52 protein-coding genes and 6 tRNA genes are annotated in these 56,285 nt (G+C 62.8%); 30 read left to right on the top strand and 28 right to left on the bottom strand.

Annotation, left to right across the window (positions count from 1 at the left end; genetic code table 11):
* The first annotated feature begins 4 nt into the window (after positions 1-4).
* The 3 genes from BI343_RS10545 (at position 5) to BI343_RS10535 (ending at position 240) form a co-directional block, all read left to right on the top strand.
* Positions 5-79: transfer RNA gene (locus BI343_RS10545), tRNA-Glu, on the top strand.
* A 6-nt stretch (positions 80-85) separates the two neighbouring features.
* Positions 86-162, top strand: a tRNA-Arg gene (locus BI343_RS10540).
* A 3-nt stretch (positions 163-165) separates the two neighbouring features.
* Positions 166-240, top strand: a tRNA-Glu gene (locus tag BI343_RS10535).
* Between the two features lie 87 nt (positions 241-327).
* Here the strand turns inward: BI343_RS10535 and BI343_RS10530 are convergent.
* Genes BI343_RS10530 through BI343_RS10515 form a run of 4 tightly spaced genes read right to left on the bottom strand, consistent with a single transcriptional unit; the run spans position 328 to position 4,955 of the window.
* Positions 328-2,775 carry an ABC transporter permease gene (locus BI343_RS10530; RefSeq protein WP_071109657.1) on the bottom strand — a complete coding sequence of 816 codons (2,448 nt, stop codon included), beginning with the start codon at positions 2,773-2,775 and terminating at the stop codon, positions 328-330.
* A 10-nt stretch (positions 2,776-2,785) separates the two neighbouring features.
* Positions 2,786-3,463, bottom strand: coding sequence for an ABC transporter ATP-binding protein (locus BI343_RS10525; RefSeq protein ID WP_071109656.1), 678 nt, complete (start codon positions 3,461-3,463; stop codon positions 2,786-2,788).
* Positions 3,464-3,480: 17 nt separating this feature from the next.
* Positions 3,481-4,770 (bottom strand): efflux RND transporter periplasmic adaptor subunit, encoded by a 1,290-nt coding sequence (locus tag BI343_RS10520; RefSeq protein WP_083340902.1) that lies wholly within the window; start codon positions 4,768-4,770, stop codon positions 3,481-3,483.
* Positions 4,767-4,955 carry a hypothetical protein gene (locus tag BI343_RS10515; RefSeq protein WP_071109654.1) on the bottom strand — a complete coding sequence of 63 codons (189 nt, stop codon included), beginning with the start codon at positions 4,953-4,955 and terminating at the stop codon, positions 4,767-4,769. The genes BI343_RS10520 and BI343_RS10515 overlap by 4 nt, the downstream gene beginning before the upstream one ends.
* A gap of 226 nt (positions 4,956-5,181) precedes the next feature.
* On the opposite strand from BI343_RS10515, the gene BI343_RS10510 reads away from it, so the two are divergent.
* The 3 genes from BI343_RS10510 to BI343_RS10500 all read left to right on the top strand — a co-directional run bounded on the left by BI343_RS10510 (position 5,182) and on the right by BI343_RS10500 (position 10,517).
* Positions 5,182-6,525: a sigma-54-dependent transcriptional regulator gene (locus BI343_RS10510; RefSeq protein ID WP_071109653.1), complete on the top strand. Its 1,344-nt coding sequence runs from the start codon at positions 5,182-5,184 to the stop codon at positions 6,523-6,525.
* The gene (locus BI343_RS10505) at positions 6,509-7,714 is read left to right on the top strand and encodes a sensor histidine kinase (protein WP_071109652.1); all 1,206 of its coding nucleotides are present in this window, start codon (positions 6,509-6,511) and stop codon (positions 7,712-7,714) included. Before BI343_RS10510 ends, BI343_RS10505 begins: the two co-directional genes overlap by 17 nt.
* Before the next feature lie 121 nt (positions 7,715-7,835).
* Positions 7,836-10,517, top strand: a complete 2,682-nt coding sequence (locus BI343_RS10500) for a TonB-dependent receptor plug domain-containing protein (protein ID WP_244886623.1) — start codon at positions 7,836-7,838, stop codon at positions 10,515-10,517.
* Positions 10,518-10,654: 137 nt separating this feature from the next.
* Here the strand turns inward: BI343_RS10500 and BI343_RS10495 are convergent.
* Together BI343_RS10495 and BI343_RS10490 are read right to left on the bottom strand one after the other, a co-directional pair.
* Positions 10,655-10,729: transfer RNA gene (locus BI343_RS10495), tRNA-Glu, on the bottom strand.
* Positions 10,730-10,732: 3 nt separating this feature from the next.
* A tRNA-Arg gene (locus tag BI343_RS10490) sits at positions 10,733-10,809 on the bottom strand.
* Positions 10,810-11,247: 438 nt separating this feature from the next.
* Between BI343_RS10490 and BI343_RS10485 the strand changes: the two genes are divergently transcribed.
* The 4 genes from BI343_RS10485 to BI343_RS10470 all read left to right on the top strand — a co-directional run bounded on the left by BI343_RS10485 (position 11,248) and on the right by BI343_RS10470 (position 14,561).
* Complete coding sequence (locus BI343_RS10485) at positions 11,248-11,880, top strand: recombinase family protein (RefSeq protein ID WP_071109650.1); 633 nt, start codon at positions 11,248-11,250, stop codon at positions 11,878-11,880.
* Positions 11,881-11,940: 60 nt separating this feature from the next.
* Positions 11,941-12,828, top strand: a complete 888-nt coding sequence (locus BI343_RS10480; RefSeq protein WP_071109649.1) for a ParB N-terminal domain-containing protein — start codon at positions 11,941-11,943, stop codon at positions 12,826-12,828.
* A 188-nt stretch (positions 12,829-13,016) separates the two neighbouring features.
* Positions 13,017-13,679, top strand: coding sequence for a hypothetical protein (locus BI343_RS10475; protein ID WP_071109648.1), 663 nt, complete (start codon positions 13,017-13,019; stop codon positions 13,677-13,679).
* Positions 13,680-13,838: 159 nt separating this feature from the next.
* Positions 13,839-14,561 carry an AbiU2 domain-containing protein gene (locus tag BI343_RS10470; RefSeq protein WP_083340901.1) on the top strand — a complete coding sequence of 241 codons (723 nt, stop codon included), beginning with the start codon at positions 13,839-13,841 and terminating at the stop codon, positions 14,559-14,561.
* A 72-nt stretch (positions 14,562-14,633) separates the two neighbouring features.
* On the opposite strand, the gene BI343_RS10465 is transcribed toward BI343_RS10470, so the two are convergent.
* The 3 genes from BI343_RS10465 to BI343_RS10455 form a co-directional block, all read right to left on the bottom strand.
* Positions 14,634-16,136 carry a tyrosine-type recombinase/integrase gene (locus tag BI343_RS10465; protein WP_071109647.1) on the bottom strand — a complete coding sequence of 501 codons (1,503 nt, stop codon included), beginning with the start codon at positions 16,134-16,136 and terminating at the stop codon, positions 14,634-14,636.
* 143 nt (positions 16,137-16,279) lie between these two features.
* Positions 16,280-16,373: transfer RNA gene (locus BI343_RS10460), tRNA-Ser, on the bottom strand.
* Positions 16,374-16,434: 61 nt separating this feature from the next.
* A complete protein-coding gene (locus BI343_RS10455) occupies positions 16,435-17,661 on the bottom strand; it encodes an aspartate kinase (protein WP_043623463.1) in 1,227 nt (408 codons plus the stop codon).
* A 219-nt stretch (positions 17,662-17,880) separates the two neighbouring features.
* Here BI343_RS10455 and BI343_RS10450 point away from each other — a divergent pair, with 219 nt between their 5' ends.
* The 10 genes from BI343_RS10450 (at position 17,881) to BI343_RS10405 (ending at position 28,552) form a co-directional block, all read left to right on the top strand.
* On the top strand, positions 17,881-18,819 hold the full coding sequence (locus BI343_RS10450) for a hypothetical protein (RefSeq protein ID WP_139165704.1): 939 nt from the start codon (positions 17,881-17,883) through the stop codon (positions 18,817-18,819).
* 16 nt (positions 18,820-18,835) lie between these two features.
* Positions 18,836-19,204: a response regulator gene (locus BI343_RS10445; RefSeq protein WP_043623469.1), complete on the top strand. Its 369-nt coding sequence runs from the start codon at positions 18,836-18,838 to the stop codon at positions 19,202-19,204.
* A 31-nt stretch (positions 19,205-19,235) separates the two neighbouring features.
* A complete protein-coding gene (locus BI343_RS10440) occupies positions 19,236-19,538 on the top strand; it encodes an STAS domain-containing protein (protein WP_052246700.1) in 303 nt (100 codons plus the stop codon).
* Positions 19,528-21,738: a chemotaxis protein CheA gene (locus BI343_RS10435; RefSeq protein WP_071109645.1), complete on the top strand. Its 2,211-nt coding sequence runs from the start codon at positions 19,528-19,530 to the stop codon at positions 21,736-21,738. Before BI343_RS10440 ends, BI343_RS10435 begins: the two co-directional genes overlap by 11 nt.
* Positions 21,735-23,330: a methyl-accepting chemotaxis protein gene (locus tag BI343_RS10430; RefSeq protein ID WP_071109644.1), complete on the top strand. Its 1,596-nt coding sequence runs from the start codon at positions 21,735-21,737 to the stop codon at positions 23,328-23,330. Before BI343_RS10435 ends, BI343_RS10430 begins: the two co-directional genes overlap by 4 nt.
* A gap of 17 nt (positions 23,331-23,347) precedes the next feature.
* On the top strand, positions 23,348-23,893 hold the full coding sequence (locus tag BI343_RS10425) for a chemotaxis protein CheW (protein WP_071109643.1): 546 nt from the start codon (positions 23,348-23,350) through the stop codon (positions 23,891-23,893).
* A 67-nt stretch (positions 23,894-23,960) separates the two neighbouring features.
* Positions 23,961-25,580, top strand: coding sequence for a methyl-accepting chemotaxis protein (locus tag BI343_RS20015; RefSeq protein ID WP_071109642.1), 1,620 nt, complete (start codon positions 23,961-23,963; stop codon positions 25,578-25,580).
* 91 nt (positions 25,581-25,671) lie between these two features.
* On the top strand, positions 25,672-26,235 hold the full coding sequence (locus BI343_RS10415) for a chemotaxis protein CheD (protein ID WP_052246705.1): 564 nt from the start codon (positions 25,672-25,674) through the stop codon (positions 26,233-26,235).
* Positions 26,232-27,338 carry a protein-glutamate methylesterase/protein-glutamine glutaminase gene (locus tag BI343_RS10410; RefSeq protein WP_071109641.1) on the top strand — a complete coding sequence of 369 codons (1,107 nt, stop codon included), beginning with the start codon at positions 26,232-26,234 and terminating at the stop codon, positions 27,336-27,338. Before BI343_RS10415 ends, BI343_RS10410 begins: the two co-directional genes overlap by 4 nt.
* Before the next feature lie 8 nt (positions 27,339-27,346).
* Positions 27,347-28,552, top strand: a complete 1,206-nt coding sequence (locus tag BI343_RS10405; RefSeq protein WP_043623478.1) for an EAL domain-containing response regulator — start codon at positions 27,347-27,349, stop codon at positions 28,550-28,552.
* Positions 28,553-28,561: 9 nt separating this feature from the next.
* Here BI343_RS10405 and BI343_RS10400 read toward each other — a convergent pair whose 3' ends face one another.
* Positions 28,562-29,539 (bottom strand): serine/threonine protein kinase, encoded by a 978-nt coding sequence (locus BI343_RS10400; protein WP_244886622.1) that lies wholly within the window; start codon positions 29,537-29,539, stop codon positions 28,562-28,564.
* A 96-nt stretch (positions 29,540-29,635) separates the two neighbouring features.
* Here BI343_RS10400 and BI343_RS10395 point away from each other — a divergent pair, with 96 nt between their 5' ends.
* The 3 genes from BI343_RS10395 (at position 29,636) to BI343_RS10385 (ending at position 31,308) form a co-directional block, all read left to right on the top strand.
* Positions 29,636-29,896 carry a hypothetical protein gene (locus BI343_RS10395; protein WP_071109639.1) on the top strand — a complete coding sequence of 87 codons (261 nt, stop codon included), beginning with the start codon at positions 29,636-29,638 and terminating at the stop codon, positions 29,894-29,896.
* Between the two features lie 130 nt (positions 29,897-30,026).
* On the top strand, positions 30,027-30,971 hold the full coding sequence (locus BI343_RS10390) for a cation diffusion facilitator family transporter (protein WP_043623487.1): 945 nt from the start codon (positions 30,027-30,029) through the stop codon (positions 30,969-30,971).
* 85 nt (positions 30,972-31,056) lie between these two features.
* Complete coding sequence (locus BI343_RS10385) at positions 31,057-31,308, top strand: hypothetical protein (protein WP_043623490.1); 252 nt, start codon at positions 31,057-31,059, stop codon at positions 31,306-31,308.
* Between the two features lie 66 nt (positions 31,309-31,374).
* On the opposite strand, the gene BI343_RS10380 is transcribed toward BI343_RS10385, so the two are convergent.
* From BI343_RS10380 to flgA, 6 genes are all read right to left on the bottom strand, one after another.
* The gene (locus BI343_RS10380; RefSeq protein WP_139165703.1) at positions 31,375-31,755 is read right to left on the bottom strand and encodes a hypothetical protein; all 381 of its coding nucleotides are present in this window, start codon (positions 31,753-31,755) and stop codon (positions 31,375-31,377) included.
* Positions 31,755-33,080, bottom strand: a complete 1,326-nt coding sequence (locus BI343_RS10375) for a DEAD/DEAH box helicase (protein ID WP_043623498.1) — start codon at positions 33,078-33,080, stop codon at positions 31,755-31,757. The genes BI343_RS10380 and BI343_RS10375 overlap by 1 nt, the downstream gene beginning before the upstream one ends.
* A 121-nt stretch (positions 33,081-33,201) precedes the next feature.
* Positions 33,202-34,122 (bottom strand): CobD/CbiB family protein, encoded by a 921-nt coding sequence (locus BI343_RS10370; RefSeq protein WP_043623501.1) that lies wholly within the window; start codon positions 34,120-34,122, stop codon positions 33,202-33,204.
* Positions 34,123-34,254: 132 nt separating this feature from the next.
* Positions 34,255-34,719 (bottom strand): flagella synthesis protein FlgN, encoded by a 465-nt coding sequence (locus BI343_RS10365; protein WP_083340900.1) that lies wholly within the window; start codon positions 34,717-34,719, stop codon positions 34,255-34,257.
* 42 nt (positions 34,720-34,761) lie between these two features.
* Positions 34,762-35,064: a flagellar biosynthesis anti-sigma factor FlgM gene (gene flgM / locus BI343_RS10360; RefSeq protein ID WP_043623507.1), complete on the bottom strand. Its 303-nt coding sequence runs from the start codon at positions 35,062-35,064 to the stop codon at positions 34,762-34,764.
* Between the two features lie 87 nt (positions 35,065-35,151).
* Complete coding sequence (gene flgA, locus BI343_RS10355) at positions 35,152-35,829, bottom strand: flagellar basal body P-ring formation chaperone FlgA (RefSeq protein WP_071109637.1); 678 nt, start codon at positions 35,827-35,829, stop codon at positions 35,152-35,154.
* A gap of 139 nt (positions 35,830-35,968) precedes the next feature.
* Here flgA and BI343_RS10350 point away from each other — a divergent pair, with 139 nt between their 5' ends.
* Positions 35,969-38,059, top strand: a complete 2,091-nt coding sequence (locus BI343_RS10350) for an autotransporter outer membrane beta-barrel domain-containing protein (RefSeq protein WP_071109636.1) — start codon at positions 35,969-35,971, stop codon at positions 38,057-38,059.
* Between the two features lie 67 nt (positions 38,060-38,126).
* Here the strand turns inward: BI343_RS10350 and thrC are convergent, their stop codons facing one another.
* The 4 genes from thrC to BI343_RS10330 form a co-directional block, all read right to left on the bottom strand.
* A complete protein-coding gene (gene thrC / locus BI343_RS10345; protein ID WP_071109635.1) occupies positions 38,127-39,536 on the bottom strand; it encodes a threonine synthase in 1,410 nt (469 codons plus the stop codon).
* Positions 39,533-39,868, bottom strand: a complete 336-nt coding sequence (locus BI343_RS10340; protein WP_071109634.1) for a hypothetical protein — start codon at positions 39,866-39,868, stop codon at positions 39,533-39,535. Before BI343_RS10340 ends, thrC begins: the two co-directional genes overlap by 4 nt.
* Positions 39,861-41,171 (bottom strand): homoserine dehydrogenase, encoded by a 1,311-nt coding sequence (locus BI343_RS10335; RefSeq protein WP_071109633.1) that lies wholly within the window; start codon positions 41,169-41,171, stop codon positions 39,861-39,863. The genes BI343_RS10340 and BI343_RS10335 overlap by 8 nt, the downstream gene beginning before the upstream one ends.
* Positions 41,172-41,285: 114 nt before the next feature.
* Positions 41,286-42,518, bottom strand: coding sequence for a pyridoxal phosphate-dependent aminotransferase (locus BI343_RS10330; RefSeq protein WP_043623521.1), 1,233 nt, complete (start codon positions 42,516-42,518; stop codon positions 41,286-41,288).
* 230 nt (positions 42,519-42,748) lie between these two features.
* Here BI343_RS10330 and BI343_RS10325 point away from each other — a divergent pair, with 230 nt between their 5' ends.
* A complete protein-coding gene (locus BI343_RS10325) occupies positions 42,749-43,117 on the top strand; it encodes an Mth938-like domain-containing protein (RefSeq protein WP_043623523.1) in 369 nt (122 codons plus the stop codon).
* On the opposite strand, the gene BI343_RS10320 is transcribed toward BI343_RS10325, so the two are convergent.
* The 8 genes from BI343_RS10320 to queA all read right to left on the bottom strand — a co-directional run bounded on the left by BI343_RS10320 (position 43,114) and on the right by queA (position 51,625).
* Positions 43,114-44,427 carry an MFS transporter gene (locus tag BI343_RS10320; protein WP_071109632.1) on the bottom strand — a complete coding sequence of 438 codons (1,314 nt, stop codon included), beginning with the start codon at positions 44,425-44,427 and terminating at the stop codon, positions 43,114-43,116. The genes BI343_RS10325 and BI343_RS10320 overlap by 4 nt on opposite strands.
* A gap of 561 nt (positions 44,428-44,988) precedes the next feature.
* Complete coding sequence (locus BI343_RS10315; RefSeq protein WP_043623529.1) at positions 44,989-46,305, bottom strand: NAD(P)/FAD-dependent oxidoreductase; 1,317 nt, start codon at positions 46,303-46,305, stop codon at positions 44,989-44,991.
* 334 nt (positions 46,306-46,639) lie between these two features.
* Complete coding sequence (gene ubiB, locus BI343_RS10310) at positions 46,640-48,166, bottom strand: ubiquinone biosynthesis regulatory protein kinase UbiB (protein WP_071109631.1); 1,527 nt, start codon at positions 48,164-48,166, stop codon at positions 46,640-46,642.
* Between the two features lie 7 nt (positions 48,167-48,173).
* The gene (locus BI343_RS10305; RefSeq protein ID WP_043623535.1) at positions 48,174-48,761 is read right to left on the bottom strand and encodes a ubiquinone biosynthesis accessory factor UbiJ; all 588 of its coding nucleotides are present in this window, start codon (positions 48,759-48,761) and stop codon (positions 48,174-48,176) included.
* Between the two features lie 20 nt (positions 48,762-48,781).
* The gene (locus tag BI343_RS10300; RefSeq protein WP_071109630.1) at positions 48,782-49,297 is read right to left on the bottom strand and encodes a M15 family metallopeptidase; all 516 of its coding nucleotides are present in this window, start codon (positions 49,295-49,297) and stop codon (positions 48,782-48,784) included.
* On the bottom strand, positions 49,297-50,031 hold the full coding sequence (gene ubiE, locus BI343_RS10295; protein WP_043623539.1) for a bifunctional demethylmenaquinone methyltransferase/2-methoxy-6-polyprenyl-1,4-benzoquinol methylase UbiE: 735 nt from the start codon (positions 50,029-50,031) through the stop codon (positions 49,297-49,299). The genes BI343_RS10300 and ubiE overlap by 1 nt, the downstream gene beginning before the upstream one ends.
* Positions 50,032-50,033: 2 nt before the next feature.
* Positions 50,034-50,405: a gamma-butyrobetaine hydroxylase family protein gene (locus BI343_RS10290; RefSeq protein WP_043623541.1), complete on the bottom strand. Its 372-nt coding sequence runs from the start codon at positions 50,403-50,405 to the stop codon at positions 50,034-50,036.
* 194 nt (positions 50,406-50,599) lie between these two features.
* Positions 50,600-51,625: a tRNA preQ1(34) S-adenosylmethionine ribosyltransferase-isomerase QueA gene (gene queA, locus BI343_RS10285; protein ID WP_071109629.1), complete on the bottom strand. Its 1,026-nt coding sequence runs from the start codon at positions 51,623-51,625 to the stop codon at positions 50,600-50,602.
* Positions 51,626-51,895: 270 nt separating this feature from the next.
* On the opposite strand from queA, the gene aroQ reads away from it, so the two are divergent.
* The 5 genes from aroQ to BI343_RS10260 form a co-directional block, all read left to right on the top strand.
* The gene (gene aroQ / locus BI343_RS10280) at positions 51,896-52,366 is read left to right on the top strand and encodes a type II 3-dehydroquinate dehydratase (protein ID WP_200886219.1); all 471 of its coding nucleotides are present in this window, start codon (positions 51,896-51,898) and stop codon (positions 52,364-52,366) included.
* A 36-nt stretch (positions 52,367-52,402) separates the two neighbouring features.
* Complete coding sequence (accB, locus tag BI343_RS10275; RefSeq protein ID WP_071109628.1) at positions 52,403-52,864, top strand: acetyl-CoA carboxylase biotin carboxyl carrier protein; 462 nt, start codon at positions 52,403-52,405, stop codon at positions 52,862-52,864.
* 117 nt (positions 52,865-52,981) lie between these two features.
* Positions 52,982-54,340: an acetyl-CoA carboxylase biotin carboxylase subunit gene (gene accC, locus BI343_RS10270; RefSeq protein ID WP_043623553.1), complete on the top strand. Its 1,359-nt coding sequence runs from the start codon at positions 52,982-52,984 to the stop codon at positions 54,338-54,340.
* Positions 54,340-55,236, top strand: coding sequence for a 50S ribosomal protein L11 methyltransferase (prmA, locus tag BI343_RS10265; RefSeq protein ID WP_071109627.1), 897 nt, complete (start codon positions 54,340-54,342; stop codon positions 55,234-55,236). The genes accC and prmA overlap by 1 nt, the downstream gene beginning before the upstream one ends.
* A partial coding sequence (locus BI343_RS10260; protein ID WP_071109626.1) for a DUF3426 domain-containing protein occupies positions 55,233-56,285 on the top strand: 1,053 nt, incomplete at its 3' end. The genes prmA and BI343_RS10260, both read left to right, overlap by 4 nt.

Here is a 56,285-nt window from a genome sequence, read left to right as displayed (position 1 = left end):
GCATGTCCCTATAGTTTAGCGGTTAGAACACCGCCCTTTCACGGCGGTAGCCGGGGTTCGATTCCCCGTGGGGACGCCACAATACGCACCCGTAGCTCAGTTGGATAGAGTATCTGGCTACGAACCAGAGGGTCGGGCGTTCGAATCGCTCCGGGTGCGCCAGCTGTCCCTATAGTTTAGCGGTTAGAACACCGCCCTTTCACGGCGGTAGCCGGGGTTCGATTCCCCGTGGGGACGCCAGGATTCAGAAAAAGCCCAGCATTGCAAAATGCTGGGCTTTTTCGCATTTCCACGCCGGAACGCAGGCGGCTCGCGCCGCCCCTCCGCCTAACTGCGCAATGCCAGCGTCGGCCGCAGCCGCATGGCGCCCAGCAGATGGCGGCACACCGCCAGCGCCGCCACCGCTAGGCACAGCAGCAAGGACAATAACAGCGTCCAGCCGCCAATCGGCGCCCTGGCGACAAAACCAGCCAGATAGTGGCGAATGAACAGCCAGGCCGGCGGCAGCGACAGCGCCGCGCTGACCGCCAACACCAGCGGGAACTCGCGGCTGACCAGCCCGGCAATCGCCAGGCCGCCGGCGCCGTAAAGTTTTCGCAGCGCCACCTCCCGCGCCATGCGTTGCACCGAATATGCAGACAACACATAAATGCCGAAGGCGGCGATCAGCATGGCCACGGCAGAGGCTATCGCCAGCAACTGCGCCGTGCGGATATCCTGGCCGTAACGCTTGTCCAGTTGCTGGCCGGCACTGACCGGCAGCAAGGGATAATCCGGGAAGTAGCGCGGCCATAGCTTGGCCAAAGTCTGCCGCATGGCGGACTCGCTGCCGCGGTAGCGTATCGCCAGCGTGCTGGCATAGCGATTTTGCGGGCCAACCGGGAAATACACCATCGGTATCTCCCGTTCCCGCGAAGTTTGCTCGGCGATGTCCGCCACTACGGCGCTGACCGGCTTCTTGCCATCGGCAAAAGTTTCGGACTCGACCATGCGGCCGATGGCCTGCTGCGGCGTGGCGAAGCCCAGGCGGCGCGCGGCGGATTCCGACAATACCAGCCCGGCGCCGGGCAGCACTGCGCCATTGGCGTCGCATGCCGCAGCGCCTCTCCCGGCCAACAGCGGCAGACGATAAGTCTGCAAAAAGCCGCAATCGACCATGCGGTAGCGCATGTTTTGGTAGGCTCGTCCGGCCAGGCGGAAATTATTCGAATTATTGCTGCCTCCAGCCGGTGGTCCATCGACATAGCTCAGCGCCGCCACGCCAGGCTGGCGCGACAGCTCGGCGCGCAGCGCCCTGCGCTGCGCCAGGTCCTTGGCATTGGCATCCCCCGCCGCCGCAAACAACAGCCCGTCTCGCTCAAACCCGGCCGGCAGACGCGCGCCATGCCAGGTTTGCCAAGCTACGGCCAACGTCACGCCCGCCAGGCCCATGGCGATGCCGAACTGCGCCACCGTCAGCCCCCGCCGCAGCCAAACACCTTGGCGGGTTTCCTGCTGATCGCGGCCCGACAAAGCCTGGGTCGCGCGCACGCGGGCGGCAATCCAGGCCGGATAGAGGCCGCTGAGCACACCCACCGCGGCCGCGCACAGCAAGGCCAGAACCATACCCTGCCAGCCCAAGATTCCGGATAAGTCGCGTTGCAGCAGCTGGCCGAATACCGGCAACAGCAACCAGGCCAGCAGCAGGCCGATCAGGGCCGCCACCAGCGCGATCAGCACCGATTCGGCGATGAACTGCCCAGCCACCCGCCCCACCCCGGCGCCCAATACCTTGCGCACGCCGATCTCGCGCTGGCGACGGATAGTGCGGACGGTCGCCAGATTGATGTAATTGATGGCGGCCAGCAGCAGGATCAGCAGGCCGATGGCGGCGCAGCCCAGCAACATGGAGCGGTTGCCGTGGCGCGCCGGGTCGGCGCTCTGATCGAGTTCCGGGTCCAGATAGACATCCGCCAGCTTCACCGCTGAGAAGTCGATCAGATTGCGCCCCGACAGCTTGGCCTCAATCGCTTGCAAGCCGGGATCGCGATAGCTTGGGGACTGCTTCAAGGCTTGCGCCAGCAGAGGCCCCACCTCGGCCACCCCATGCCCAGGCTTGAGGCGGAAGTACAAGGACGCGCCCCAGCTGAACCAATGGCTGTAGAAGTTGGAATACATGCCATCGCTGGCCATCCTGCTCATCCTCCCGCCGAGAATGGCGTAGCGCTGGGTGGCGGTGGCCGGCGGGGTGGCGACAATCGCGGCCACGGTCTGCGGCTTGCCCGCCACGGAAAACGTCTTGCCCAGCGCCTCGGCGGTGCCGAACATCCGTATCGCTTCTTCTTCGGTCAAAGCGGCGCTATCAGGCCGAGTCAAGGCTTGACGCAGGTCTCCCGCCAGTGTTTTCAGCTCGAACAATTCGGCGAAATCCGGATCGACCAGCGTCACCCAGCGATTGCTGACCGCGCTGCCCACCCGCACCGGCGCGAAGTTGCCCATCGCCATGCTGACGCGCTCCGCCACGCCGCTATCGCGCAACACCTGTCCGGCGATCACCGGGACTTCCTGCTGCCAGTCATTGCGCACGCCATCCATATTCGGCCTAGCCTTCAGCATGTAAACGCGCTCGCGCCCCTCGATGTGCCGGTCAAACTGCGCCGAGTACGCGACATAAGCCAGCAGCAGCGCGCAGCAGGCAAAGCCGATGGCCAAACCGCCGATCACCAGCGCGGACCAACCCGGCTCCTTGAGCAGCCAACGCCAGCCGACGCGGAAGTCCTTCAGTATCTCGTTCATGGAGGTTTCCTCAGAGCTGAGTCGCATCTACCACTACGCGGCCATCCAGCATATTGATGGTGCGCGAGGCCAGCGCGGCGTGGGACGGCGAGTGGGTGACCATCACCACGGTGGTGCCGTCGGCGTTGATTTCGCGCAGCATTTTCATCACCTCGTCGCCATGGGCGCTATCCAGATTGCCGGTCGGTTCGTCCGCCAGCAGCAAGGCCGGCCGCGACACCAGCGCGCGGGCGATGGCCACCCGTTGCTGCTGGCCGCCCGACAACTGCGACGGACGGTGGCCGGCGCGATGCGTCACGCCCAGCCGCGCCAGCGCCGCGTCCACGCGCTGCTTGCGATCGGCCGACGGCACGTCTGAATACTCCAGCGCCAGCGCCACGTTTTCGCGCACCGTCAGCTCCTCGATCAGGTTGAAGCTCTGAAAAATGAAGCCGATGCGGCCGCGGCGCAGCCGATTCAGGCGAGATTCGCTCCAGCCGGCGACGTTTTGGCCGTCGAACCAGTATTCGCCGCCGTTGGGCACGTCCAAAAGACCCAGCAGCGACAGCAGCGTGGACTTGCCGCAACCGGACGGGCCGGTCACCGCCACGTACTCGCCGGCCTCGATTTCCAGATCCACGCCATTGAGCGCGCGGGTTTGCACTTCGCCGCCGATGTGCAGCTTGCTGATGTTCTTCAGCTTGATCATTGTTTTCTTCTCCCTTGTCATTGCAGCGTCAGCTGCGCGTATTTGCCGAAGGCGGCGTAGGACGAGACGATGACCCGCTCGCCGGCCTTCAATCCGTCCACTACTTCCAGCTGGGTCTGGCTGCGGCGGCCCAGGCGGATGGCGCGGCGCTCGGCGCGGCTGCCGTCGGCATTCAGCACCATGGCCCATGTGCCGCCGGTATCGTTGACGAACGCGCCGTTGGGCAACACCAAGCCCGACGCCGCCTGCCCCAGCGTCAGCCTGCCGTCCAGTCCCTGGCCCGCATTCAGCGCGCCGGCCGGCTGCGCGTCGAACAGCAGCTCAAGCTGGAAATGGCCATCCTGCACCTGCGGATTGATATTGCCGACTCTGGCGGTCGCCGTCGCGCCGCCGTCCAATTCGATGGCGGCCTGCTGGCCGCGCTTCACCCGCGCCAGATAGAACTCGTCCACTTGCGCCGTCAGCTTGTAACGGCCCAGCCCATCGACCCGGCCCACGCGGTCGCCCGGTTTCAGCGAACTGCCGACCTGGGCGGTGAAATTGGTCAGCTGGCCATCCATGGGCGCGCGCAGCGACAACGCCGCCAGGCTGTCCGATGCCATCTTTGTGCCGCGGCTCAGCTCATCCTGCGCCTGCTGCATCTGCCGCAACGCATTCGCCTTGATGCTCAGCTCGCGCGCCTGGCTCTGCTGCTCGTCGCGGTAGTCTTCGCGATACTGCTGCAGCCGGTCGCGCGAATCCTCCAGCGCCGCGGTGGAGATAAAACCCTGCGCCGCCAGCGCCGCATCGCGCCGGTATTGGCGCTCCTGCTGCTTCAGCTTCAGGGCCAGGTCGCTGAGCCGGCGGCGATAGTCGCTGCGCGTCGCCTCCAATTGTTCGCGGGTGGATGACAGATTGGCGTACTGCTGCGCCAGGTCGGACTTGCGCGCCAATAGCTCCAGCTGGCGCTGCGGATTGGACAGCCGCAACAGCACCTGGCCAGCCTTGACCTTATCGCCATCGTGAACCAGCACTTCATCCACCCGGCCGCCCTCTACCAGATCCAGCAGCACCGACTGCGCCGGCTGCACCGTGGCCCGCAGGATCACTTCGTCGCTGAAACGGCCCTGGACGACGGTGGCGATTTGCAGCTCGCTCGCCGCCACGCGCAATCCGGACGGCTGCCAAGCCCACCAGGCCGCAGCCCCAACCAAGGCCAACAGCAGCGCGGCCAGGCCAGCCAGCCGGCCGCGACTCCAGCGCTTGCGCGCCACCACCTCATCCATGGCCGCGCCGCTGACCGGCGCCTCCGCATGCGCCTCGCTCACGCCACCCCTCCCGCCAGCCAGGACAATTGCAGTTTCAGACTGAATACGCCCAAATTGGCCGCCACGCGCATGCCGCCCGCCCCCAGGTGGCAGGCGAAAGACAGCGACGCCTCCTCCAGGACGATGCCCATCAGGACCAAAACGGCAAACAGCGCCAACACTATCCAGGGAAATTTGCGGTTCATGACATCACCTCGCTTCGACTATGCCCTTGTCACGGCAAGCTCCGTGCCAGAATTTAAATCATTGAATATGAATGGAAAATTTATTCACCTTCCCAAAACTGTCCGAAACCGGACAGCCATCGGCGTCCGATAGCGGACACTGTCCGCCCGGCGGACAGCGCCGCACTTGCCAAGCCGCTGGCGACGCCGCAACATCATGACTTTGTGCTAATTAAAAGGTGGGCCGATGAGCCGCCCCGTGATCTTGCTGATAGAAGACGACGAAGACGTCGCGCTGGCCGCGCGCATGCTGCTGCGCAAACTCGATGCCGACTTCGTCCACCTGCCGCATCCGCAACTGTTCGACGCCTGGCAACGCCAGCGTCAAGCCGATATCGTGCTGCTGGATCTGAACTACTCCCCCGGCGCGATAGACGGCACGGAAGGCTTGGCCATGTTGGCCAGGCTGCGCGCGCTGCCGCGGCTGCCTCAGGTCTTCGCCCTGACCGCCTATGCCGACGTGCCGCTGGCGGTAGCGGCGCTCAAACAGGGCGCCAGCGATTTCATCACCAAGCCCTGGCAAAACGACAAGCTGCTGCAGACGGTGGCCAGCGCGCTGCGCGCATTGCAAACCGCGTCACCGTCCAACCACGCGGCGGACGACGAACTGCTGGGCCAAGCGCCGGCGATGCGGACTTTGCGCGCGCTGATCGCCAGCGTGGCGCCTACCGATGCCAATGTGCTGATTCTGGGCGAGAACGGCGTCGGCAAGGAACTGGTGGCGCGGGCGATCCATCGCGCCTCGCAGCGGCGTCACGGCCCCTTCCAAAGCGTGGACATGGGCGCGGTGCCGGAATCGACCTTCGACAGCGAACTGTTCGGCCACCGCAAAGGCGCGTTCACCGACGCCCGGGCCGACCGCGCGGGCCGCTTCCAGAGCGCGGCTGGCGGCACGCTGTTTCTGGACGAGATAGGCAATCTGCCCTTGGCCAACCAGGCCAGGCTGCTGACCGCGCTGGAGCGCCGCCAGATCACGCCCTTGGGCGCGGACCGGCCGGAAGCGCTGGACGTGCGGGTGCTCAGCGCCACCAATCTGCCGGAAATCCAGCTGCATGATCCGCAATGTTTCCGCCGCGACCTGCTGTTCCGCCTCAATACCATCGTGCTGCGCGTGCCGCCGCTGCGCGAACGGCGCGAGGATATCCCGCTGCTGGCGCGCCACTACCTGCGCCATTACGCCGAGCAATACCGCAAGCCCTTGCGCGAGCTGTCCGAAGCCGCGCAGCAAGGCTTGCAGGCGCATGACTGGCCGGGCAATGTGCGGGCCCTGCGCCACGCCTGCGAACGCGCGGTCATTCTGGCCCAGGGCGAGCGTTACCAGGCGGCGGATTTCGACTTGGCCGGCATCCCGGCGATGGAGACGGCTATGGCGTCCCCTGCCTGCGGGCTGAAATTGGAGGAACAGGAAAGGCAGACCATACGCCAGGCGCTGGAGCAATCCGCCGGCAACATCAGTCGCGCCGCCAAACTATTGGGCCTGTCGCGCGCCGCGCTGTATCGCAGGATGGATAAACATGGCCTTCAAGCTTGAGCGCCTGCGCGGCCTGATCCTGTCGCAAAGCGCCGGCCTGGCCGCCATCGCCGCCACGGCCATGGCATGCCGCGATGCCCCGCGCGCGCTGGTGCTCTGCCTGCTGGCCGCGCTGCTGCTGGCCGCCTGGCAATGGCGCAGCAGCGCCTTGCTCGGCAAGCTGTCGGTCCAGGCGGCTGCCGAACCGGAACCCGCCGGGCCATCCGCGCTGGCCGTCCATCCGCCGGAAATCCGCCTGGAGCACGCGCCGGTGGCACTGTTCCGGCTCAGCGCCGACCATGTCGAACCGCTGAACGCCCGCGCCCGCAAATTGACCGCGCCCGGCAACAGCCGCGATCCAGCTGCCTTGTATCAGGCGCTGCAGGCGCAAAGCAGCGACCGCCGCTGGATACGCTTTGAAACCGAGCGCGGCGTGGAGCGGGCGCTGGCCTCAGCCAGCAGCCTGGTGATAGCAGGCCGCCCCGAAAGGCTGCTGGCGGTGCTGCCGCTGGAAAGCGAACTGGAGGCGGAAACGCTGCGCGCCTGGCAGCAACTGGTGCATGTGCTGACGCATGAGATCATGAATTCGCTGACGCCGGTGGCCTCGCTCTCGCGCAGCGCCGCCGGCATGCTGGAAGACACGCCGGCGCTGCCCGACGATCTGCGCCAGGAACTGGAGCTGGCCTTCTCCGCCATCAGCCGCCGCGCCGACAGCCTGGCCGATTTCGTCACCAGCTATCGCAGCCTATCCGCCGTGCCGACGCCCACGCCGGAGATCATCGACATAGCCGAATTGTTCGAACGCCTGCAGGCGCTGATCGCGCCCGCCTGGCGCGCCCGCGGCGGCCAGGCCGTCTTTCAGATGGAATCGGCAGCCATGGAGTTGAAGGCCGACGGCGGGCAGCTGGAGCAGGCCTTGATCAACCTGATCAAGAACGCTTACGAGGCCACCTCCCACCTGGCCGAGGCCAGACTGACTGTCAGCGCCAGCCTGGGACGCGGCGGCCGCCTGAAGCTGGAAGTCAGCGACAACGGTCCCGGCGTGGCGGAGGACAAGATAGAGCAAATCTTCACGCCGTTTTACTCAACCAAGGCCAAAGGCCGCGGCATCGGCCTGGCGCTAGTGCGCCAGCTGGTCAACAACAACGGCGGCACCGTGCGCTATGCGCGCAGCCTGGGCGGCGGCGCGCGGCTGATCCTGATCTTCTGAACTAAGCGATATATTCCTAAGTCATTAGTTTTGCAATTTTTCTTGGCTTAACAAAAATGACAAAATGATAAATTGTGTTTTCCGAAATTTGCATAGGACCAGCCAAGCCTGGTTTGATTCCGTGAAAACACAGTTTAATTTTCATTTTACTGTCATTGCAGCAGCCCTGCTGTCTTACACCGGCTTGGCGCATGCAGACGATTCCCAGCCCGACGCGCTGGACAAAATCACCGTCACCGGGTCGCGCATCGCGCGCTCGGCCAAGGAAGGACCAACCAGCGTCACCGTCATCACTGGCGCCGACATCGAAAAACAGGGTTACACCAATGTCTACGACGCGCTGAACAATCTGACGCAGAACACCGGCTTCACCCAGGGCGCGGACTTCGGCACTACCTTCACCCCGGCCGCCAACGCGATCAGCCTGCGCGGGCTCGGCCCCAACCATACGCTGACGCTGATCAACGGCCGCCGCATGGCCGACTACCCCACCGCTTACCAAGGCCAGGTCAACTTCGTCAACCTGGCGGACATCCCGTCGGTGCTGATCGACCGCATCGAAATCCTCAACGGCGGCGCCTCGGCCATCTACGGCTCGGACGCCATCGCCGGCGTGGTCAACATCATCCTGAAAAAGCACCTCGATGGCGTCAATCTCAACCTCAAAGTCGGCGGGGCCGAACATCACGGCGGCGAGAATGCCCGCCTGCAACTGACCGGCGGCAAAAGCTGGGACCAACTGAACGTGATTTACGGCCTGGAACTGAGCCAGCGCAACCCGATCTGGTCGCGCCAGCGCGGCTTCATGTCGGACGCCACCGCGCTGGGCGAGGCGCCGGCTCCCATCCTGGCGCGGCGCATCGCCGGCGGGCGCTATCTGGACTCGGGCAGCGCCTGCGGCAACTTCGCCGGCCTGTTCGCAGGCAGCGTGCAAACCGTAGGCAATGCCCAAAAAGGCTATTGCGCCAGCGGCCTGCTGAGGCCGTCCTACTGGACGATCCAGACCGGCCAAGCCACACAGAACGGCTTCTTCAGCGCCAACTATCTGCTCAATCCGCACGCCGAATTCTTTAGCGACGCCATGCTCGGCTTCAAGCGCACCGAGAACAACACCCGCGGCCCGAGCTGGACGGCGGCGGCCGGCCAGGGCAATTATTTCCTGAACCAGAACACCGGCAATTATGAAAGCTGGGCCAAACGCTTCGCGCCGGAGGAACTGGGCGGCGCCAGCAATTACAACCGCAAGTGGGATGATCTGGCCGCCAACCTGACCCTGGGCGTGCGCGGCGATCTGATTGGTAGCTGGAATTACGAAGCGGCCTACAACGCCTCGCTCTACACCAGCCAGACCACCACACCCATGTTGTTGAGCAGCGTGAACAGCTATTTCCTGGGGCCGCAACTCGGCACCGACAACAAGGGCGCGCCGATTTACGCGCCCAACCTCGGCCGTTTCTACCAGCCGCTGACGCCGACCCAGGCCTCCAGCCTGATAGACAACAGCGTCAGCCACAATAAATCCTGGCTGCAGGTGTTGAGCCTCAGCGCCAGCGGCGAGGCCTTCCAGCTGCCGGCCGGTCCGGCCAAGCTGGCCGGCCTGCTGGAATGGGGCAGCCAGGGTTTCAGCAACGAGCCGGACCAAAGACTGAACCAAGGCGTGTTCTACAACGCCTCGCCCGCCATCAATGCCAGCGGCTCCCGCTCGCGCCAGGCGCTTGGGGCCGAGCTGCTGCTGCCGCTGGCCAAACCGGTCAACCTCACACTGTCCGGCCGCTATGACCGCTATGAGATCACAGGCAACAGCGAAGGGAAGTTCACCTACGGCGCCGGGTTGGAATACCGCCCCGCCAGTAGTCTGCGGCTGCGCGGCAACTATGCCACCAGCTTCCGCGCGCCGGACATGAGCTATCTGTTCCAGACCCAAACCCGCGGCTACTACTCCTCCACCACCGACTACTGGCGCTGCGCCCAATCCGGCCAGCCGCTCGCCAATTGCCAGTATGCCGGCATGTCGCCGGGCTCCAACTACATCAGCAACGGCAACCCCAGCCTGAAGCCGGAAAACGGCAAGTCCTATGGACTCGGCTTCGTCTGGTCGCCAAGCAAGGACGCCGACCTGTCGCTGGATTACTGGAACATCACCATCAACGATCTGGTAACCACGCTGAGCGCCGACAAGCTGCTGCGCGACGAAGCCGCATGCCGCGGCGGAAATCTAGACATCCATTCATCGGCATGCCAAGACGCGCTCAATCGCGTACAGCGCAATCCGGCCAATGCGCTGGTGGATCCGGGCGCCATCAACACCATCGTGGTCAATCCGATCAATGCCGCCAGCGAGCGCACCAGCGGCATCGACCTCAGCGGCAAGTACCGTTTGCGCACGGCAAAACTCGGCGACTTCCTGTTCAAAGCGACTTATACCAAGGTACTGACGCATACCTACCAGCAGTTTGCCAACGATCCGGTGCAGGACGAGCTTGCCGACTTGACCAACACCGACTGGCCGGACAAGCTCAGCCTGACCACCGACTGGAACATCGGCGACTGGTCCAGCACGCTGCAGCTGACGCGCTATGGCAAGATTCCCAACGGCGCGGGCACCGGCTACCTGACACCCACCGTGCTGGCCAACCTGAGCGTCACCTATCAGTTGAACAAGAAAACCTCGGTCGGACTGATCGTCAACAATCTGCAGGACTTTGTGAAGAAGGACTACACCGGCGGTTGGCCTTACTACCCGGTGGGCAGCTACACGCCTTACGGCCGACAAGCCTGGCTTGAACTGAATCACAAGTTTTAAAGAATGGATATGGTGAGGAAACGGGATGCCTAGCGGCATCCCGTTTTTGTTGGCATGCGGAAAACCGCAAATCGATTGCCGATGGCGCACACGCAAAAAAGCCCAGCATTTTACAATGCTGGGCTTTTTTTGAATCCTGGCGTCCCCACGGGGAATCGAACCCCGGCTACCGCCGTGAAAGGGCGGTGTTCTAACCGCTAAACTATAGGGACAGCTGGCGCACCCGGAGCGATTCGAACGCCCGACCCTCTGGTTCGTAGCCAGATACTCTATCCAACTGAGCTACGGGTGCGTTATCTGGCGGAGAAAGAGGGAATCACGAAAACACCCACTTTCATACTGCCAAACCCTTGAAGTTCCTAGCAACAGTGCCTGCTGCGTTGTCGATCAAGAGGCGCACAGTATGGGACCTTTATGGGACCTTGTCAACATCCTGTTCTGAGTTTTTCCAAAATCAGCAAAACAACGAAAATTTTCGCGAAGCGATGTCTGATTCAACAAAGCCCGCAATTCCCCCCTATCCGGCCTAGACCGGCCAGTCGTTCCACAACTCTCATTTGCATGGTTCATTTTGGGTATACCTCACAAGAACCAACAAGACGGGCCTGTTTAGATGGTGCATGAATACTGTTATTCGATGTGCCGTGAACCACTTGATCGTTGACCATTCGTTGTGTACCATTCGCAACATTGATAGCGACTACACGCATCCAAACAGGAGGGCCACACCATGTTTATACGCGCCTACCTTCGGGCCAGCACCAAGGAACAAGACGCCACGCGAGCCAAACAACAACTGACGGACTTTGCGCAGGAACGCGGGCAGAAGATTGCCTGCTACTACACGGAGAACGAGTCTGGAGCCACGCTCAAGCGCCCAGAACTGATGAAGCTGATCGATGAAGCGCATGAAGGCGATGTGCTGTTAGTGGAGCAGGTAGACCGCCTCAGCCGCCTGAGCGAAGCCGATTGGGCCAAGCTGCGAGCCATCATCGACAGCAAGGGCTTGGTGATTGTTGCACTGGACCTGCCAACCAGCTGGAACGCCCTGCAAGCGCAGGAGAGTGACACCTTCACGCGGCAGATGTTGAAGGCGGTCAACGGCATGCTACTGGATATGCTGGCAGCCATCGCACGCAAGGACTATGAGAACCGCAGACAGCGACAAGCCCAAGGCGTTCAGAAGGCCAAGGCCGAGGGGAAGTATAGAGGCCAAGCCCCGGACACAGGGAAGCGCGAGCGAGTGCGCAGACTGCTAGATGAGGGCAAGAGCTGGAACGATATTGTCAGCCTGACGGGCATTAGCCGTGGATTGGTGGCGAAGGTAGCCAAGGAACTCAGGCAGGCGCAGCCGGGCCAGTAAGCCGCTTTCAGGGCTTCTGAGGGCCTTGGATAGTTCAACAGCAGCACAAGAGACAAAACGATGACGAAGGACGTACAGGCCCTGCTAGGCCCCAAGAAACGCATTCGATTGAACCTGATCGACATGGACGAGGAACAGTTCCAGATTCGGGACTTTGGGGCGAATAGCGACTACATCAGCGCCAGATCACAGGAGTATCGAAGCGCCGATACCGTCAAAAGGATGTTGGAAAAGCTGAACGAGCAAGGGCGAGCGTACAGGCTTGACCCTGTCTACGTAATAGCAAAGCCGGATGGCCGGTATGTGGTTGTGGATGGACATCATCGCTATGAAGCCTACACGCTCTGCAATTGGGCCAAGAGGCAAGACTACTCCATCCCTGTTCGAGAGTTTGCGGGAACACCCCAAGAAGCCCGACTACTGGCCCTGAAGACCGGACAGAAGGCACGAATGCAGATGAGCCGGTCAGAAGAGATTGAAGCAGCTTGGCGGCAGATCATCGACCCGCCAGAAGCCTTGAAGCGTGCAAGCGTGCGGGAGCTGTCCACAACCTTGGGTATCTCGAAATCACTGGTTAGCGAGATGAAGAAGCGGCTGAATGAACTCCAGCAGAAAGACACCCAAGACTTTCCCAGATGGAAGGAAGTGGCCGGGAGAGATTGGGAGGCTTACACCAAGGACGATGGCGATTCAGAAGAACGACGACTGAAGCGGATCGAAAGGGCCAAGCAAAAAGCCCGAAAGGCCATCCGGCTACACCTGCCGGGGATGTTGAACGATCCAGCGTTTTGGGCAGTGCTCCGGGAAGAGGCCGAGCATTTTGGCGTGGCAGTCAGCTGGAAAATGGAAGATTTGGACGACTACGAATGGGAGCAGCGCCAAGCAGCCGAAGAAGGCCATGAAGGAGAGCAAGCCCTTGAAGACATGTATGAGCAGATCGACTACTGACGCCACTTATGGGCTGCCTTCAGAGCGCTATCCGATGCTTGAAAAGTTTGGGGTAACTTCAAACATTTCAATCAGGAACTAACCAATTAAGCTATTGATTTATTTGAATTATCAAGAATCAAACAGCCCAATGAAGATGTCCATAAAGTAAGCCCAAAAGACAGACTAGCAGGAAGGGGAACAACCAAATGAGCAGACTCTTGAAGAGACACCAGCGGGCGGAGTATATCGCCGCCAGAGCCAAACAGACTGACGAACACCAGCGATGCAAAGCGCCGATGTGTACTAGGCTCACCCGCGCAGCCGCTGGGGATGGCGTAGGCAAGCACCACTGCAAGATGCACGAACAGCGCCTGATGCGGCATGGCAGTGTGACCAAGGACAGCTACCGGGCACCAGACCTGCACAGATACGCCAAACGGACTTTAGAATGGCTGCAAGCCAACCCGAGCCATCCAGCGGCGCAAGAGGCCAAGGCAAAGCTAGATCGGACATTGCGAGAGGCGGGGCACTTCGAGTCACAAGCCAACGTGCCGTACATGTCACCCGCAGAGAAAGCCCGCATGGCATGGATGCGGATCAGGATAAAGCAGCTAGAACCTGAACTGGTTATCGCCAAGCTAATGGCCGTGGAAGCGATGCTGAAGGTTGATCCACCGTTGAGCGGCGAGGCAGAGCAATACAGGCTGTGGCAGCTTGGCAAAGTCGTCCACCGCATGGCCGGAGGATATCACCGAAGAGCGGTAATGCCCGGACAGAGGCACTGGAAGTTCTTCCAGAGTTCAGGCCTTGTGCTGAAGCATCTGGGGGAGCAGGCAGCCAAGGTGACAGGCACAATATCTGCCGGTTAAAATCTAAGCTCCCACTCGTGAAATTATACAGAAGCCACATACCTCTCAGAAAAACAAAAGGATCGAAGCCAAACAATATAATTGTTGCAATCCAAAAAATAGAAATCGCAGCAATTAAATTGAAAACAAACATGTTAGACAGTTAACCAAGGAAAGAAAATGGAGAACAACCAATGGGCTATAGAACTGAAAAAGAAAGTCGAAGCAGTAGAGCAAGAAGTAACCACAGCCATCGCGCTGCACGAATCATGGAAGCCCATCGTTATAGACAGTGAACTGCAAAATCGTATGGGCGAGTCATTAGCCACAAACACATTTAACATTATCCGTTGGTCCCTGCGCCGAGAGATGTTACTCGCACTACTCAGAGTCTGGGATAAAGACGGGAAAACAGCCAGCATTAGGGAGATCATTAAAGAGCTGCGAAAATCCGACACACTGGAAAAGCTGATTGCCTCCAGAAATCACCCCTCCCCCATCGACCACCTCCTTACGGAGCACCTTCGCGGATATCTACCCAATAAAATTAAACAAGTAGACGAACTATTTAATAAATATACGAGTAAAGACGGTGAATCCGCACAGGTTCTTTTAAAACTCACCCTGCTACGAAACGTAACCTTAGCACATCACCAACTAAAGCCAGTAGACCCTGAAAAAATTAGCGCCACCGACGAACAAATAGAAAGTTTCCATCAAGACACATGTCGCATAGTCGAGCAACTGATGAATATCGTATGCGCCACCGAACTGGACATGAACCAGACGACACACGTCTACTCAACCTATGCTCGATTCTTTTGGGCTTCCGCCAAGGGGGAGCGAACACCTGGACACCCAAGCTATCGCAAAGCGACTCAACCCGAATATCCCAAATCATGAAACCGTCAAAATAAACCGCTGAATATAGCCTTTACCGCCTTGGCACATACACCCAAAGCACATCCCGATCAATCAGAAGTCCCACACTCCAGCAGCAGACAAGGACTCCCGCATCTTTTCGACAGTGAACCGCTTCCCATAGCGGCCCGTGGTGATATCGTCCAACTCGTGTCCGACGAACTCCTTTACCATCGTTTCATTCACTTCGCGCTGCTTACAGCGGTCCATGAACGAGTGGCGCAGACCGTGAAAGCTCTTGGTCGGGTTTATCAACTTCAAGAACTTGTCATTGACATGTTTACCCGCCGAGTTCCCGTAGGACTCCTCCGATTTCCGATAGGTCAACTCCGGGAACACTCTTTCGCCCGGCTGGATCGCTAACTCGTCGATAAATTCCTGAGCCATCGCGGAAGGAAAACCAAGCGGGATATCACGTCTGGCATTCTTGGTTTTCAAATGCTGCGTAGGCCCATCTTCCGAGATGTGCAACCAAAGCGAGCCATCCTCCCCACTGCGCACATCGTCCTTGCGAAGTTGCGCAATCTCGTTCAAGCGAGCGCCTGTGTAGACCCCAATACGGGCCATCCATTTGGTGGTATACGGAGCGGTCTTCGCTGCCTCTAGAATCTGGAGCAATTCTCCATCCTCCCAGCGCTTGCGCTCTTCGTGATCCAGCTGCATACGGTCAGCCTTGCCCTTTTGCGGATGAAGGCGAGTTGCTGGGTTGTACCATTCCATGGGCAGGCGGGGGCGCTGGGTCTCTTCCAGCCACTTAAAGAACGTGGACACCATGCCAATCCGCTTCTTGACCGTAGCAGGAGCCTTCTCGGCCAAATGGGCATCCCGCCAAGACAACAGGGCATCTCTCGATACACCAGCAATATCAGCATCAGCCCCCAGCGCCTCGGCGAGTGCCGGATAAAAGGTGCGGTACTCTTTCATCGTCTTGGCTGCAAAGCTGCCCGCTTCCTTCTCAGCCATGAAGCCATCAATGGCCGCTTGAACGGTGTAGACAGGGCGTGATGGAACCTCTACAGGGGCCGCTGATGGGGCGGATGGGATGCTAGCAGCCAATGACTCCCGGAGAGTGCGAAAAGCCGCCCAATCGCCTTGTAGCGCCCCCGCTTGAGCACGATTCAAACACGAGCGTAGGTGCATTTCTTGACGATCATCCATGTCAGTCGCAAAGCCCAATTGCGAGAGCATGCCATCCAACGTGTCAGCCGCTTGGTTCAACCCATCAACAACACTGCACGCATCCGGTTCGATATCCTCGAAGACCTCGAACAGCTTGCCCTTGGCGATGCACTCCAGCTCGAACCGCTCCAGATCAGCCAATATCCCCCGCTTGATGTCGTGACTACTGCTCAACGCTATCCCCCTCCGTTTGTGATGGATAGCGAGTATATCAACCTTTGCTGATACAAGGCGTGTGAAGGCTTTCTGCTGGCCTTCTGGCAGCCTACGCAGTGACATCGAGAAGTCCAAGCCGCCAAGGCATACCGGCAGCTTTACGCGCAGCAGAGGGGCCTTTTTGTGGCTTCGGGAGCCTGTGTTCGTGCGGATGTGTGCCATACGGGTGTGCCCATGTCAGGCAGCAATGGCGCTGGTAGTGCTTGGAAGGAAACGATGAAGTGTGGGACCATCATGGGTCCTCTGTGGGACCACTAGACGCAAAAAAGCCCTCGAATGTTTCCAATCAAGGGCTTAGTGCAAACTGGCGGAGAAAGAGGGATTCGAACCCTCGATACAGGTTTAAGCCCGTATGCTTCCTTAGCAGGGAAGTGCCTTCGACCACTCGGCCATTTCTCCGTTCAGAGAGCGCCATATTAAATAGCGGCGCCCCTGGTGTCAAGCGTAAATCCGAAATTATTTACGCCGGCTGGTCCAGTCCGAAAACCTTATGCAATACGCGAACCGCCAGTTCCAGGTACTTTTCGTCCACCAGCACCGACACCTTGATTTCCGAGGTGGAAATCATCTGGATATTGATGCCCTCTTCCGCCAGCGTGCGGAACATGGTGGAGGCGATGCCGCAGTGCGAGCGCATGCCCACGCCGACGATGGAAATCTTGGCCACCTTGTCGTCGGCGTCGATCTTGGCGGCGCCGATATGGGTCTGCACTTCGCGCAGGATGGACAGCGCGCGCTGGAATTCGCCGCGCGGCACGGTAAACGAAAAGTCCGTGGTGCCGTTCTCGCCGACGTTCTGGATGATCATATCCACTTCGATGTTGGCATCGGCGATCGGCCCGAGGATCTGGTAGGCGATGCCCGGCTTGTCCGGCACGCCCTTGACATTGATGCGGGCTTCGTTGCGATCGAACGCGATGCCTGCCACTACCGCCTTTTCCATGCTCTCATCTTCCTCAAACGTAATCAGGGTGCCCTCGCCTTCTTCCTCGAAGCTGGAGAGCACGCGCAAGCGTACCTTGTATTTGCCGGCGAATTCCACCGAGCGTATCTGCAAAACCTTGGAGCCGAGCGACGCCATTTCGATCATTTCTTCGAAGGTGACCGTCTTCAACCGGCGCGCCTCCGGCACCACGCGCGGATCGGTGGTGTAGACGCCGTCGACGTCGGTGTAGATCTGGCACTCATCGGCCTTCAGCGCCGCGGCCAGCGCCACAGCGGAAGTATCCGAGCCGCCGCGGCCCAGCGTGGTGATATTGCCTTCCTCGTCCACGCCCTGAAAGCCCGCGACGATGACCACGCGGCCTTCTTTCAAATCGGCGCGCATCACATGCTCGTCTATCGACTGGATGCGCGCCTTGGTATGCGCCTGGTCGGTCACCACCTTCACCTGCCAGCCGCAATAGCTCTTGGCCGGCACGCCGATTTCCTTCAATGCCATCGCCAACAGGCCGATGGTGACTTGCTCGCCAGTGGACACCACCACGTCCAGCTCGCGCGGATCGGGATAGTCCTGAATGTCCTTGGCCAGGGCGATCAGGCGGTTGGTTTCGCCGCTCATCGCGGAAACCACCACCACCACATCATGCCCCTGGGCCTTCCACTTGGCGACGCGGCGGGCCACATTCTTGATGCGCTCGGTCGTCCCGACCGATGTGCCGCCGTACTTCTGTACGATGAGTGCCATACGTGCTTCTTAATTGATAAAAGTTGAATATCGAGCTTCGATTCTGACCATAGAATGTCCAGAATTGCAAGACGGAAATGCCCTGCGCCTATCCCCTGGCGAAATATCCGTCTATTCCCGGCGTGGGTTCGCCAGCACATCCGGCAGGCTGTTTGCATCCCCACAGCGCAACGGCTACAAACAGTATGAAGACTATGTATCCGAAGACGGGACCGATGCATGATTGCCCCTGTTCAACCCTGGCGCTGGATCCGGCTGGAAATAGGCTTGGCCATCAACGGGGCAATACAGTATGCCTTGTTCATAGATCATCCCCTGTTCTGGCCCGCCGTCGGCCTGAGCACGCTGCTGATCACGCTGCTGATATTGTGGCCATCATCGGCGCCCGCCATTGCGGCGCATGACGGCGACCAATCCGCGTACTGGCGCAGCGTGGCTGCCCATGTCTACGCGCTGCTGCCCCTGTGGGCCGGCCATGTCGCGCTGGGGCGGGAGCAGATAGACAAAGCGGCCCTGCAGTTGACCGCCCGCTTCGACCACATGCTGCGCCAATTGGGCAGGCCCTCCCCTCCATCGGATGATTCGCCCCATCCTCTGGCCGCGGCGCAGAACAAGCTGACCGATGCGCTGGAAGCGATGCAACTGCCGGCGCCGCTGCAAAAGCAACTGTTGCCGCAACTGCAGCAATTGAAGCAATCCGGCCAGCAACTGGCGCTGCTGGCTAAAAACCTGTCTGCCGGCGAAGCTTCGCCGGCAGCCGCTGCCGAGCAGATCGGCGAGCAAGTCGGCTTATTGCTGCGGCAACTGGAGTCCATCGATGCCGATGTCCACGACAGTTGCCGCGCCTGTCAGATGAAACTGGACGACCCGGCCGCCAGCCAGGATCTGCAGGCGACGATAGAAGAGGTGTTGACTCATTTGCAGTTCCAGGATCGGGTCAATCAGATTTTGTCCCATGTGCAAAACGATATCTGGCAATTGGAAGCCATGCTGCATGACTCCTTGAACAGTCGAGAGGACGCCCTGCCGGAGCCGCCGGATACCGAGGCCTGGCTCACCGCCCTGAAAAACAGCTACACCACCCATGAACAACGCGCGCTGCACAACCGGGATCAAAACGACAAGACGCCCGGCGCCAGCGACATCACTTTTTTCTGAATGACGGGGAAGGCGGATGAGCAAAACGATATTGATCGTCGACGACTCCACCACGCTGCGCCAAGTGGTGAGGATGACCCTGGTCGGCGCCGGCTATGAGGTGCTGGAGGCCGGCAACGGCAAGGAAGCGCTGGACATCCTGGACGGCCGCAAAATCCACCTGATCATTTCCGACGTCAACATGCCGGTGCTGGACGGCATCGAATTGCTCAAGAACATCAAGCTATTGGCCCACTACAAGTTCACTCCGGTCATCATGCTGACCACCGAATCCTCCGAGGATAAAAAACGCGAGGGAAAGGAGGCCGGCGCCAAGGCCTGGGTGGTCAAGCCATTCCAGCCGCCTGCGCTGCTGACAGCCGTTTCCAAACTGATCCTGCCCTGAACGGCAACCGATACCTGACGCAGGAGAGGACATGACGCTTTCCCTTGTCGCAGGGCATGAGCAAACCATCTACCAGGCCGCGCAATGGCGCGCCGATCTGGAACAGGCGCTGCGCAGCGAAGAGGACATCGTGCTCGACTTGTCCACCATAGAGGAGCTCGACTGCGCCGGCGCCCAGGTGCTGATCTGGCTGCGCCGCGAAGCAGAACGGCGCGGCCGCAAAGTGGACCTGCGCGACCCCAGCCGCTGCGTGCGCGAGTTCGCCCTGCTGATGGGCCTGCAGCGCGAGCTGCTCCCCGCCGCAGACAACGAGGAGACCGGCGATGGATCTTGAGCTGGCCATGCAAACCTTCCTGGAGGAAGCGCGCGAACTGCTTGGCGACATGGAAGGCATTCTGCTGGACATCGATCCGGCTCGCGCCGATGGCGAACAGCTGAACGCACTGTTCCGCACCATGCACACCATCAAGGGTTCAGCCGGCCTGTTCGGCCTGGATGACATCGTCGGCTTCACCCATCAGGCGGAAAATCTTCTGGATCAGCTGCGCGACGGCCAACTGCGGCTGGACGATGAGCTGGTGGGGCTGCTGCTGCGCTGCCACGACCACGTCAAACTGATGATACAGGCGCTGGACGACAAGGCCGATCTGGCGTCTCTGCACGACGCGGCCTTGCTGGAATCGCTGCAGGCTTATCTGGCCGCGCCGCCTCCGGCGCCCGCGCCTGAACTCGCCTCGGCCATGGAGGCGCAACAAGAACAAGAAGCGCCAGACGCGCCCGACGCCCTGCCGCAGCAAGAACCCTGGCTGCTGTCGCTGCGCTTCGGCCCGGATGTGCTGCGCAACGGCCTCGACCCTTCTTCCTTCCTGCGTTATCTGGCCACGCTGGGCAGCATCGAACAGATCGAAGCGGTCAGCTGCAATCTGCCCATCGGCGAGGACTTCGACGCCGAAACCAATTATCTGCGCCTGGAAGTGCTGTATCGCAGCGACATCGACGAACAGACGCTGAACGAGGTATTCGAATTCGTCCGCGAGGACAGCGAGCTGCATATCTGGCCGCTCGGCCGCGCAGGCGTCCATCTGGCGGAGGCTTGCGCCAATGCGACGCCGGCAGAGGCCGAGGCGGTGCGACTGGCTTGGCGGCGGTTCGGCGCGCTGGGCGATGACGAAACCGAAGTCCAAGCCATCGAGCCGGCGCAGCCTCCCGCCGCCGAACCCGAGCCGCCGCGCGAGGCCGCCGAAGCGATTCACGAGCCGGCTCACCCAACAACGGACACCATGCCGGCCGCCGGCGAAAGCCGCCGCCAGCACGAGAGCAAATTTCTCAAGGTGGAAGCCGGCAAGCTAGACAGCCTGATCAATCTGATCGGCGAACTGGTCATCGCCGGCGCGGCGGCCAATCTGCTGGCCCGCCGCTCGCAACAGCCGCAATTGGTGGAATCGACGCTGGCGATCGCCAATCTGATCGAACAAATTCGCGCCGGCACCCTGTCGATGCGCATGGTGCAGATAGGCGAAATCTTCCAGCGCTTCCCCCGCGTGGTGCGCGACGTCTCGCGCGAGCTGGGCAAGGACATCCAGCTGCACATCGTCGGCGCGGAAACCGAACTGGACAAATCGATGGTGGAAAAGCTGGGCGACCCGCTGCTGCACATCGTGCGCAACGCCATCGACCATGGCATAGAATCGCCGCCCATCCGGCAAGCGCACGGCAAGCCGGCCACCGGCAATCTATGGCTGAACGCCTATCACGAATCCGGCAGCATCGTCATCGAAGTGGCGGACGACGGCGGCGGCCTGGATCGCCAACGCATCCTGGCCAAGGCGCGCGAACGCGGCCTGCTGGGCCATGAAGACGAACCGCCGGACAGCGTGGTATTCCAGCAGATATTCGAAGCCGGCTTCTCGACTGCCGACCATGTGACCAATCTGTCAGGCCGCGGCGTGGGCATGGACGTGGTCAAACGCGGCATAGAACAACTGCACGGCACGATAGAGATCGACAGCGAAACCGGCCGCGGCACCACCTTCCGCCTGCGGCTGCCGCTGACGCTGGCCATCATCGACGGCTTCCTAGTCGATGTCGGGCATTCCACTTTCGTGCTGCCGCTGGAAGCCGTGGTGGAGTGCATAGAGCTGCCGGCCGATCTGCCGGAAAACGGCGTGCACGACTGCATCAACCTGCGCGGCGAACTGCTGCCGCTGCTGCATCTGGGCCGCTTCTTCGAACTGCCGCCCATCGCCGCCGCCCGCCGCAACATCGTGGTCGCGCAATACGGCGAGCGCAAGGCCGGCCTGGTGGTGGACGCGCTGCAAGGCGAATTCCAGACCGTGATCAAACCGCTGGGCACGTTGTTCAGCGCGCTGAAAGCGATCAGCGGCTCCACCATACTCGGCACCGGCGAAGTGGCGCTGATCCTGGACGTGCCGGCGCTGATCCAGCATGCCTGCCGCAAGGAATCGGAACGCCTCGCCCATACCATCCCCCCAGCATCCACCGCCGACCCCTCTACCCAACGGAGCACGCCATGACGGCCCTCAAGGACATGCGCATCGCCACTCAGCAAGCACTCGGCTACGGCGCCATCATCGCGCTGCTGCTGGTGTGCATCGCGCTCGCCCTGCTCGGACTCCAGGAGCTGGGCGAAGTGATCCACGGCATCACGATCAACAATCAGGAAAACCGGCTGGCGCACCAGCTGCTGGAGCAAAATCAGGAAGTCCGCATCGATATCCGGGCAGCCCTGCTGGCGGACCAGCCGGGAGAAACCTCGCAGGCCAGCCAGGCGTTTCAGGATTCGCTGCGCCGTTATCAGGACATCGAACAACAGTTGGCGCAGCTGTTCCAGCGCGAGTCAGACACCCGAGCGCGCGAGCGCGAGCTGATGGGCGCGATCCAGACCGCCAGCCGAGACGCGCACCAGGCTTATCAGCATGCGTTGGAGCTGTCGATACAGCAGAGGGCCTCCGAAGCCCGCGCGCTGGTCAATGCCGGCAAAGGCGCGGTATTGAATCAGAGCATCGCCGCGCTGGCCGAATATGAAGACCAACTGAACAATGGCCTGGTGCAGCAAAGCGATCGCGCCACCGCATCCAGCCGCAATCGCCTGTTGCTCCTGGCCGGATTGGCCATCGCCGCCAGCGTGCTGATCGCCCTGTTGACCCGCAAGGAACTGCTGCGCACGCTGGGCGGCGAGCCGCAGCAGGTGGCGGCCATGATGCACGAAGTGGCCAAGGGCAATCTGCAGTGCCGGATCACGCTGCGCGAAGGCGACCGCGGCAGCCTGGCCGCTTCCATCATGCAAACCGTGCAGACGCTGGCCACCATCATCGCCGAGGTCAAGAGCGGCTCGGAAAGCCTGTCCGTGGCCGCGCAGCACATCCACGCCACCTCGCAGCTGCTGGCGCAATCGGCCAGCGAGCAGGCCTCGGGCCTGGAGGAAACCTCCAGCTCGGTGCAGCAGATGTCGGCCTCGATCAATCAGACCAGCGACAATGCCAGGATGACGGAAGGCATCGCGGAAAAAGCCTCCAGCGAAGCCGCCGCCGGCGGCCAGGCGGTGCAGGAAACGATACGGGCGATGCGCCAGATCGCCGACAAGATCAGCATCGTCGACGACATCGCCTACCAGACCAATCTGTTGGCGCTGAACGCCGCCATCGAGGCGGCGCGCGCAGGCGAGCACGGCAAGGGCTTCGCCGTGGTGGCGGCCGAAGTGCGCAAGCTGGCGGAGCGCAGCCAGGTGGCGGCGCAGGAAATCAGCACATTGGCGCGGGGCAGCGTCGGGCTGGTGGATCAGGCCGGGGGCCTCTTGGAGGAGATCGTCCGCTCCAGCCGCCGCACTTCCGACCTGGTGCAGGAAATCGCCGCCGCCTCCGGCGAGCAATCCGGCGGCGTCGGCCAGATCAGCCTGGCGATACAGCAGCTGAGCCACACCACGCAGCAGAACGCCAGCGCCAGCGAAGAGCTGGCCGCCACCGCGGAACAGATGAACCGCCAGGCGGAAAACCTGCATGATCTGATCGGCTTCTTCCATCTGGGTACGCTGCAGGGCGGCTCGCACGGCGCGCCCGCGGCGCCGCGGGCCAGCCACAGCGCCGATGTTTTCCGACGCATCGAATGACCACCGGAGACGCAGCCATGGCAGCACTGAACATTCTGCGCCGCAGCGACGGCCACCCGGTCCAGGAGGAACAAGGCGACATTCGCCAGTTCCTGACCTTTCAACTGGCCGGCGAAACCTTCGCCGTCGGCATCCTGCGGATACGCGAAATCCTGGAATACATCAAGCTGACCACCGTGCCGCTGATGCCGCCGTTCATCCGCGGCGTGATGAACCTGCGCGGCGCGGTGGTGCCGGTGATCGACCTGTCGCTGCGCTTCGCGCGCGATCAAACGGCGATCAACCGCCGAACCTGCATCGTCATCATCGAAATGGAACATGCGGAACAGTGCCAGCTGATCGGCGTGCTGGTGGACACCGTGCACGAAGTGCTGGCCATCCCGGACAGCGAAATCGAGCCGCCGCCGCAGTTCGGCAGCAAGATCCGGGTGGACTTCATCGAAGGCATGGCCAAGGTGGACAGCCACTTCGTGGTGCTGTTGAACGTGGACAAAGTGCTGTCGCTGGAAGAAATGTCGCTGCTGTCCGAACTGAGCCGCCAGGAAATGGCAGAGGAGGAGTGATGCGCGCTCGCCATCATGCAGTTGCGGGCCGTCGTGGACAGCCACCGGCCCGACGCGGAGACCCCCGATGAAAAACCTCACCATCCGCCAACAATTCAGCCTGTTGATCGTCTGCGTGCTGCTGGGACTGGGCCTGCTGACCGTCACCGCCTGGCTGGGCATGCGCGCTGTGATGATCAACGGCGCGCTGTACCATCAGGTGGTACTGGGCAAGGATTTCATCAACGACCTGGACCCGCCCAATCAGGACCTGGTCGCCGCCTTTCTGGCGGTGAACATGCTGCGCAACACCAGCGACCCCTCGCTGCGCCAGCAGTGGTTCAACGAGCTGCGAGCCAAGCGCGCCGCATTCTATGACAGCCAGAAAAAGTGGCAGGCCAGCGATCTGCCGCCCGATATGCGCGCCATGCTGGAACAGAAAGTCAAGCCCACGGCGGACGCCTTCTTCCAGGAATTGGAGACGCATTTGCTGCCGGCGCTGGAAGCCCATGATCAACTGGAGATCAACCGCTCATTCGACCGGCTGTCGGCCGACTACGAGCTCAACCACCAGGCCATCCAGCCCTTGATCGACAAAACCAACCAGATGCAGCAGGCAACGGAAACGGAAGCCGAACGCAATACCCGGCTCACCTTCTCCTTGCTCGGTTCGGTCAGCCTCGCCGTGCTGCTGCTGCTGACCGGCTCCTTGACCTGGATATACCGTCAGCTGGTGCGCCAATTGGGCGGCGAACCGCAGGCGGTGGCCGATATCGCGCGCGAGGTGGCCGCGGGCCGGCTGAACATCGCCGTCACGCCCGCTCCGCAGAACAGCCTGCGCGACGCCATGCAGCAAATGTGCCAGCAGCTGCGGACCATCATCGGCGACGTCAAGATAGGCGCGGATGGCATCGCCAGCGCGGCCCAGCAAATCAGCGCCACCTCCATGGCCTTGTCGCAAAGCGCCAGCGCATCGGCCGCCGGCGTGGAACAAAGTTCGGCCTCGATCGAACAGGTCTCGGCCTCGGTCAGCCAGACCAGCGACAACTCGCGCACCACCGAAGCCATCGCCGAAAAGGCATCGGAAGAAGCCACCGAAGGCGGCAAGGCTGTGCAGCAGACTGTGCTGGCGATGCGCCAGATCGCCGAACGGGTCGGCATCATCGACGACATCGCCTACCAGACCAATCTATTGGCGCTGAACGCCGCCATCGAGGCGGCGCGGGCCGGCAAACACGGCGCCGGCTTCGCCGTGGTGGCGGCCGAAGTGCGCAAGCTGGCGGAGCGCAGCCAGGTGGCGGCGCAAGAAATCGGCGAACTGGCCGAACACAGCGTCACCGTGGCCGAACAGGCCGGCCGCCTGCTGCTGGAGATCGTCAGCTCCAGCGGCCGCACCGCCGACCTGGTGCAGGAAATCGCCGCCGCCACCCAGGAGCAGGCAGGCGGCATAGGCCAGATCAGCCAGGCCATTCAGCATCTGAACCACTCCACCCAGCAAAACGCGGCCGCCAGCGAAGAGTTGGCCTCCACCGCGGCGGAGATGAATATGCAAGCGGAGCGGCTGCAACAGGCCATGGCCTTCTTCCATCTGGGCAATACGGCGGGGATGGCAGCCGGCGCTGCGCCCGCCTTAGCCATGGCGGCAACGCCGGCCTACGCACCGGATGCGGCCGAAACAGACGAGCACGGCGATATGTACCGTTTCTGAAACCGGGCCTACCCGTCAGCGGACTGTACTAGATTGAAATAACACACAAGCCGCCGGCTCGCTCCGGCGCAAAACAAGGAAGCCTCGCATCATGCCGCCATCCCCGCCCAGCGCAACAGGAGCCCCGCTCGCCGCCGATCCGTCCGGCGACGCGGTGTTCCTGCACCCTGGCGAATGGCACTTCGGCGGCAGCGGCACCCGCATCCGCACGCTGCTCGGCTCTTGCGTGTCGATTGTGCTATGGCACCCTCAGGCCCGCGTCGGCGGCATGTGCCATTACCTGCTGGCCCAGCGCAACCACCGCCGCACCGAGACCCTGTCCGGCCGCTACGGCGACGAGGCGATGCTGTTGCTGCTGCGGGAAATCCTGGCCTGCGGCCTGCCGCTGCAGGAGTTTCAGGCGCGGCTGGTCGGCGGCGCCTCGATGATGCTCAGCCGCGAACGCAAGCTCAGCCACGACGTGCCGTCGCGCAACATCAATCTGGCGCGGGCGATGGTCAAACAGCTTGGCCTGCGGCTGCAGGGAGAGGACTTGGGCGGCAACTGCCCGAGGCTGGTGCTGTTCGATGTCGCCAGCGGCAATGTCTGGATCAAACAATCACAAGAGGCCGAGCTGGAAACGATGCCGCCTCCCAACACAAGGACGCGCACATGAGCATCAAGGTTCTGATCGTCGACGACTCCGCCGTGGTGCGGCAGGTGCTGAGCCAGGTTTTCGACAAGGCCAGCGGCATTGAGGTGATGGATGTCGCCAATGATCCGTATATGGCGATGGACAAGATGAAGCTGCATTGGCCGGACGTGATCGTGCTGGATGTGGAAATGCCGCGGATGGACGGCATCACCTTCCTCAAACAGCTGATGGCGACCCGTCCGACGCCGGTGGTGATCTGTTCCTCGCTGACGCAAAAGGGCACCGACATCAGCATGCAGGCCTTGGCGGCCGGCGCGGTGGAGGTGATCGCCAAGCCGGCGGCCGGGGTCAAGGGCTTCCTGGAGGAAAGCGCCAATCAACTAGTAATGGCGGTGCGCGGCGCCGCCGCCGCGCGCATGAGCCGGATGCGGGTGATGCCGTCGGCCAGCGGCGCGGCGCCCGGCGCCGGCAGCAGCAGCGCGGCGGCGCTGGAGACGCGCCCCAAGCTGTCGGCCGACGCCATCCTGTCCGCCCCGACCGGCAGCAATGTCTTCACCACCACCGAGCGCATCGTCGCCATCGGCACCTCCACCGGCGGCACCCAGGCGCTGGAGGCCATCCTGACCGAGCTGCCGCGCACCTGTCCTGGCCTGGCCATCGTGCAGCACATGCCGGAGAAATTCACCCGCTCCTTCGCCGACCGCCTGAACAGCTTGTCCCAAATCGAAGTCAAGGAGGCCAGCAACGGCGACCGCATCCTGCCCGGCCGGGCGCTGATCGCGCCTGGCGGCAAGCACATGATGGTCAAGCGCAGCGGCGCCTACTACCAGGTGGAAGTCGTGGACGGCCCGCTAGTCAGCCGCCACAAGCCATCGGTGGATGTGCTGTTCCGCTCCGCCGCCAAGTTCGCCGGCCGCAACGCGTTGGGCGTCATCATGACCGGCATGGGGGACGACGGCGCCAAAGGGCTGAAGGAGATGCATGACTGCGGCGCCAAGACCATCGCCCAGGACGAGGAAAGCTGCGTGGTGTTCGGCATGCCCAAGGAAGCGATCAAGCTGGGCGCCGCCGACGAAGTGATGTCCCTGGACATGATCGCCAAGGCGATCTGCCGGCAGGGATAGGGGCCGCCATGGTGCTGCAGATGGACGATGTACTGGTGGTGGAAGACAGCGCAGTGCAACGCCAGCATGCCTGCGATCTGTGCCGACAGCTCGGCATCGTCAATCTGCGGCAGGCGGCGGATGGCAACGAGGCGCTGGCGCGGATGCGCGAGCAATTGCCCAGCCTAGTGCTGATCGATCTGGAAATGCCTGGCATGGACGGCGTGCAACTGATCCAGCAGATGGCCAAGGACAATCTGTCGGTTCCCATCATCGTCGCCTCCGGCAAAGACTATCTACTGATTTCCACCGTCGAGCTGATGGGACGGGAGCTGGGCTTGCCGGTGCTGGGCGGCATCAAGAAGCCGCTGCGGCAACAGGCGCTGGAGGATCTGCTACGGCGGGTTTGGACGCCGCCATCGGAAAGCAGCGCCGAGGTGGAGCTGTGCCAGGATAAGGACGTGCGGCTGGCGCTGGACCAAGGCCAGCTGGTGCCGTATTACCAACCCAAGGTGACCCTGGATGGCGGCCTGCTGAAAGGCGCGGAAATGCTGGTGCGCTGGCATCACCCGGAGCTGGGAGTGATACCGCCGTCGCGCTTCATTCCGGTGATAGAAGCCTGCGACTGGGCCACTGAGCTGACGCTGCTCATGCTGGAACAAGGCTTGCAGCAATGGCAGGAGTGGGCGCGGCGCGGCCTGCGCCTGCCGCTGTCGGTCAACCTGTCCGCGCTGTCGCTGAAAGGCACGACCCTGGCCGACGAGATAGACCAGCGCATCCGCGCCAGCCGCGTGCCGCCGCGCTTCATCGTGTTCGAGATCACGGAAACCGCCGTCGCCGACAACCTGGCCGAAGCCATAGGCATCGCCGCGCGGCTGCGGCTTAGCGGCGTCGGGCTGTCCATCGACGACTTCGGCACCGGCTTCGCCACCTTCCAGCAACTGATGCGCTTCCCGTTCACCGAGCTGAAAATCGACCAGTCGCTGGTCACCTCGATCTCCAACAAGCCGCACCTGGAGGCGGTGTTCAACAGCATACTGGAGCTGGCGCGCCGGCTGCAGCTGACCACGGTGGCCGAAGGCATCGAAACGCCCAAAGACCTGAGCTTTGTCGGCGAGCGCGGCTGCGTGATGGGACAAGGCTATTATTTCGCCAAGCCGCTAGCGGCCGATCAGTTTGAAAGCTGGGTCAAGAACCGCATGCAGCGCAAGCCGGAACCCAGCCAGGAAAACTAATTCAGCGCCTCAGTTGGACCACAGCGGCGGCTCGTACATCTGCGCGATCTGCTCGCGCAGCCCCAGAATCTGTTCCTCCCAATAGCGGGAACTGCCAAACCACGGGAAGGCCGCCGGAAACGCCGGATCATGCCAGCGCCGCGCCAGCCAGGCGCTGTAGTGGATCAGCCGCAGCGTGCGCAGGGCCTCCACCAGGTTCAGCTCGCGCAAATCGAAGTCGCAGAAGTCCTCGTAGCCGGCCAAGACTTCGGCCAATTGGCGCGACTGCTCCTCACGCTCGCCCGACAAAAGCATCCACAAATCCTGCACTGCCGGTCCGCTGCGGCTGTCGTCGAAATCGACGAAGTGCGGACCGGCGTCGGTCCACAACAGATTGCCGACATGGCAATCGCCATGCAGCCGCAGAGCGGCGACGTTGCCGGCGCGCTCGAAACAACGCGCTACCCCGTCCAGCGCCTGCTCCACCACGCCGCGATATACCGGCGCCAGCTCCGGCGGCAGCCAGTCGCCGGCCAAGATAAAGGCGGCCGGTTCGCGGCCGAAGCTTTGCAAATCCAGGACGGGACGATGCTGATAAACCTCGGTCCGGCCCAAGGCGTGGATGCGGCCGAGAAAACGGCCAATCCATTGCAGCGTGTCGGCCCGGTCCAGCTCCGGCACCCGGCCGCCGCGGCGCTCGAACAAGGCGAAGCGGAAACCGCCGTGATGATGCAAGGTCTGGCCCTGCAACAGCAGCGGCGGCACCGCCGGAATCTCGCGCTCGGCCAGCGCCAGGCTGAATGCGTGCTCCTCCAGGATGGCGGCGTCGCTCCAGCGCTGTGGCCGGTAGAACTTGGCGATCAGCGGCGGCGCGTCATCGATGCCGATCTGATAGACGCGGTTTTCATAGCTGTTCAGCGCCAGCAGGCTGCCGCTGGCCCTCAGGCCCAGGCTCTCGACCGCATCGAGAATGGCGTCCGGCGTCAAGGCGGCGAACGGGGGAGGCAATGTGTTTTCCATCGCTCGATTATAGCGGCGCGCGCCGCAAAGCGGCCGTGGATCTGCTAAGCCTAAAGCGTGGCATCCGGCGCGCGGAGGCAAACCATGAAACTGCATCTTCCTCACCCCCATCTGCATTTCGACGGCGAGCGATGGCAACAAGGCGCCGAACGCTGGGCCGATATCACGCTGCAGGGCTGGCTGCTGTTTTTGGACAGCCAAGCCCGTCGCCAGGCCTGGTTGAGCTGGCGCGAGCATCGCCTGGCGGCACGCGTCGTCTTGATCGCTTTCGCTTGCTGGCTCAGCGGCAGCTTGGTGTTGCTCGGCTTGGTCTACTTGCTGTACCTGCTTTCCACACGCTGGTAAGCCATATGCTCGGCATGGTCTCTGCAGCTCATTCTCGTTTTCATTATCATTTACTTTTGCAATCGAAATTTAATGACCGATAGCAAAAACAATGAGAAAATACCGCTCACCCCTCGCACGAAAGACCGAGATGAGCCACAGCCACCACCCCATCGACACGCGCAAGGAACCGGAAAGCGTGGAACGCCAGCAAGCCGCGCGCACCAGCACGCTGGTCAGCGTGGTGGTCAATATCGTGCTGTCCACGGTACAGATCATCGTCGGCGCTTGGGCGCACTCTTCCGCCCTGATCGCCGACGGCATCCACTCGCTGTCCGACCTGTTCTCCGATTTTGTCGTGCTGTTCGCCGGCAAGCACAGCGGCAAGGGCCCGGACCAAGACCATCAATACGGCCACCAGCGCTATGAGAACGCCGCGTCTTTGGTGCTGGGCCTGCTGTTGCTGGCCGTGGGCGGCGGCATGCTGTATTCCGCCGCGAATAAATTCATCCATCCCGAAGACATTCCATCGGTCCATGCGCTGGCCTTGTGGATCGCCGCGCTGGCGCTGATCGCCAAGGAAAGCCTGTTCCGCTACATGCTGGCGGCAGCGCAGCGGGTGCGCTCCAGCATGCTGGTGGCCAATGCCTGGCACGCGCGCTCCGACGCCGCGTCATCTCTGGTGGTGGCGGCCGGCGTCGCCGGCAACCTGCTGGGCTATCCGATACTGGACCCGGTAGCCGCGCTGGTGGTGGGCTTGCTGGTGGGCAAGATGGGTTGGAGCTTCGCCTGGGACGCGCTGCATGATCTGATGGACCGCGCCGCCAGCGAAGACGATGTCGCGGCCATTCGCGCCACCTTGCTGGACACCCCAGGCATCATCGGCGTGCACGATCTGCGCACGCGCAAGATGGGCGATCTGATCCTGGTGGACGTGCATCTGGAAGTCGACGGCAGCATCAATGTGTTCCAGGCCCACGCCATCACCGAAGAAGCCCAGCAGCGCGTCATGCGCAGCCACCCGGTGCTGGACGTGATGACCCACATCGACCCAGCCGAGCACTATCAATCAAATAGCATAAGCATCGCCAATTGATGGTATAGTAGCCGGCTGCAACTTTTGCGGCGCCAGCCCGTCTATTGCTACCATGACGCCACAATTCCGATACTCACAACGCAGATTGCTGCAGATTCTGACGGCGCTGACCGTGCTGTGGCAGTTCGAGACCTATGCCGTAGGCCACGCGCCGCTTGCGCCGGCCGCGGAGGAACCCGCCATCAGCACCTGGAGCGAGCATTTGCCGCCGGACACGCCTTTCCTGCTGGTGCAGGAGGTCCGCGACCAGTTCCGCCATACCGACGCCAAGCGCGATGCCGGCACCCCAGTTCGCGACATCGCCGCGCTGCCGCCCCGGCCAGACGACGCCGCCTGACGGCGCAAGGCAAAAGGGCCGGTTGTCTTGCGACAAGCGGCCCTTGCGCTTCCACTCCGGTTCAACTCATAGCGCCTTCGGCAACTGACCCTGCGGATTGCAGAGCGGGCAACCCCGATTGCTGCAATGAATCGAGCTGTTGTGCACCAGCCCGCGCAGCTGGGAAAGCCGCTCAAAGTCGGCCGCGCCATCCCGGCTCTTTTTCGTCAACAAAGCGCTGCCATGGCTGCTCAGCGTCGGCTCCATCGCCATCTGCAACGGCTCCGCCTGCGCTGCCGCGCCTGCGCCCAGCATGGCGCCGCCAGCGCTCAATGCATAAACCAGACTTTTCTTCATATCCATTCTCCCCTTGGCAGGATCTGATGTCCCGACATGGTCGAAGCCTACCTTCGCTCGCGCGGGATCGTTGAAAAAACAAACCCCGCCAAGGCGGGGTTGCGTCAACATCAGCGAATCAGCTCCACTTTGTAACGTGGAGGCAACAGCAAAGCCGGAATCTCGCGCTTGCCTTTGCGGCTGCGACGGCCAGGCGGGCGCGGCTGCTTCAGGCCTTCGCCCTTGACCGCGGCCAGCACCGGCATCGACGACATCGCCGGCTCGCGCTGCGCCGGTTTCGGCCGCGGCAACCAGGACGGCCAGAAGCCATCCACGTTCTGCGGCGGCAGCGTCTGCTTGGTCAGTCGCTCGATCGCCTCATGCTGCTTGGTTTCCTCCGGAGACATCAGCGAAATCGCCACGCCCTTGGCCCCGGCCCGGCCAGTGCGGCCGATGCGGTGAACATAGTCTTCGGGCGAGTTCGGCAGCTCAAAGTTCACCACATACGGCAGCTCGGAAATATCCAGCCCGCGCGCGGCCACGTCGGTGGCCACCAGCACGCGCAGCTTGCCTTCCTTGAAGCCAGCCAGCGTCTCCAGCCGCGCGCCCTGCGTCTTGTCGCCGTGAATGGCCTCGGCGTCCAGGCCATCGCGCTTCAAATCGCGCGCCAGCTGGTCAGCGCTGATCTTGGTCTTGCAGAACACGATCACCTGACTCATCTCGCGCGAGCGGATCAAATGTGCCAGCAGCTGGCGCTTCTTGAAGTTGTCCACCTGGAACACCAGTTGCTCGACCTGGTCGTTGGTGGCGTTCTGGCGGGCCACTTCCACCGTCTGCGGCGCATGCATGAAGTCGGCCGCCAGGCGCTTGATCTCCGGCGCGAAGGTGGCCGAGAACAGCAGCGTCTGGCGCTCCTTGGGCAGCATGCCCATGATCTTGCGGATATCCTGGATGAAGCCCATGTCCAGCATGCGGTCGGCCTCGTCCAGCACCAGCACTTCCACCTTGTTCAGCTGAATCGACTTCTGCTGGATGTGATCCAGCAGGCGGCCCGGCGTGGCGATCAGGATTTCCACCCCGCGGCGCAATTCCTGCGTCTGCGGATCCATATTGACGCCGCCGTAGACGGTGGTGGCGCGCAACGGCAGGTATTTGGTGTAGCTCTTGACGTTCTCACCGATCTGATCGGCCAGTTCCCGGGTCGGGGAAATCACCAGGGCCCGCACCGGATGCATGGCCGGCGATACGCTGGTATTGGCAAACTTCTTCAGGCGCTCCAGGATGGGCAGCATGAAGGCGGCAGTCTTGCCGGTGCCGGTTTGCGCCGCAGCCAGCAGGTCGCGGCCCGACAACACCAGCGGGATGGCCTTTTCCTGGATCGGCGTCGGCTGGCTATAGCCCTGCTCCTCGATCGCTCGCAGGATCTCAGGCGACAAGCCCAGTTCCGAAAACAACATTTAACACACTCCTGCAATACGGAGGGGCACGTTGCGCCATTGCGCCAACGCGCCCCGATGTTCATCAATCGACCGGCGGCGGATAAAGCAATTGCCACTCCTCAAGAGTGGCAACACACCGTCAGCCCATATGGCTGGCCACGCTGATCAACAGCACAACCGCCAGCCACAACAAGGCGGATCGCCATACCAAGCCCACCGCGCTTCTCAGGTAGCTGGGATCGGCTTCGTCGCCCAAGCCCAGCTCCGGACGGTATTTCACCGAATAATCCTGGCGCAGCGGATCGCCCAAGCGGACGCCCAGCGCGCCGGCGGCGGAGGCCAGCAGAATCCCATTGGCGTAGTTGCCCCAGGTTCTGGCCTGCGAGCGCCAGCAGTACACGGCATCCTCGAAATCGCCCATCACGGCGAAAGCCGCCGCCGTCAAACGCACCGGCAGCCAATCCAGCCAAGCCGCCGCTCTGGCGGCGAACAGGCCAAACAAGTCATCTGTCGCGCCGCGGATGCCCCACTTCTGATTCAGCATAGAACACAAGCGGTACAGCAAGGCACCGGATGGGCCCGGCAGCAACACGAACCAGAACATGGTTCCGAACACATGGCGGTAGCTGTCCACCACGCCTTGCTCTATCGCCAGACGGGAGATCTCCTCCACCGACAGCTCGGCAGTGGGTTGCCCGGTCCAGTTGGCCAGCGCCACGCGCGCATCCAGGTCCCGCCCCTCCGCCAGGGCCAGCGAAATCTCGGAAAAAGCGCTGGAAAAATGGCGGAAGCCCATGGTCAGATACAGGATCAGCACATTGAAGGCCAGCGCCAGCAAGGGGCTGACCGCCTTCAGCGAGTAGAACACCAACAGGCTCAGCGCTATGGCGGGCACGATGGCGGCCAGCCAAGCCAGCACGCCGTGGCGTTCGGCACCGGCATTCAGGTTGCGCTCGAGATGGTTGGCGTAACGGGTGAACAACAGCCACACCCGGTTGCGGTTGCCGAGCGGCCGCAACTGTTCCAAGGCCAGGGCGAGAATCAAGGAAATCAGGGTCATGGGTTCTGGATGTGATTTTCACGGGACCGCTGGGGAAGATACCACAAAGGGGGCGCCTGCGCCCAGCCGCGATGATTCGGACAACAGGCAAAGAAAAGGCGCCTTGCGGCGCCAAGCTGACAGACCGGCGGCTCAAGCCGACCCCAATAAGCGGCGGCCGGTCACCACATCGGGACGATTGCCGTCGCGGTCATAACCCAGCGTGGAAGCCGCCGCCGCGCGCAATGCGGTCAAGGCGCCCTCGACTTCCTGCAGACGTTCGGATACGAAGCCGGCGTTAAGCTGGTTGACGCCCTGCGCGCGGCCAACCACGTCTTCCAACTGCACCCAGGCTTCGCAAGCGGCTGGCTTGTCGGCCAGCCAGATATACAAGGTATCCTTATCCTGCACGCCCTGCTCCGCCAGCAGCTTGCCACGCGAGGCGGACTGCTGCGCCAATTCGTCCAGCACTTCGCTCTTTTCGTCGGCCAGCGCATCCAATTGGTGCTCCAGCCTGTTGATCAGCAAGGATTGCTCCTGCTCCAACAACGCAAGCAGCCGGGACATGAGCGCTATCTCAGCCCGGCACAACTCTGTGAATTCATCTATGACTGACATCTTGTCGCCTCATCGCTACCGGCGATCCGCCCGGCTCGCCGCTCAGCCGCGCAGCAGTTCCTGCGCCGAGGAGATCAGGCCGTCGGCGATCTTGTCGGCATTGATGCTGAAGCTGCCGTTTGCGATGGCGGACTTGATCGACTCGACCTTGGCGGCGTCGAAAGACGGCTGCTGGGCGCTGGGATCATTGCCGATGGCGCTCAAGCGGCTGGCTACGGAGTTGATCTTCACACTGTCGCCGCTCGCGCTGCTGTCGCTGGTGCTGGAACTGGACGGCGCCCGCGGAGGGGTCTTGCTTTGGGTGCTGTAGGTACCCGACAGCTTGCCCGAATTGTCGATTTTCATGGCCTGGCCTTCCAGAAGCTATACTCAACTGACTCTATTATCGACCGAAAAAACAATCTCTTGAACTATTTTTCTAGACGATATCTGCTAAAAAACCACAGCGACGCTGCCATCCTGCCGCACCATGCCGCGCACCACCCTTCCCGTGCTCAGCCGGACATTGACCTGCTCGCCCAAAGCGGCGTTGCCCATCGCCATGCCCTCTGCCTCCGCGGCGAAGCCTTCGCCTTCCGCCGACACCTTGACCTGCTGGTTCACCCTCACCAGATAGGGCGCCCGCACCATGAAGTTGCGCAGCCAGGCGCCAGACGGCGCGCCCGAGCGCATCACCTGCCCCACCGCCTGGCTGGCATCGGTCAGCACATTGCTGGCTAGCGCCGGATTGCTGATCTCCACTAGCCTGACATCGTCCGCAGTCAACTGCTCGCCAGGGGCCACGGCCCGGTTCAGCGCCACGCCCAGGCGCTTTTCATTGATCATCACCGGCAGGCGCAAGGTCCAGCCTAAATCGGGACAGGAGAGCAAAACCGCCGTCGCGCCAGTGGTCACCGCCGGATTGGCCCATTCCGCCTTCGGTTTGGCGCAGGCCGGCACTGCCAGCTTGCGATCCAGTTGCCCCAGCTTCCAACTGGCCTCGCGCAAGCCCAGCTCGCGCTTCAAAAACTGCTCGGCCAGCTTTTCCAACACGCCCAGATTCTGGATGCCGTCGGCTCGGGCCGACAAGGCCAGCAGCAGGCAGCAACCGCACAAAAAAAGTCTTCGCATGCCCGCATTTTAACGCAAGCGCCCCATGACATGGGATGTCATTGACAAGTGGCTGCAACATTCGAATAATCGTTTGAATAGAGTTTAGACTCTTAAACCAAATAAAACATTTGCATGCTCGTTTCACGAGGAGACCCTGATGCGCATCCGCTTGACCGCTCTCGCCCTGGCCACCGCAATGGCCCTGCCCGCCGCTGCCCATGCTTACAGCAATATCTATTTCTTTGGGGATAGCCTGTCTGACGTAGGCGCATTCCAACTGCTGCCCACGCCTACCGGCGGCCAATGGCCGCTTAATGCTCGCTGGACCACTGGCAATGGCGCCAACTGGACTGACGTGCTAAGCGGTCATTACGGCCTAAAATCCGTCGCCAATAATCCAAGCAACGCCAATACCAGCAAGCAGGGCAACAATTATGCCCAGGGCGGGGCCATCGCCCAGGACTACACATCCGCGACCACCAACTTCCCGACGGCGGCCGCAGGCATCGAATCGGTCGGCCCCGACAACGCTACAAAAATCCTGGAGCTGCCCACCCAGATCCAGAATTACCTGACCGCCACTGGCGGAAAGGCTGACGCCAACGCCTTGTATACGGTATGGATTGGCGGCAATGATGTGATCGCCGCTCTCTCTACCGCATCGAGCACCACCGGCCAGAAATTCATTACAGCGTCCGCCCAGGCTGCCGCCACCAGCGTAGCGATGCTGGAACGCGCCGGCGCCAAGACCATCATCGTTCCGACACTGCCAGACATGTCGGCTGCGCCGCTGGCTATCTATGCCTCGCTGCAAGCGGTGCAACAAAAACTTGGCCTGACTGACAATCAGGTGAATACCGCCTATGGCGCAGCATGGCAACAATTGAGCGCCGCATCCGGCGCGGGCAACGACCCCAAGTTGATCCAGGCCGCGCTGGCCGCGGCAAACAGCGCTTTGAGCTTGCCGACAGGCACGGTTGCGGCGTTCTACAACGGCACATCGACCCAAGCTGGGGTGCAACCCAGCCTGCAGCAATTGTCCTCCGGCTACAACCAGCTGGTAGACATGATGCTGAGCGGCAACAATCTGCAACACAATGTGGTGCGCGCCAATGTCGCCTTGCTGTTCCAAGAAATCCTGGCCAATCCGGGCAAGTATGGCTTCACCAATGTGACCGGCTCGGCCTGCCCCCAATCCGCCATCAGTTGTCCGGCCAACGTCCTTCCTAATCAGGTCTATGTTTTCACCGATCCGCTGCATCCGACCCCGGCTGCGCATAAGCTGATAGGCGACTATACCTACGGCCTGCTGCAAGCGCCGCTATTCGCCGCCGCCATGCCTGAATCGGCCTTGAACAACGCCCGCCAGCTCGGCAGCGCGCTGGACGCCCGCTACCAGGCCATCCGCTCGCAACAGCGCGCCGTCGGCACGGTCAGCGCATTTGTGGACGGCGCATTCAACCAGGACAAGATTGCTTACAACGGCCTGGAGTCCAAGCCCAAGGGCCAGCTGTACACCCTGGGCCTGGATTTCCAGGCCAGTCCCAGCCTGAGCCTGGGTCTGGCCATGTCGCGCCAGCAGGGCAAGTCCGATGTGACGAGCTCCGGCACCCCCGGCACGCTGAACGACCGCACAACGCTGATGACCGGCCTGGTGAGCTACAACCAGGACAAGTTCTGGATAGACGGCGACGTGCATGTCGGCTCCGGCGACGTCGACACCAGCCGTAGCGTGACGGAAGGCCCGGCGACGATCAACATCGGCGGCAAGACGCGCCAGACCCAGTACGGCATGCGCATTGGCGGCGGCTATCGCCTGCAATACGGCAGCCTCACCCATGGCCCGGTGGCGGGTCTGGATTTCGCGCACGCCAAGGTTGGTGGATTTACCGAACAAGGCGGCAACAGCAGCAGCATGTATTTCAACGAGCAAACCCGCAGCTCGCTGGTGGGCCGCGTGGGTTGGCAGCTGGACGCCACCATCGGTCAATTCAGTCCTTACGCCAAGGTCAGCTACGCCCACGAGTTCAAGCAGGATGACCGCAACGTCACAGCCGGCCTCGCCACCGCCATGGGCGACTGGACAACCAATCTGGGCAAACCCGCCAGCAACTGGATGGAATGGACGGCCGGCGTCAGCGCCAACTTCAACAAGAAGGTCACCGCCTTTGGCCAGCTCACCGCCACCAGCGGCAAGAACGGCGGCAACCAGACTGGCGGCAATATCGGCGTAGCCGTGTCGTTCTGATCCTCCGCGCAGCAAACAAAACAGGCTCCGCATGCGGAGCCTGTTTTGTTTATGCCATCAAGGCGGCTTAGGCCAAGGTTGTCTCGATCAAGGCCTTGACCTGGCCGGCATCCGCCGGCAGCGTCACCACGCGCTGCGGCAAGGCTTCCAGCCGCTCGAAGCCGGCTGGGCGCGGCGGGTCGCGGTCCAGGGCCTCGCGTATGGTTTCGGCGAACTTGGCCGGCAGCGCGGTTTCCAGGCAGACGATATTCTCGCCCGCGCGCCGCAGCTGGCGCGCCACCTTGATGCCGTCGGCGGTGTGGGTGTCCACCACCACGCCGTCCTCGGCGTCCACTTGGCGGATGGTCGCAATGCGGTCGGCGTGCGCGCTCTTGCCGGAGACGAAACCGAACGCTTCGCGCACCCGGCTCATCGTTTCCGCATCCAGCTGGAAGCCGCCGCCGGCATCCACCTCGGCCCACAAGCGCTTCACCGCCTCGCCGTCGCGGCCCATCAGGTCGAACACGAAGCGCTCGAAGTTGGAGGCCTTGGAGATGTCCATGGACGGGCTGGAAGTGACATAGGTGCGCTCGCTGCCGCGCGGCGCATAGCGGCCGGTGCGGAAGAACTCGTCCAATACGTCGTTTTCGTTGGTGGCGACGATCAGGCGGTCGATAGGCAGGCCCATCTGCCGCGCCACATGGCCGGCGCAGACGTTGCCGAAGTTGCCGGACGGCACGCAGAAGCTGACTAGCTGATCGTTGCTGTCCGTGGCGCGGAAGTAGCCATTGAAGTAATACACTACCTGCGCCACCACACGCGCCCAGTTGATGGAATTGACGGTGCCGATCTTGTGGCGCGCCTTGAAGGCATGGTCGTTCTGCACCGCCTTCACGATGTCCTGGCAGTCGTCGAACATGCCCTGGATGGCGATGTTGTGGATGTTTGCATCCTGCAGGCTGTACATCTGCGCGCGCTGGAAGGCGCTCATCTTGCCGTCCGGGCTCAGCATGAACACCTGGATGCCGCGCTTGCCGCGCATGGCGTATTCGGCGGCGGAGCCGGTGTCGCCGGAAGTGGCGCCCAGGATGTTCAGCGTCTCGCCGCGCTTGTCCAGCACGTATTCGAACAGCTGGCCCAGGAACTGCATGGCCATGTCCTTGAACGCCAGCGTCGGACCATTGGACAGCTCCAGGATGGCCAGGCCGTCATGCAGGCGCTTGAGCGGCGCGATGGCCTCGCTGCCGAAGGTTTCCGCGCGGTAGGCGCGTTCGACGATGCCCTTCAGGTCGTCCGCCGGGATGTCGTCGGCGAACAGGCGGATGATTTCAAACGCCAGATCGGCGTAGCCCAGTTGCCGCCAGGCATCCAGCGTGGCGCGGTCGATCTGCGGGTAGCGCTCCGGCAGCAACAGGCCGCCGTCCGGCGCCAGGCCCATCAGCACGGTTTCGCAAAACGGCAGCGGCGCCATGCCGCCGCGGGTACTGACGTATTTCATTGCTGTGTTTCCAGATATTGGCCGCAGGCGGCGGACGCCTCCTTCAGGCGCTGTTTGCCGCGCGGGTCGTCTTTCTTGATCTGGCCGGTGAGCACGCCCATCACCTCTTCCGCGGTGAAGGTATTGGCCAGTTTCTCGCTGGCGCACTGGCAATAACGCTGCACCTGCTCGTTGCCTGGCTGGCCGACGCCGTCGGAAGCCGGCGTGCGCTTCAGACAGCCGCGCATCAGGAAACCCTGCAGCAACTGATGCTGGCCGGGGCTCAGCGGCGTCGCCGCGGCGACGCCGGTAAACAACGCGGCGTACAAGCCGGCTTGCAAAGACTTAGTCATTCAACTCTTCCATCCTCAGACGCACTACCTTGCCAGCTACGCTGTCCAGCGCTTCGATGCTGGCTATGGCCCGATTGATCGCTTTTTCCTGCACTCGGTGGGTCAGAATCACCACTTCGGCGGTGCCGTCGCTGACCGATCCCTTCTGGATCAGCGCCTCGATCGAGATGCCGTTCTCCGCCAGCAGGCGGGTGATGTTGGCCAGCACGCCGGCGCGGTCCACGGCGCCGATGCGCAAATAATACGAGCTGGTGACATCGGCGATAGGCAGGATAGGCAGATCCTGCAGCTGGTCCGGCTGGAAGGCCAGATGCGGCACGCGATGCTCCGGGTCGGAAGTCAGCAAACGGGTGACGTCGACGATATCCGCTACCACGGCCGACGCGGTGGGCAGGGCGCCGGCACCGGCGCCGTAGTACAGCGTCGGACCCAGCGCGTCGCCCTTGACCAGCACCGCGTTCATCACGCCGTTGACGTTGGCGATCAGCCGGCTTTCCGGAATCAGCGTCGGATGCACGCGCAGCTCCACGCCCTTGTCGGTGCGGCGGGTCAGGCCCAGCAGCTTGACGCGGTAGCCCAGCTCCTCGGCGTAGCGGATGTCGCGGCCGTCCAGCTTGCTGATGCCCTCCAGATAGCACTGATCGAACTGCATCGGGATGCCGAAAGCCAGCGCCGCCATGATGGTCAGCTTGTGGCCGGCGTCGTGGCCTTCGATGTCGAAGGTCGGGTCCGCCTCGGCGTAACCGAGTTTCTGCGCCTCGGCCAGCACCTCGGCGAAGCTGGCGCCCTTGTCGCGCATCTCGGTCAGGATGAAGTTGGAGGTGCCGTTGATGATGCCGGCGATCCATTCGATGCGGTTGGCGGCCAGGCCTTCGCGCAAGGTTTTGATGATGGGGATGCCGCCGGCCACGGCCGCCTCGAACGCCACCATCACGCCCTTCTCCTGGGCGCGGGCGAAAATTTCCGTGCCGTGCAGCGCCAGCAGCTTCTTGTTGGCGGTGACCACATGCTTGCCGTTGGCGATGGCCTTCAGCACCAGTTCCTTGGCGATGGTGTCGCCGCCGATCAATTCAACCACGATGTCCACGTCCGGATTGTTGACGACCAGCAGCGCATCGTCCACCACCTGCACATCCGGCCCCAAGGCGGCGCGGGCCTTGGCCACGTCGCGGTTAGCGGCCTGGATCAGGCGGATTTCTCGGCCGGCGCGGCGGGTGATCTCGCCGGCGTTGCGTTTCAACACGGTGGCGGTGCCGCCGCCGACGGTGCCGACGCCCATCAGGCCGATATTGATCGGTTTCATATACATCTCCATTCAGTCCCTGGTTTTTATTCGGCTCAAGGCCGTCTGGACAGCTTGGGCTATCCGCACGGTCCTGCCGGCGGCGGATTTCTCCGCCGCCTCATAACGCTACGATCAGACCTCGCTGCCGTGGCGCTTGCGGTAACGCTCGAGGAAGCTGGCGATCCGGCCGATGGCCTCGATCAGATCATCCGAGTTGGGAAGGAATACCACGCGGAAGTGATCGTGCGCAATCCAGTTGAAGCCGCTGCCCTGTACCAGCAGCACCTTCTCCTGTTGCAACAGCTCCAGGATGAACTGCTGGTCGTCGGCGATCGGGTAAACCTTGGGATCCAGCTTGGGGAACAAGTACAGGGCGCCCTGCGGCTTGACGCAGCTGACGCCCGGTATCTCGGTCAACAGCTTGTGCGCCAGATCGCGCTGGCGAGCCAGGCGGCCGCCCGGCGCCACCAAGTCGTCTATGCTCTGGTAGCCGCCCAGCGCGGTCTGGATCGCATACTGCGAAGGCACGTTGGCGCACAGCCGCATCGAGGCCAGCATGTTCAGGCCCTCGATATAGTCCTTGGCATGCGTCTTCTCGCCGGACAGCACCATCCAGCCGGCGCGGTAGCCGCAGGCTCGGTAGTTCTTGGACAGGCCGTTCAGCGTCACCACGAACAGGTCCGGCGCCAGCGAGGCGATGGAGGTGTGCTTGACCGCGTCGTACAGCACCTTGTCGTAGATTTCGTCGGCGTAGATGATCAACTGGTGCTGGCGCGCCAGGTCGACGATCTGCTGCAGCAAGGCCGGCGGATACACCGCGCCGGTCGGGTTGTTCGGGTTGATGATGACGATGGCGCGGCTGGACGGGGTGATCTTGGCGCGGATGTCGTCGATGCTGGGGAACCAGCCCTGCTCTTCGTCGCAGACGTAGTGCACGGCCTTGCCGCCGGCCAGGCTGACCGCCGCGGTCCACAGCGGATAGTCCGGCGCCGGCACCAGCACTTCGTCGCCGTTGTCCAGCAGCGCCTGCATGGCCATCACGATCAGTTCGGACACGCCGTTGCCGATGATGATGTCGTCCATCGCCACATTGGGCAGGCTCTTCTGCTGCGCGTAATGCATGATGGCCTTGCGCGCGGCGAACAGGCCCTTGGAATCGGAATAGCCGGAGGCGGCCGGCAGGTTGACGATCACGTCCTCGATGATCTCGTCCGGGGCGAAGAAGCCAAACGGCGCCGGGTTGCCGATATTCAGCTTGATGATGCGATGGCCCTCATCCTCCATCTTCTTGGCGTGCTCGAGCACCGGGCCACGAATGTCGTAGCAGACGTTGGCGAGCTTGTTGGATTTATGTACGGGCTGCATGGAGGGGGTTTCCGTTTCGGGCTGCCCGCCAGACGCTATGGCGTTTCTTTGGCGGTGTGGCTGTTTCATGGGATCTCTCGTATTGGTTGGCCGGCGGGAAACCACATACAGGGCGTGGTCGCGTCCACTCCGGGTCTGGGTATAATCCTATCCCAATCTTTGACGCACTGCACAGCGCCGACGCGCGGCGCGCGCATCGTCCGCAACCCAGAGTCAATGGAGCCATTCCGATGAAAATGCATCAGTCGCTGGGACAGGGCAAAAACCTGTTCACCGGCTACGGCGAAGGCCATGTGCTGATCAACGCCCAACGCCACGACGGCAACCTGATCGTCAGCGGCGACGAGATCGTCAGCTGGGCCGCGCCGGACTTCGCCAGCCTGGCCGCGGAGCATTTCGAGGTCTTGCTGGCTTATCAGCCGGAAGTGGTGCTGTTCGGTTCCGGCAAGAGCCAACGCTTCGTCCATCCCAAGCTGTACGCCGCGCTGACCCAGGCCGGCATAGGCATCGAGTGCATGGACACCCAGGCCGCCTGCCGCACCTTCAACATCCTGCTGGCGGAAGACCGCCGCGTGATCGCGGCGCTGCTGGCGATCTAAGCCGCTTCCTCCGCCCGCGTCCGCGCGGGTTCGCGGTGATAGGCCCACACCACGCCCGCCGCAGCCAAGGCCAATAGCGCGAGCAGGGCGAACAGCGCCGGCTGGCTCCAAGACAGCCCGATCAGCACGCCGCCCAGCCACGGACCCAGCACCGAGCCGATGCGGCCGATGCCTAGGCTCCAGCCTACGCCGGTGGCGCGCAGGCCGGTGGGATAGGCGCTGGCCGCCAGCGCGTTGACCGCCGGCTGGACGCCGATGACGCAAAAGCCGGCGCAAAACAGCAGCCCATACAGCCACAAGGCCTCGCCTTCGATGCCGCCCAGCGTCCACAAGCCCAATGCCGCCAGCAGAAAGCTGGCCAGCAACACCTTGCGGAAGCCCAGACGGTCTATCCAGTGACCGAAGACCAACGTGCCCACCACTCCGCCCAGTTGCAGCATGCTGCCCGCCAGCAGGGCATGGCGCATGTCCAGCCCTTGCGCCCGCAGCAGCGACGGCATCCAGTTGGACAGGAAATACAGCACGATCAGATTCAGAAAGCTGAGCAGCCACAGCAGCAGCGTACGCCGCGCCAAGCCATGGCGGAACAGTTCGATCACCGGATTGCGCGAGGCCGGCTGTTCCGCCAGCCACGGCTGGCAATCGGCCGGCAAGGCAGGGTCCATCCGCCGCAGCCAGAACAGGGCCTGCGCCGGCCGACCGCGCAGCAGCAGGAATTTCGCCGACTCGGGCAGACCGCGCAGCATAGGCAACCACAATAGCAGCGGCGCGGCACCGCCGACGATGAACACCGCGCGCCAGCCATGGGCCGGAATCAGCCAGGCGGCCAGCAAGCCCCCCAGCAGCGCGCCGGCGGTGAAGCCGCAGGAAATGATCATCATCAGGCTGGCGCGCCGCCGCGCCGGGCTATATTCGCCGGCCAGCGCCATCGCATTGGGCATGATGCCGCCCAAGCCGATGCCGGTGATCAGCCGCAGCGCGATCAACTGCGGCAGGCTGGCGGCCAGGGACGTGGCCAGCATGCCGGCGGAAAAGAGCAGCGTGCACAGCAGCAACACCGGGCGGCGGCCGATGCGGTCCGCCACGGCGCCGAACAGCAGCGCGCCCAGCATCAGCCCCAGCAGACCCGAGCCGAACACCGGCCCCAGCGCCGCCTTGGCGATGCCCCAGTCTTCCAGCAGGGCCGGCGCCACATAACCCATGGCCTGCACGTCGAAGCCGTCCAGAATCATGCACAAGCCGCACAGAATCAACAGCCGATACTGAAATGCGCCCAACGGCCGCTCGTCCAACCACTTGCCCAGCTCCATGCCCGCCCCTTCGATATGCCAACGTCAAAACAGCATCGAGAAATGTCGGGGATGGGTCAAGCTGCGGCGCAGCACATGACCATCCACGAGACTGGCCGCAAACAAACGTCGCCAGCGCGGGTGCAGATGAAAGATTTCGAAATCAGGAATGGAGTCCGCTTCGCGGACGATGATTCGCTTGCCGGTTCCGCCCGGCGAACGGGCAAGGGAACTGTCCCGCCAGTTCCCTTGCAACCCTAGGCGACCCCAACGGCCCGAGAAACCCCGACAAAACAGCCTTGCTCCAGGAAGCCGCCGATCAAAAAAGCGGCGGCTTAAAGCCCCTGGCCCAAGGCTGTTTTGCCGGCACGGGCCGACGGGGAATGGGATGGCTGCCGATGCGCCATGCAAATCGTTAAGGCTAGAAAAGCCGCAGCCAAGTAGGGCGGGCAGGCCATCAGGCCTTGCCCGCGCTGCGCAGCCACGCCCTTCCCACTACCAAACCAAAATGCCACTGTCCACGCTAAGGCGACAGCATTTATCAGCACATCCTCGGCAGGGCCGCTACAGCCTGCCCAGCCATCAATGCAGCTTCAAGGCCGGCCGCGCCGCGCGGCGCAGCTTGTCGCCGATGAACAGCAGCACCGCCAGCACCCAGCCATGCACTGCCGCCTGGTGCATGCGGTACAGCGAGGCGTAGATCAGCTTCGCGCCGCGGCCTTCCACGTGGTAATCGCGCTTCGGCCCCACCACGGCCGCCAGGCTGCCCACCGCGGTGTGCTTGCCCAGCGACACCATCATGCCCTGCGGCTTGAACACAAACGGCCGCGCCGGCTTGTCGTCCAGTCGGCGAGCCAGTTCGTCGGCCAGGTAGCGCGCCTGCTGGTGCGCAACCTGGGCGGTGGCGGACAGCATGCGGCCGCTGTCGCCGTCCGGCGCGGCGGCGCAATCGCCCATCGCGTAGATGCAGTCGCCGCCGGCGCAATGCAGCCGGGTATCCACCACCAGCTGGTTGACGCGGTTCACTTCCAGGCCGTCCAGCGTGGCCAGCCAGGCCGGTGCCTTGACGCCGGCGGCCCACACCGTGATGTCGGCTTCGATCTTGCGGCCATCCTTCAACGCCACGCCATCGGCCTCCACCGCCGCCACCAGGCTGTTGGTCAGCACCTGAATGCGCTTGGCCGCGAGTTGCTCCTCGGCGTAAGCGGACAGCGACGGCGGCGCCGCGGCCAGGATGCGCTCGGCGCCTTCGATCACGCTGATCTTGACGCGTTCCGGCTGCAGGCGCGCGCCATAGTGGTGCAGCTCGCACATGGTATGGTTCAGCTCGGCGGCCAGTTCCACCCCGGTGGCGCCGCCGCCGACGATGGCGATGGACAGCGCGCGCGCCGGCGCCGCGGCGCCGCTGGCGCGGAAGGCCTGCTCCAGCACGCGGTGGCGCAGCTTTTCGGCATCGGCCGGCGTGTTCAGGAACATGGCGTGCTCGGCCACGCCGGGCGTGCCGAAGTCGTTGGCCTGAGCGCCCACCGCGATCACCAGCCAGTCATAGGACACATCGCGCGCCGGGCTCAGTTCGCTCCCATCCTGGCTCTGGATGGCAGACAGCCGTATCGTGCGTTGCGCCTGGTCCAGGCCGGTCATGTAGCCGAATTCGAAATCGTAGCCGTTGCGGTAGCCGTGGGCGAAGTAATTGACTTCGTCCTCGCCGGTATTCAAGGCCCCGGTCGCCACTTCGTGCAACAGCGGTTTCCAGATATGGGTGGGCGAGCCATCGACCAGCACGATTTGCGCGCGGTGGCGCGCGCCCAGGGTGCGGCCCAGGCGGGTGGCCAGCTCTAGCCCCCCAGCGCCTCCCCCGACAATGACGATGCGCGGCAGCGCGGCGTTGCGGCTTAACATAAGCAGCTCCTGATGAGTGGTATTTTTGGCCAAGATTACCGCATTTTTCGCCCGCTCTGCGGCATCCGGCAATAATTAGCACCATGCCATGGAAGATTCATGCCATCCGCCTGATTCGGCAGACATTTACCTGCATGCCGCTGGCAAGGCATCCAAAAAACATGCAGTTGGCCGCCGCGCGGCAGCCGACCCACTTATCCACAGCCATCCGCCATGACCGACACTTACCCACAAGGCGGCGCGCCTGGCTCCATCATGCCCAAGAAAAACGGGCAACAGCCGTTGGCCATTGCCCGTTTCTCCCGCTCGCCAAAACATCGGCGCAACATCGGCCCTACCACAACGTCTTGGCCAACAGCGCCGCCAGCAGCAGGGCGATCAGCAGCAGCAGGAAATTCTGTCGCTTCTGTTCGCGCATCAGCTGGATATAGCCTTCCACCAGCAAGTCGGTCTTGGCCGAGCTCAGCGTATCGTTCAGTTTGCGCGGCAAGGTCGGCAAGGTCGTCGCCCATTGCGGCGCTTCATTTTTCAGCGTGCGCAACAGGCCGCGCCAACCGACCTGCTCGTTCATCCACTTGGTCAGGAACGGCTTCGCCGTATCCCACAAGTCCAGCTCCGGGTCCAGCTGGCGGCCCAGGCCTTCGATATTCAGCAAAGTCTTCTGCAGCAGCACCAGCTGCGGTTGGATTTCCACATTGAAGCGGCGGCTGGTTTCAAACAGGCGCAACAGCACCATGCCGAAGGAAATTTGCGACAGCGGCTTCTCGAAGATGGGTTCGCACACGGTTCGCACCGCGGCTTCCAGCTCCTCGGCGCGGGTATCCTTGGGCACCCAGCCCGATTCGATGTGGGCGGTGGCCACGCGGTGGTAGTCGCGGTTGAAGAAAGCCAGGAAGTTGACCGCCAGATAGTGCTTGTCGGTGTCGGTCAAGCTGCCGACGATGCCGAAGTCCAGCGCGATATAGCGGCCGTCGGCGGCCACGAAGATATTGCCCGGATGCATGTCGGCATGGAAAAAGCCGTGGCGGAACACTTGGGTGAAAAAGATTTCCACGCCGTAGCGGCTAAGCTTGCTCAGATCGATGCCGGCCTGCCGCAGCTGCTCCACCTGGCCTACCGGGATGCCATGCATCCACTCCAGCGTCAGCACCTCGCGGCTGGAGTAGTCGTAGAACACTTCCGGCACGATCAGCTTGTCCGAGCCCTTGAAGTTGCGCCGCAGCTGCGAGGCGTTGGCCGCCTCGTGCATCATGTCCAGCTCGTCGTGCAGATATTTGTCGAACTCGGCCACCACCTCGCGCGGCTTCAGCCGCTTGCCGTCGGCGAACAGCTTCTCCACCCAGCCGGCCAGGGTGCGCATCAGGGACAGGTCCTGCTCGATCACCGGCAGGATGCCGGGCCGCAGCACCTTGACCGCCACTTCGCGGCCGCGGCTGCCGTCCGCTTGCCGCAGCCAGGCCTTGTGCACTTGGGCGACGGAGGCGCTGGCCACCGGGGTCAGGTTGAAATCGACATAGACTTCATCGATCTTGCGGCCCAGGCTGCTTTCCACCACCTGTTGCGCCAGCGCGCCGTCAAACGGCGGCACCCGGTCTTGCAGCAAGGCCAGCTCGTCGGCGTACTCCGGCGGCAGCAAGTCCCGCCGCGTGGACAGCACCTGGCCGAACTTGACGAAGATCGGGCCCAGGCTCTCCAGCGCCATTCGCATCCGCGCCGGCAGCGGCGCGGCGGTGTCGCGCGGGATGGGGCACAGGCGGAACAGCTTGTGCAGGAAGGCCAGCCTGGAATGCCCTTCCAGGAAATCATCCAAACCGTAGCGGTACAGGGTGGCAACAATCTTCAGCGAGCGCGATATCGACATAAATCCGTCAGGTCTGGGAATTCTGTTTATGATTGAGCGCGGCTTCCAGCCGCTCCAGCCGCTTATCCAGCCGGCCGGCGTCATCGCGCAGCTTGTCCACGTCTTGCACGAAGCGTCCCACCTGGTGCCGGCCGGCCAGCACCGCGCCATCCTCGCGCAAGTGCTCCAGCCAGTTGTCGGCCAGGCGGAAGGCCAACTGCCCTTTGAAGCCGAACAGGCCGCGCGCCAGCGTTTCGATGCGTTGCGCCGCCACATCGCCGAACACCCGCGACAGGTCTTCGCTGGCGTGCCATTGCAGCTGGCCGATGATGCGGCCGAGCGCGGCGGCCAGCTCGGCGTCGCCCTCCAGCGCGATGTCCGACAACTGCGGCGCCTGGCCGCTCAGGTGCGAGAACAGCACGCCGTGGCGCAGCACCAGCTTGGCTTCCGGCTCACCCTCGCAGGCGGCCAGCCAGCCCTCGGCGGTAATCACGCCAGCCACATGCAGCGGCGGCAGCGCGATGGCGACCCGCCGGCCGACAAAGCGCGCCAGCTCGGCGCGCCGCGCCGGATGCTGGTTCAAGAGATGGTTGAATGCGGCGATGGTCAGAGCCATGTGTTTACTCCGGTGAACCGTCACGCCCGCCAGCGCCAATGCCAGGGCTCGTACAGATAGCCGCTGGCGTTGCCGCGCGGGTAGCTCAGATGAAAGCCGAAATCCGCCGCCCGCCGCTCAAGCCAGCCAAAAGCGGCGGTGGTTTCAAACGCTTCCTCCAGCGGCGGCGAGCCGGGCGCGCCGATATCGACGGCGCAGCCGGTGTGGTGCTCGCTGAAGCCGGGCGCTGCGCTGACGCGCAGTATCTGGTCCAGGCTCAGCCCGCGCGCCAGTTTGGCGGCGACGATCTCATGCTGCCGCGCCACGCTGCGAAAAGCCGACAGCAGGAACATCTCCACGCCCTGGTCCGCCGCCGCGCGGCGCATCGCCTGCCAGGCTGCGGCCGCGGCGGGAATGAGCAGAAACTCCCGCCCTTCCGCGTTGGACTCCGCCAACGCCAGCTCGGCCGGCTCGGCATGGATTGCCAGCCCGCGCGCGAGCAAGTCAGCCGGAGCGATCCCCAGCTCGGCCAGACGCGCCGCCAGCTCCGGCGTCATCAGAACTTGACGCCCTTGTGCAGCGCAACAACGCCGCCGGTCAGATTATGGTAGTCCACCTTGCCGAAGCCCGCGTCCAGCATCATCTGCTTCAGCGTCTCCTGATCCGGGTGCATGCGGATCGATTCGGCCAGATACTGGTAGCTGTCGGCGTCGTTCGCCACCAGCTTGCCCATGATGGGCAGGGCCTTGAAGGAGTAGAAGTCGTAAAACGGCGACAGCGGCTTCCACACCTTGGAGAACTCCAGCACGAACAGCCGGCCGCCCGGCTTCAGCACGCGACACATCTCCTTCAGCGCCGCGTCCTTGTGCGTCATGTTGCGCAGGCCGAAAGCCACCGACACCGCGTCGAAATAATTGTCAGGGAACGGCAGCTTCTCCGCGTCGGCCAGCGACACCGGCAAGATCACGCCTTCGTCCAGCAGGCGGTCGCGGCCCACGGTCAGCATCGAGCTGTTGATGTCGGTCAGCCAGACTTCGCCGCTCTTGCCCACGCGCTTGGCCCAGCCGCGCGCCAGGTCGCCGGTGCCGCCGGCGATGTCCAGCACCTTGTCGCCGGCGCGCACGCCGGAGGTGGTCAGCGTGAAATGCTTCCATACCCGGTGCAGGCCGCCGGACATCAGATCGTTCATCACATCGTACTTGCCGGCCACCGAGTGGAAGACTTCGGCCACCTTGCTGGCCTTCTCGCTCTCCGCCACGGTCTTGTAACCGAAATGCGTGGTCTTATCCATGTTCACTCCCTGCTCGCGCCGGCGGCGGCGAGCTTGTCCAGATATTGCTGCCAGTACTGGTCGCGTTTGGCGCCCAGCTCGTATAGATAGCTCCAGCTGTAGAGGCCGCTGTCGTGGCCGTCGTCGAAGGTGATCTTCAGGGCATAGTGGCCCATGGGCTCCAGCGCGGTGATGCCGACATGGCGCTTGCCGGTCTGCAGCTTCTCCTGGCCCACGCCATGGCCGCGCACTTCGGCCGAAGGCGAATAGACGCGCAGATACTCGCACGGCAGCTCGAAACGGGCGCCGTCGTCGAAGGCGATCTCCAACACCTTGGAGATTTGGTGCAGCTGGATTTCCACCGGCTGCGCGGCTTCAGGAATAATTCCAGGCATGAGCTTCCTTCCAATCCTTCAAATTAGCCACGGAAACACACGGAAAGACACGGACAAAACGCATAAACATCCTTGAATTTCAAAATGGCAAGGAGGCTGGCATCAATCCCTCACTTGTCCGGTGAAAGTCCCATATTTGGCTTTGCCTTTATTTCCGTGTCTTTCCGTGTGTTTCCGTGGCTATCACCAGATTATTAGTATTCCTTCTTTTCCAGCAGCATCGCGTCGCCGTAGCTGAAGAAGCGGTACTGCTGCTCCACCGCATGGCGGTAGGCATGGAAAATCTCGTCGTAGCCGGCGAACGCCGACACCAGCATCAACAGCGTCGATTTCGGCAGGTGGAAATTGGTCAGCAGGCGGTCCACCACGCGGAAACGATAACCTGGCGTGATGAAGATGTCGGTCTCGCCGCACCCCGCTTTCAGTTCGCCATGCTGCGCGGCGGATTCCAGCGCGCGCACGCTGGTGGTGCCGATCGCCACCACGCGGCCGCCGCGGGCGCGCGCCGCGGCGACGGCGTCCACCGTGGACTGCGGAATATCGTAAATCTCGCTGTGCATCTTGTGCTCGGCCACATTGTCCACCTTCACCGGCTGGAAGGTGCCGGCGCCGACATGCAGCGTGACGAAGGCGGTGGCGATGCCTTGCGCCTGCAGCGTCGCCAGCATGTCATCGGTGAAGTGCAGGCCGGCGGTAGGCGCCGCCACCGCGCCCTGCTCGCGGGCGTAGACGGTCTGGTAGCGCTCGTCGTCGTCCTGCTCGGCGCTGCGTTCGATATAAGGCGGCAGCGGCAGCTTGCCGGACGCCTCCAGAATATCGTAGACGTTCTCTTCGGCCAGGAAGTGCAGCTTGAACATCGAGTCGTGGCGCTCCACCATCTCCGCTTCCCAGCGGCCGGCGAAAATCAGGCGGCTGCCCGGTTTGGGCGACTTGGACGCGCGGACATGCGCCAGCGCGGTGTGGTCGTCCAGCACGCGTTCAATCAGCGCCTCGACCTTGCCGCCGCTGGCTTTTTCGCCGAACAGGCGGGCGCGGATGACGCGGGTGTCGTTGAACACCAGCAAATCGCCGGCTTGCAAACGCGATGGGAAATCAGCGAAAGTGAGATCGGACAACGTCATGCCGTCCACGTGCAATAGTCGGCTGGCGCCGCGCACGGCCGGCGGATGCTGGGCGATCAAGGCCTCAGGCAGGTGGTAATCGAAATCGGAGAGCTGCATGGTGAAAGCTATGGTTCAGAACCGGCCGATTATACCTGCGCCCAACCATCGGGCACAGTGCCGGGATGGCCAATGCCCGACGCCATCCGCGCTGGACGCGCAAATAACTTCTTGACATATTGCAGATACGCTACACTGCGGCACCCCGATTCACACAAGTTTTTACTCTAAAACCAAGATCTTGCCCTGCGCTCCGGCCGCTAAACGATTGTTTTAATTTCTGCAAACGCTGGACATCTTGCTGCGAAGTGCGGCAAACTCGCGGCCAAGATGAAAAACAGGAGTCAGGCCTTGAGCCGATCCATCCTTGTGCTGCACGGTCCCAACCTCAATCTGCTCGGGGTCAGGGAGCCACAACACTACGGCCGGGACACACTTGACGCCATCAACCAGCGGCTGGCCGATCAGGCCAAAGCCGCCGGCTTTGCTTTGACAGCATTGCAGAGCAACGCCGAGCATGTACTGATTGAACGCATACATCAATGTCTGGATGACGGCACCGCCTTCATCCTGATCAATCCGGCGGCGTTCACCCATACCAGCGTCGCGCTGCGCGATGCGCTGGCGGCGGTGAAAGTGCCGTTTATCGAAGTGCATCTATCCAATGTCCATGCCCGCGAACCCTTCCGCCAGCATTCGTATTTTTCGGATCTGGCGCTCGGTGTGATTTGCGGGTTGGGCCCCCACGGTTACGAGCTGGCGCTGGCGCACGCGCTGCGGCATTTGTCCGCGCAGCCCTGATCGCCGTAACTGAACACCCCATTCGAAGGATCAACAATGGATTTGCGTAAACTCAAGAAACTGATCGACCTGGTCGAAGAGTCCGGCATCGCCGAACTGGAAGTGACCGAGGGCGAAGAAAAAGTCCGCATCACCCGCGTATCCGCCAACCAACAGCCAGGCTACGCCCAGCCGGTGGCGCAAATGTACGCCGCCGCGCCCGCGGCTCCTGCGGCTGCCGCCCCGGTGGCGGCCGCTGCGCCTGCGGCCCAGGCAGTTGCCAATGAGAACGCGATGAAGTCGCCGATGGTCGGCACCTTCTACCGCTCGCCCAGCCCCGGCGCCAAGTCCTTCGTCGAAGTGGGCCAAAGCGTCAACGCCGGCGACACCCTGTGCATCATCGAAGCGATGAAGCTGATGAACGAGATCGAAGCCGACCGCTCCGGCGTGATCAAGGCCATCCTGGTCGAAGACGGCCAGCCGGTGGAGTACGGCGAGCCGCTGTTCGTCATCGAGTAAGACGCTCCGACGACCTCGCGAGATTCAGGGCACGGCCAAGGTCTGTGCCCTTGTCGTTTGACGTGACAGCAAAGGCCGGTCGATCATCCCGACGCTGGCCGGCTTGTGGAGAATTCCATGTTCGAAAAAATTCTAATCGCCAACCGTGGTGAAATCGCCCTGCGCATCCAACGCGCCTGCCGCGAAATGGGCATCAAGACCGTGGTCGTGCATTCCGAGGCCGACCGCGAAGCCAAATACGTGAAGCTGGCCGACGAGTCGGTGTGCATCGGCCCCGCCCCGTCCGCCAAGAGCTATCTCAACGTGCCGGCGCTGATCGCCGCCGCCGAAGTCACCGACGCCCAGGCCATCCATCCCGGCTACGGCTTCCTGTCGGAAAACGCCGACTTCGCCGAGCGCGTCGAGCAATCCGGCTTCGTCTTCATCGGCCCGCGCCCGGACACCATCCGCCTGATGGGCGACAAGGTATCGGCCAAGAACGCGATGATCGAAGCCGGCGTGCCTTGCGTGCCCGGCTCCGACGGCGCCTTGCCGGACGACCCGGTGGAAATCACCAAGATCGCCAAGAAGATCGGCTTCCCGGTCATCATCAAAGCCGCCGGCGGCGGCGGCGGCCGCGGCATGCGCGTGGTGCATACCGAAGGCGCGCTGATCAGCTCGGTGCAGATGACGCGCACCGAAGCCGGCGCGGCGTTCGGCAATCCCACCGTCTACATGGAAAAATTCCTGGAGCATCCGCGCCACATCGAAATCCAGGTGTTGGCCGACGAATATGGCAACGCCATCTATCTGGGCGAGCGCGATTGCTCCATGCAGCGCCGCCACCAGAAAGTGATCGAGGAGGCGCCTGCCCCCGGCATCACCGACAAGCAGCGCCAGAAGATAGGCGAAGCCTGCGCCGAAGCCTGCCGCCGGATCGGCTACCGCGGCGCCGGCACATTTGAATTCCTGTTCGAAAACGGCGAGTTCTACTTCATCGAGATGAACACCCGCGTGCAGGTGGAACACCCGGTGACCGAAATGATCACCGGCGTCGACATCGTTCAGGAGCAGATCCGCATCGCAGCCGGCGAGAAACTGCGCTATAAGCAAAAAGACATTGTGATCTCCGGCCACGCCATGGAATGCCGCATCAATGCCGAGGACCCGTTCACCTTCGTGCCGTCTCCCGGCAAGATCGAGAGCTACCACCCGGCCGGCGGCCCCGGCATCCGCATCGACTCGCACATCTATCAGGGCTATGTCGTGCCGCCCCACTATGACTCGATGGTGGGCAAGCTGATCGCTTATGGCGACACCCGCGAGCAGGCGATAGCCCGGATGCGCGTGGCGCTGTCGGAAATGGCGATTTCCGGCATCAAGACCAATATCCCGCTGCACCAGGAGCTGTTCATGGATGCGGCCTTCCAGCGTGGCGGCACCAGCATCCACTATTTGGAAAACCGCCTGTCGCAGCAGAAAAAAGGGAGCGCCTGATGGCCTGGTTGCAAGCCACCATTGATTCCGATTCCTCTGTCGCCGAACGGCTGGCCGACGCGCTGATGGACGCCGGCGCGCTGTCCACAGCCATCGAGGACGCCTGGGCCGGCACCGACAAGGAGCAGCCCATCTTCGGCGAACCAGGCGAGCCGGTTGACCAGCTGTGGAGCCAGAGCCGCATCATCACGCTGTTCGACGAGAACGACGACCCGGCGCTGCTGATCGCGGCCGCCGCCAACGCCTGCCGGCTGGCCATGCCCAGCTACAAGATAGAGCGCGTGGAAGAGCAGGACTGGGTGCGGCTGACCCAGTCGCAATTCGATCCGATCCGCATCTCCGACCGGCTGTGGATCACCCCCACTTGGCACGAAGCGCCGGAACCGAACGCGGTCAACCTGCAGCTGGACCCGGGCCTGGCCTTCGGCACCGGCAGCCACCCCACCACCCGGCTGTGCCTGCAATGGCTGGACAAGCAGCTGCAAGGCGGCGAGTCCGTGCTCGACTACGGCTGCGGCTCCGGCATCCTGGCCATCGCCGCGCTGAAGCTCGGCGCGGCCTCGGCCGTAGGCATCGACATCGACCCGCAAGCGGTGCGCTCAAGCCAAGACAATGCCGAGCAGAACGGCGTGCAGGCCGACTTCTTCCTGCCGGACGCCAATCCGCAAGCCCAATACGACGTGGTGCTGGCCAACATCCTGGCCAATCCGCTGCGCATGTTGGGCGACTTGCTGGCAAGCCATGTGAAAACCGGTGGTAGAATCGTGCTTTCCGGCATCCTCGCCGAGCAGGCCGACGAGCTGTCCGCCATCTATAGCCAGTGGTTCGAGATGGACGCGCCTGTGTTCGACGAAGGATGGACCAGACTGACAGGAACCCGACGCGCCGCCGTATGACATACACGACACAGTGCCCCAACTGCCAGACCCGATTCAAGGTCAATGACAGCCAGTTAGCAGCCGCCGATGGACTGGTGCGCTGCGGGCGCTGTTCGCATGTGTTCAAGGCGCCGGATCATTTCGTCGTCACCCGGCCGGCGCCCGCGCCGGTTGCGCCTCCCCCGCTGATTACCGCGCCGCCGCCAGCCGTCCCGTCGTCCGCCGCGCCCGAGCGCGACCCGATGGACGACTTCGAGCTGGAAGTGCCGGACTTCGACCCGCACGCCAACGCCGCCGAACTCTCCTCATCGATAGCAGCGGCGCCGCAGTACGACCTTCCTGCCGAGCACGCCGCACAGCCGGCTGAGCCGCTGGCGGAAGAAGTCGAAGCCTTCCAGCGCGCGCTGGCCGGGGCCATGCAAAACCGCAATATCACGGCGCCGATAGGCAACCCCTTCAATGAACCGGCCCCCAGCCCGGCCATCGCCGCAGAGCCGGAAGTTTTTGGCAGCCGCCGCCGCGCCGAAGCGCCGCCGGAACCGGAGCCGATCAAACCCGCTGCCCGCATCGAGCCAGAGGAGCCGCTGTTCACCGACGCCGATGCGGTGGAGGAGGATGAGGCCCGCCATCAAAAGCCCGCCGCGCCCTGGCTCAACGGCTTGCTGGCGGCGTTCGCCTTGTTGGGTTTGCTGTTTTTGGCCGCGCAACTGGTCTACATCAATCGCACCCGCATCGCCGCCGAAGCGCCGGAAACCCGTCCCGCGCTGGAACAGCTGTGCAAGTCCATGGGCTGCGACGTGCCCTGGCCGACCGATATCGCGCTGATCCGCACCGAATGGTCGGAACTGGCCTTCGTGCCGGACTACCCCAATCTGATCCAGCTGTCCGCCACGCTGAAGAACCACGCGCAGTACGCTCAGGCTTACCCCATGCTGGAAGTGACGCTGAAGGACAGCGACGACCAGGTGCTGATCCGCAAGGTATTCACGCCCAAGGAATACCTGAAACCGGACGACCTCAAGCTGGGGCGCTTCAATGGCAACAGCGAAGTCAAAGTCACCATGCGG

Source organism: Chromobacterium amazonense (assembly GCF_001855565.1).
Taxonomy (GTDB): domain Bacteria; phylum Pseudomonadota; class Gammaproteobacteria; order Burkholderiales; family Chromobacteriaceae; genus Chromobacterium; species Chromobacterium amazonense.
This window is presented reverse-complemented; position numbering and strand designations above follow the sequence as displayed.

Excerpts from the sequence above, each read along its gene's own strand:
- BI343_RS10435 (WP_071109645.1), top strand. The coding sequence starts at position 19,528 with ATGGATCTTGAGCTGGCCATGCAAACCTTCCTGGAGGAAGCGCGCGAA.
- BI343_RS10335 (WP_071109633.1), bottom strand. The coding sequence starts at position 41,171 with ATGAAACCGATCAATATCGGCCTGATGGGCGTCGGCACCGTCGGCGGC.
- accB (WP_071109628.1), top strand. The coding sequence starts at position 52,403 with ATGGATTTGCGTAAACTCAAGAAACTGATCGACCTGGTCGAAGAGTCC.
- accC (WP_043623553.1), top strand. The coding sequence starts at position 52,982 with ATGTTCGAAAAAATTCTAATCGCCAACCGTGGTGAAATCGCCCTGCGC.
- ubiE (WP_043623539.1), bottom strand. The coding sequence starts at position 50,031 with ATGGATAAGACCACGCATTTCGGTTACAAGACCGTGGCGGAGAGCGAG.
- BI343_RS10300 (WP_071109630.1), bottom strand. The coding sequence starts at position 49,297 with ATGACGCCGGAGCTGGCGGCGCGTCTGGCCGAGCTGGGGATCGCTCCG.
- BI343_RS20015 (WP_071109642.1), top strand. The coding sequence starts at position 23,961 with ATGAAAAACCTCACCATCCGCCAACAATTCAGCCTGTTGATCGTCTGC.
- BI343_RS10315 (WP_043623529.1), bottom strand. The coding sequence starts at position 46,305 with ATGTTAAGCCGCAACGCCGCGCTGCCGCGCATCGTCATTGTCGGGGGA.
- BI343_RS10425 (WP_071109643.1), top strand. The coding sequence starts at position 23,348 with ATGGCAGCACTGAACATTCTGCGCCGCAGCGACGGCCACCCGGTCCAG.
- BI343_RS10375 (WP_043623498.1), bottom strand. The coding sequence starts at position 33,080 with ATGTTGTTTTCGGAACTGGGCTTGTCGCCTGAGATCCTGCGAGCGATC.
- BI343_RS10370 (WP_043623501.1), bottom strand. The coding sequence starts at position 34,122 with ATGACCCTGATTTCCTTGATTCTCGCCCTGGCCTTGGAACAGTTGCGG.
- BI343_RS10365 (WP_083340900.1), bottom strand. The coding sequence starts at position 34,719 with ATGTCAGTCATAGATGAATTCACAGAGTTGTGCCGGGCTGAGATAGCG.
- BI343_RS10410 (WP_071109641.1), top strand. The coding sequence starts at position 26,232 with ATGAGCATCAAGGTTCTGATCGTCGACGACTCCGCCGTGGTGCGGCAG.
- BI343_RS10325 (WP_043623523.1), top strand. The coding sequence starts at position 42,749 with ATGAAAATGCATCAGTCGCTGGGACAGGGCAAAAACCTGTTCACCGGC.
- BI343_RS10430 (WP_071109644.1), top strand. The coding sequence starts at position 21,735 with ATGACGGCCCTCAAGGACATGCGCATCGCCACTCAGCAAGCACTCGGC.
- flgM (WP_043623507.1), bottom strand. The coding sequence starts at position 35,064 with ATGAAAATCGACAATTCGGGCAAGCTGTCGGGTACCTACAGCACCCAA.
- BI343_RS10380 (WP_139165703.1), bottom strand. The coding sequence starts at position 31,755 with ATGTTGACGCAACCCCGCCTTGGCGGGGTTTGTTTTTTCAACGATCCC.
- BI343_RS10305 (WP_043623535.1), bottom strand. The coding sequence starts at position 48,761 with ATGGCTCTGACCATCGCCGCATTCAACCATCTCTTGAACCAGCATCCG.
- BI343_RS10475 (WP_071109648.1), top strand. The coding sequence starts at position 13,017 with ATGAGCAGACTCTTGAAGAGACACCAGCGGGCGGAGTATATCGCCGCC.
- thrC (WP_071109635.1), bottom strand. The coding sequence starts at position 39,536 with ATGAAATACGTCAGTACCCGCGGCGGCATGGCGCCGCTGCCGTTTTGC.
- aroQ (WP_200886219.1), top strand. The coding sequence starts at position 51,896 with ATGAAAAACAGGAGTCAGGCCTTGAGCCGATCCATCCTTGTGCTGCAC.
- BI343_RS10525 (WP_071109656.1), bottom strand. The coding sequence starts at position 3,463 with ATGATCAAGCTGAAGAACATCAGCAAGCTGCACATCGGCGGCGAAGTG.
- BI343_RS10465 (WP_071109647.1), bottom strand. The coding sequence starts at position 16,136 with ATGGCACACATCCGCACGAACACAGGCTCCCGAAGCCACAAAAAGGCC.
- BI343_RS10480 (WP_071109649.1), top strand. The coding sequence starts at position 11,941 with ATGACGAAGGACGTACAGGCCCTGCTAGGCCCCAAGAAACGCATTCGA.
- BI343_RS10340 (WP_071109634.1), bottom strand. The coding sequence starts at position 39,868 with ATGACTAAGTCTTTGCAAGCCGGCTTGTACGCCGCGTTGTTTACCGGC.
- BI343_RS10470 (WP_083340901.1), top strand. The coding sequence starts at position 13,839 with ATGGAGAACAACCAATGGGCTATAGAACTGAAAAAGAAAGTCGAAGCA.
- prmA (WP_071109627.1), top strand. The coding sequence starts at position 54,340 with ATGGCCTGGTTGCAAGCCACCATTGATTCCGATTCCTCTGTCGCCGAA.
- BI343_RS10395 (WP_071109639.1), top strand. The coding sequence starts at position 29,636 with ATGAAACTGCATCTTCCTCACCCCCATCTGCATTTCGACGGCGAGCGA.
- BI343_RS10450 (WP_139165704.1), top strand. The coding sequence starts at position 17,881 with ATGATTGCCCCTGTTCAACCCTGGCGCTGGATCCGGCTGGAAATAGGC.
- BI343_RS10405 (WP_043623478.1), top strand. The coding sequence starts at position 27,347 with ATGGTGCTGCAGATGGACGATGTACTGGTGGTGGAAGACAGCGCAGTG.
- BI343_RS10530 (WP_071109657.1), bottom strand. The coding sequence starts at position 2,775 with ATGAACGAGATACTGAAGGACTTCCGCGTCGGCTGGCGTTGGCTGCTC.
- BI343_RS10505 (WP_071109652.1), top strand. The coding sequence starts at position 6,509 with ATGGCCTTCAAGCTTGAGCGCCTGCGCGGCCTGATCCTGTCGCAAAGC.
- BI343_RS10440 (WP_052246700.1), top strand. The coding sequence starts at position 19,236 with ATGACGCTTTCCCTTGTCGCAGGGCATGAGCAAACCATCTACCAGGCC.
- BI343_RS10510 (WP_071109653.1), top strand. The coding sequence starts at position 5,182 with ATGAGCCGCCCCGTGATCTTGCTGATAGAAGACGACGAAGACGTCGCG.
- BI343_RS10485 (WP_071109650.1), top strand. The coding sequence starts at position 11,248 with ATGTTTATACGCGCCTACCTTCGGGCCAGCACCAAGGAACAAGACGCC.
- BI343_RS10290 (WP_043623541.1), bottom strand. The coding sequence starts at position 50,405 with ATGCCTGGAATTATTCCTGAAGCCGCGCAGCCGGTGGAAATCCAGCTG.
- BI343_RS10455 (WP_043623463.1), bottom strand. The coding sequence starts at position 17,661 with ATGGCACTCATCGTACAGAAGTACGGCGGCACATCGGTCGGGACGACC.
- BI343_RS10415 (WP_052246705.1), top strand. The coding sequence starts at position 25,672 with ATGCCGCCATCCCCGCCCAGCGCAACAGGAGCCCCGCTCGCCGCCGAT.
- ubiB (WP_071109631.1), bottom strand. The coding sequence starts at position 48,166 with ATGTCGATATCGCGCTCGCTGAAGATTGTTGCCACCCTGTACCGCTAC.
- flgA (WP_071109637.1), bottom strand. The coding sequence starts at position 35,829 with ATGCGAAGACTTTTTTTGTGCGGTTGCTGCCTGCTGCTGGCCTTGTCG.
- BI343_RS10330 (WP_043623521.1), bottom strand. The coding sequence starts at position 42,518 with ATGCAGCCCGTACATAAATCCAACAAGCTCGCCAACGTCTGCTACGAC.
- queA (WP_071109629.1), bottom strand. The coding sequence starts at position 51,625 with ATGCAGCTCTCCGATTTCGATTACCACCTGCCTGAGGCCTTGATCGCC.
- BI343_RS10320 (WP_071109632.1), bottom strand. The coding sequence starts at position 44,427 with ATGGAGCTGGGCAAGTGGTTGGACGAGCGGCCGTTGGGCGCATTTCAG.
- BI343_RS10445 (WP_043623469.1), top strand. The coding sequence starts at position 18,836 with ATGAGCAAAACGATATTGATCGTCGACGACTCCACCACGCTGCGCCAA.
- BI343_RS10515 (WP_071109654.1), bottom strand. The coding sequence starts at position 4,955 with ATGAACCGCAAATTTCCCTGGATAGTGTTGGCGCTGTTTGCCGTTTTG.
- BI343_RS10350 (WP_071109636.1), top strand. The coding sequence starts at position 35,969 with ATGCGCATCCGCTTGACCGCTCTCGCCCTGGCCACCGCAATGGCCCTG.
- BI343_RS10390 (WP_043623487.1), top strand. The coding sequence starts at position 30,027 with ATGAGCCACAGCCACCACCCCATCGACACGCGCAAGGAACCGGAAAGC.